Raw genomic sequence first — 56,806 nt, forward strand, 5'->3', positions numbered from 1 at the left:
TGGGTGAGTCCCTGGGCCACGAACGTCGGGACGAACACTCGGGGCTCACCCACGGGGCGGATGTGGGAGCGAAGATTGCTGAACCGCACGCGTGAGCGCCACGGCGACAGCGATTCCATGAGCTCGTCCATGAGCACGTGCACCATGGTGGTGGTCTTGCCCGACAACCGATCGTTCTCGTCGTCAAGGACTTCCAGCGCACGGGAGGCCAGCTCGCGGGTGCGTTTGGCCAGGGGCCCTTCCGCGCGTGAGGCGTCCAGAAGAGCGGCCATCACGTTGTCGTGGATCAACCGGTCCATACGTTCCTGGTCCGCGGTTTCGGAGCGGCTACGCGTGAGAGCCAGCTCCTCGGAGAGCGCCTCCGTGTAGTCCTGATCCAGATTCTCCACAGCCCGTTTGGAGATCACGACCACCAGGATCGAGATGAGCCCGTAGCAGATCCGGAGGAACATCACGGTTCCCAGCGATTCGGAGCGCGAATCCACGGGGATCAACTGGGCCATGATCAGCCCGTAGGCCAGTTCGATGCACAGCTGGTACACCAGTGCGGCCCAGGGGCTCCAGGCCAGCGCGATACTGATCAGGCTCACAATGATGAACCCACTGATCCAGGGGTACTGCAGCAAAACCCCGCCTTTCCAGGCCAGGGGCATGGTCAAGACGCCTAAACCCACCACCGCTGCCAGCGTGAGCAGGATCCACGGTTGGGCCGAATGCATGATGCCGAACACCACGAGCAAGGCGGAGATCACCAGGATCGCCGCCAGGAACACGGTGTACCAGGGGGCGAAAGCGGCTTGTTGCTGCTGCAGAATGGGCAGCGCCTCGACGAACAGGGACACCGCAAGTATCGCGATGCCGATCATCCACAGCCAGTAGGCACGGTACGAATTGAGACCGAGTTCTTGGGGGGACGTGGTGGCTAAGAACTTTTTCCGCCGGAGTCGAGTGGGAACTTTACGGTAGGTTCCACTACGGCTCGATCGGGGGGCGACGTGTTTGTTCATTCCGCACCTTGGGTCAACGGCGCGGGATCGCTACAAGTGCTTTTCTGCGGTGGTGATGTCCGCTTCCGGCTCGACCAGACCGTCTTCGATGGCGCGGATACGCAGATCGATCTTGGTGGGAGCGGGTCGGCCGATACGCGCGTACTTCTCACGGATGCGGTCGATGTTTGTCTTCACAGCGGACTGCTTGATCCCCATGCGGCGGGCCACCTGAACCTGGGCGAAACCGGAGGCGTACAAGCGAAGCGTCTCCTGTTCGCGCGGGGACAGAGCAGCGCGGGAGAACTCCACGTCACCGTCGATCGCGGCGGCCAGTTCCTTGGTGATCACCGGCTTGCCGTCAGCGATGTTGCGTGCTTCTTCGATGGCGTGCTCGAGCGGTTCCGACTTACGGACCAGTCCCAGTGCGCCGGCGCGCAACGACTCCCGGATCAGCGCGGCGTTCTCACCAATGCTGAAGATCAGCACCTTCATTCCCGCACTGCGGAGGCGTTCCACATTGCTCGCGGAACGCGAACGGTCCGCGAGCGAAAGGTCCAACAGGACGACGTCGCACTCGATCCTTTTCGCCCCGTGCGCGGTGAGTGCCGGGTTCTCAGGATCGCGGCCCAACTGATCCAGCAGGGTGGACACGGAGTCCGAAGAGCCCACGAGTTTGACGTCCGCTTGCGATGTCATGGACACCAGGCGTACGCCTTCGCGAACCACCTCATGATCGTCGACGATGGCGACAAGAGTGGATGGCATGGGCTTAGACCTCCAAGTACTCCCCAGGGTGATCCCGACCCCCGGAACCCCCTACAGATGGGAGTCTAGCTGTTAATGACATTCGAATTGGTCCAGGCGTCGACTCTACGGTGATAACGCATGCCCCACATGCCGCCCAGGATAGCCGCGACGAGGTCAAGGATAACGACCGCTGCCAGAGCCACCAGCCCCCAACCCACGATCGGCCCGATCACGGACTGCGCGGCCAGGCTGTGCGGGGCCAACCCCACCGTGTCGGCCCAGAGCAGCGCGGCCACGGACGCAATGGCTCGCGCCAGCAGGGACCACAGCCACACGCTGACACCCTGGGCCACGCCCGAGAAGCGTGCCATGCGGCCGGCCACGTAGCCACCCGCGAGCAGTGCAAGGAACTCGACCACGGCGAACACGGCCAGCGCCAACCAACCGGCGGAGTCCTGTGGATTGAGCAGCCCATGGTCCAGGGCTCGGCCGATCCCGTTGGTCGTTTCAACGCCCCACTGGGGGCCGAACAGGCCGGAGGCCACCAGGAGCACACCGCTCACGGACAGGGCGGCCAGCCAGCCGAAGAGACCGGGGAGCAACTGCATGCCGCCGAAACGCTTCTTCTGCGCGCCTCGCACGTCTTCCGTGGTCAGCCTCTTGGCGGATCCGGCGCCCTGGGCGGGAACCGCCGGTCGCACGGAATCCCACGCGGCGGTCGCGATCACGCGCTCGTCCTGCGGGGTCAGGTGCTCATCGCCGATGGGTTCCATGACCCCTGTCTCAGGATCCGGGCGGTGCAACCGGCCGGAGGCCACGCCGGAACGGGAGGACCCGGCGGCGTCGGCGTGGGGGAGTGGCCTGGTCTTCTCTGCGTCCGTGGCCTCGATCGGAGCGGTGTGCTGATCGGTCCAGGGTGCGTTGCCGTTGTCCAGAGGGTCACGTGAAGCGGAAGATGGCGACATGGGGGCTCGATTCGTCCATGGGAGTGGCGGTATCAACTGAGCGAAGTCTATCGATTCAGTCGTGTCACGGGCGGGGACCTGGCCGAACGTGAACGAGTCACCGGCCGTGAGGGCCACCACGGGAACGGGTAACCTCGAAACCATGGCTAGCGAGACCTCCCGAGATTTTTTGGCAACCCGTCCGTGGACCCGGAGCTACAGCCCCGATGTCCCGCGAGACCTCAACCTCCCCGACACTTCACTGATCCACATGCTCGAGAAGTCCGTGGCGCGCCACGGTGGCAAGACCGCCCTGGAATTCTTCGGTGCGGGCATGTCCTATGCGGAACTGGGCGACCAGGTCCAGCGCGCGGCAGAGGGGCTGCGCCTCATGGGCGTGGAGGCCGGTGACCGCGTGGCGATCGTCTTGCCCAACTGCCCGCAGCACATCGTGGCTTACTACGCGGTGATGCGACTGGGCGCGATCGTAGTGGAACACAATCCGCTCTACACCGCACCCGAACTCCGTCATCAGTTCGAGGACCACGGCGCTCGCGTGGCCGTCGTGTGGGACAAGATCGCCTCGCGCATCACGTCCATGCCCAAGGACCTCAACATCGAGCACATCGTGTCCGTGGACATCACCGCGGCCATGCCCCTGGTCATGCGCTCCGCCCTCAAGCTGCCCATCAAGAAGCTCAAGCAGCAACGGGCAGAACTCACCGAGGCCGCTCCCGGTACCGTGCCGTGGCGCAAGTTGATCAGCGCCGATCCCATCCGCGCGGATCACCGGCGCCCCTCGGCCACGGATGTTGCCGTGCTGCAATACACCTCGGGCACCACGGGCACCCCCAAGGGTGCGATGCTCACGCACCGGAATCTTGAATCCAACGCGGTCATGGGCCAGCACTGGCTCGGCACCACGTCCCACGAAGTGGTCTATGGCGTTCTGCCCTTGTTTCACGCGTTCGGACTGACACTGGGCATGACGTTCGCCATGTCCCTGGGTGCCAAGCTCGTGCTGTTCCCCACCGTGCGCGCAGACCTGATCCTCAAGGCCATGAGGAAGTCCATGCCCACCGTGCTCCCGGCCGTGCCGCCGGTGTACCAGAAAGTTTTGGATGCGGCGCAGGAGCAGGGCAAGGATCTGTCCGGTATCCGTGTGGCGGTTTCAGGGGCCATGACCCTGCCGGTTCCACTGGTCAAGACGTGGGAGGATGCCACGGGCGGAATGCTCATCGAGGGTTATGGCCTGACCGAGTGCTCGCCCCTGGTGTCCTGCAATCCCTTGAGCGATCTCCGCGAGGCGGGCTCCATCGGAATCCCCTTCCCCAGCACCGACATCCGCCTGGTGAACCCGGAAACCTGCAAGGACGTGGCCTTGGGCGAGGAAGGCGAGTTGTGGGTCAAGGGGCCCCAGGTCACCCAGGGGTACTGGAAGCGCCCGGAGGAAACGGCCAAGCTGCTCACCGAGGACGGCTGGCTGCGTACCGGCGACATCGTCTCCGTGGACGATCGGGGGTTCCTGCGCGTGGTGGACCGCATCAAGGAGGTCATCATCACAGGTGGCTTCAACGTGGCACCCACCGAAGTGGAAACCGCCCTCAAGCTTCATGATTCCGTGGAGGACGCCGCGGTGGTCGGTATCCCCAACGACAACGGCAACGAATCTGTGGTGGCCGCCGTGATGCTGGCCCCCGGCGTCACCCTCAACGAGGATGAGCTGCGCGAACACTGCTACGACAAGGTCACCCGGTACAAGGTGCCCCGCCGCATCGTGGCCATGGACGAACTGCCGCGCACCATGCTCGGTAAGACCCTGCGCCGCGCGGTCAAGGAACAGATCATTGACGAGAAGTTGCTGGACCGCTGAGTCCGGCGGGCTCGGCCGGGTCCACGCTGTCAAGCAGCCCCGGCCACCCACGATCGACGACGCCGCCGCGAGATTCTCGCGGCGGCGTCGCCATTCCTTGTTCGGCCCCGACGCGGCCTCTGCGCAGCTGCGGGTCCTGTGGCTCGTTAGGCGGGATCGCTGTCGGCGGGATCCTTGATGCTGTCGTAGGGAATGCGACGGATCGAGCGGATGTCGCCCAGACCGGCCCACTCGTCGTGACCCAGGCGGGCGATGGGATCAAGCCCACGTGCGTCCGGGCCGCGCTCACCGAGCGCGTGCGCGGCCACCGCCACGTGGCGGACCTGGCCGAAGACCACGTAGCCGTTGCCCACCTTCAGGGGTTCGCCGTGCAGTGTGCATTCCATGCTGGCCGGGGATTCCGCGACCCGCGGGGCGGCAACCGTGCGGGCCGGTTCCCGGGTGAGACCCACGGCGTCGAACTCGCTGATCTCGGGCGGATAGTCGGTGCCCGTGGCATTGATCTTCTCGAAGAGCTCCACGGGGGTGTGATTGACCACGAACTCCCGGGTCTCCAGGACGTTGCGCAGCGTGTCCTTCACCCCGGTGGAGACGAACTGGATGATGGTCGGATCGGTAGACACCATGATGAAGTACGAGTGGGGCGAGAGATTGTCCACGCCTGCGGCCGAGCGCGTGGAAATCCACGCGATGGGGCGGGGGATCACCAACGACTTCACAATGCTCGCCCACGAGCCGCTGGCATTCGGGGCGAGCTCTTCCTTGGTCTGAGGTGTCCGATCCGTCATGGTCTCCATTGCATCACGCAGTTGGGCAGTACTGCAGAAAGGCGGCCAACACAGGACGGCGATGCTCTGCAAAACGGCTATGGAGCGCGGTAGGGCAAATTATGTGCGATCAATAACTATTGACATTCACAACGATTGACGATTCCATGGTTTGCACGTGACAACCGTCGCAGTGCTGCGCTCCCCCCGGGGGGCTGAGGAGGAAAACCGTGAACCTTGGAATTGGCACGTGGCCCGCCCGCCGCGTCATGGTCCGTCCGGACGCGACCGTTCTGGTGTTCGAGGGGCAATCCGTGACCTATCGGGAGTTCGAACTCCGCGTGCGCAAGCTGGCCAACGCGCTGCGTGATTCCGGGGTGCGGCACGGTGACCGGGTGGCGTACGTGGGGTTCAATCACCCGTCACTGCTGGAAACCTTTTTCGCGGCCGGATTGCTGGGTGCCGCGGCGGTACTGATCAATCCTCGATTGCGGCGGGCCGAGGTGGACTACATCCTGCGCGACTCCGGTGCCACCACGGTGGCCTTCGGGCAGGACCAGCGCGAGAACGCCGTCTCACTGGAATCGGAGCTCACGGATGTGCGCACGTGGTTGAGCGTGGACGGGGGCGGCTCAGGGCAGGACTTCGATGATTTCCTGCAGTCCGGCGGTGAAGATGTCATCGACGAGCAGCTCGACCTCGACGAACTGGCGCTGATCATGTACACCTCGGGCACCACGGGCAAGCCCAAGGGTGCGATGCTGAGCCATAACAATCTGTTCTACCAATACGTCAACGCCCTGATCGGCCAGGATCTGCGCCAGGACGAGGTGCACCTGGCGGTAGCGCCGCTGTTCCACATTGCCGGGCTCAACATGATGGCCCTTCCCACGTTCATGCTGGGTGGCACGATCATCATTCAGCGCCAGTTCCGCGCACCGGACGTGCTGCGTGAGATCCAGGATTCCCGGGTGACGTCCTCCTTCATGGTCCCGGCGATGCTGGATTCGCTGTCACACGCGGAGGGATTCGACTCCGCGGACTTCTCCTCCGTGCGCGCGTTCATGGTCGGAGGATCACCCCTGCCCGAGCGCATGTTGCGCACCTGGGCCGAGTTGGACGTGGCCGTGATGCAGGGTTTCGGCATGACCGAGACCGCTCCCGGGGTGCGGATGCTCGAACCGCGCGACGGTGTGAGCAAGTTGGGCTCCGCAGGCAGGCAGCACTTCTTCACGGAATCCAAGCTCGTGGATCCGCTCGGCGAGACCGTGGCAGTGGGGCAACCCGGGGAAGTCATTGTCCGAGGCCCCAATGTGATGAGTGGGTACTGGAACAAGCCGGAGGAAACCACTAAGGCCCTGGAGGGTGGCTGGTACCACTCCGGTGACATTGCGGTGGAGGACGAGGACGGTTACTTGTTCATCAAGGACCGCATCAAGGACATGTACATTTCCGGCGGTGAGAATGTGTACCCTGCCGAGGTGGAGAACGCCCTGTTGGATGTCCCGGGAGTGCAGGAGGCTGCGGTCATCGGCGTTCCGGACGAGAAGTGGGGCGAGAGCGGCAGGGCCTTCGTGGTGCTCTTCCCGGATGTGCCGAACCTGACGGGACAGGACATCAGGGATCAACTCAAGGAGCGGCTGGCCAGTTACAAACTGCCGGCCACGGTCGACGTGGTGGACGAGCTGCCCCGCACGACCACCGGCAAGATCCAGAAGCACGTTTTGCGCGAACGCACCTGAGCGGGTTTGCGGCAAAGTGTGGCATGCACCGCAGAAATGCGGTTGATTTTATAGAAACATGTTCCTAATCTGCCCGATTGTAGATACTATTCTAATGAAATAATGTCGGGAAGAAGCGGGACCTCATGGAGCTTCGACAACTGAACTACTTCATAGCCGTGGCCGAAGAACGTCATTTCGGTCGCGCGGCCAAGCGGCTGCACATGGCCCAGCCGCCGCTGTCACAGCAGATCCGGCAACTCGAGGAACAACTGGGCGTCAAGCTGCTGGACCGCACCACACGCCGCGTTGACCTCACCGCGGCAGGCCAGGAATTGCTGGACCGTGGCCGGAAGATCGTCAACGAGGTCGAAACCCTCAAGGCGGACGTGTACCAGGTCGGCAACGGCGCCACCGGTGTGCTGCGCGTGGGTTTCTCTGGTTCGGCCACCTACGGCGTGATGCCCAAGATCGTGCGCCACGTCAAGCAGGCATTGCCCGGGCTGTCCATGACACTCCAGGGCGAAATGCTCACCCCCGCCATGGAAGCCGGGCTGCGTGATCACACCCTGGACGCCGCCATGTTGCGCCCGCCGGTGGCTTCGGCGGAAATCGAGTACCGGGTCGTGGCCCGCGAGAAGCTCGTGGTGGCCCTGCCTTCGCACAGCCCGCTGGCCACCGGACGTCCCGTGGCCATCAACGAACTACAGGAACAGCCCTTCATCACCTACCCGCCGGAATCGGTGATGTACCGGATGGTCTCGGAGCTGTGTCGCCACGGCGGTTTCCAGCCCCGCATCGGTCAGGTGGCCAAGGAAACCTCCACCATGCTGTCCTTCGTGGCAGCCGGCGGGGGAGTGGCCGTGGTACCCCAGGCCGTGTGTTCCTTCCAGCTCGAGGGCGTGGTCTACGCGCCCCTCGAAGATTCCCCCGATAGTGAGCTTGCGGTGGCGTGGCGTCGGGAAGACCGCTCCACCCTGTTGCACAACTTTGTGAACCTCGTGATGGATGTCAGCGAGGCAAACCCTGGCACGAAAGGCCAAGCATGAAAATCACCCGCATCGAGGCGGTCCCTTATTCCATTCCCTACATTCACCCCCTGCACTTTGCATCGGGTTCGGTGGACGAGGCCGATCACGTGTTGGTGCGCGTGCACACGGACGAGGGAATCGTGGGTGTGGCCGACACCCCGCCGCGTCCGTACACCTACGGTGAGACGCAGAAGTCCATCGTTGCGGTGGTCGAGGACATCTTCTCGCCCCAGCTCGCGGGCCTGGACATCTTTGCCCGTGACCGGATGCAGACCATCATGGACCGCACGGTGCACAACCAGACGGCCAAGGGTGCGGTGGACATCGCCGTGTGGGACGTGATTGGCAAGTACCTGAACCAGCCGGTGTCGTCGCTGCTCGGAGGCTTCACCGATCACATGACCGTCTCGCACATGCTCGGTTTCAAGCCGGCGCAGGAGCTGCTGCAGATCGCCCTGGAGTTCCGCGAGACACACGGCATCAACACTTTCAAGCTCAAGACGGGCCGCCACCCCATTTCCCTGGACATCGAGGCCGCGCGCGTGCTGCGCGAGGGCCTCGGCCCTGAGGCGCACCTCTACATGGATGCCAACCGTGGCTGGTCCGCGAACGAATCCGCTGAAGTGCTGCGACAGACCGCGGATCTCGGTATGGAGTTCTTGGAGGAACCCGACGACGCTCGCGAAATTCTCGGACGACGTCGCCTGGTCACCAACTCGCCCATTCCGATCGCCGCGGACGAATCGGCACCGGACCTGGGCACCGCAGCCCGCGAGATCCTGACCGGTGGTGCGAATTTCCTGGCGATCAAGACCGCGCGGTCCGGTTTCACCGAGGCCACCAAGATCCTGGGCATGGCCCAGGGCATGGGCATTGACGTGTACGTGGGCAATCAGATCGACACCCAGGTGGGCACGATTGCCTCGGTGACCTTCGGTGCCGCGTTCGCGCACACTTCCAAGCGTGCGGGTGAGCTGTCCAACTACTTGGACATGGCCGACGACCTGCTGGCGGAGCCGCTGAGTATCGAGGACGGCAAGATCTTCGTCCGCGACGTCCCCGGCGTGGGCACCGCGATTGACGAGGACAAGCTCGCGCACTACCGCAGCAACTGAGTTTCAGCCGGGCCGCGCGCGGCCCGGCGAAATCCCGCCCGCACGCAGGCCGAACCATTCGGCGCATCGGTCCCCGAGCGGCGTCGTGGGCGAACAAGTACAACCCAACACGTGAGGAGAACACCGTGAAGTACCTGGTTCACATGGACGTCAACATTCCCACCGATCTGCCGACCGACGAGGTCGCCGAGATCAAGGCCACCGAGAAGGCCTACTCGCAAGAGCTGCAGCGCTCGGGCAAGTGGCCCGAGATCTGGCGCGTCGTGGGCGAGTACGCCAACTACTCGGTCTTCGATGTGGAGTCCAACGGCGAACTGCACGACATCCTGCAGAACCTGCCGCTGTTCCCGTACATGGACATCACCGTGATTCCGCTGGCCAAGCACCCCTCCGACGTCAAGTAACCGCAGCGCACGGGAATCCCCGTTGCGCCCATCTACGGATGTGCGCGGCGGGGATTACTCGTTGTCGCGGTAGCGCGCGGCAAGCTCGCTGCGGGAGCGAATGCCGAACTTCGTATAAATCCTGGTCAGGTGGTACTGAACTGTTTTCTCGGCAATGAACAGTTGGCTCGCGACCTCTTTGTTCGTGGAACCACCGGCCACGAGCTCGGCCACCGCGGTTTCCTGTGGCGTGAGTTGTACCCGTTCGCGTTGCACCGCCGCGAGCACCGGATCCGCAGGATCCGGACCCGGGCCCTGGTCCACGCCGGTGGCCTTGAGTTCGCGGTCGCAGCGCTGCACGTAGGTGTGCGCGCCCAGCATCTCGTAGAGATCCCGTGCCGCGCGCAACACGGAGGAGGCCAACCGGCGCTTACCGGCCCGGCGCATGGACTGGCCGAAGGCAAAGCTGATGCGCGCGTGCAGGTACGGGCGGTTGAGCGTGCGCAGTTCGTGGAGCGCGTCCTCGAAGTAATCCCGGGCGGTGTCCGCATCCCCCTGGGCTGCCAACAGTCGGCCGCGAGCCCACTTGAGCCGCGCCTGATCCGACGGAATGTGTTCGGCACGGTGGATGGCCTCGAACTCGTCCAGGAACTGTTGGGCCCGCTCCAACTTGTTGGTCATCACCAAGGCGTTGACGCTCCTATAGTTGTCAACTCGCGATTTCACCGGTGCGGGGGTTGACCTTAATGAGGTGGTAGACCTCGCGAATGACGTAGCGCTTCAAGCAACGGATGATGTCTCGCTTGCTCTTGCCTTCAGCGGTCCGACGCGCGACGTAGGCGATGGTCGGCTCATGGAACCTCATCCGGACGATCACGGTGCGGTAGATCGCGGCGTTCAGCTGCCGGTGCCCACCATGGTTGATGCGATGTCGACCGCTGGTCATCCCGGACCCGGTCGGGGCGGGGCTGATACCGGCGAGCTTCGCGAATGCGGCTTCGGAGTGGATCCGCTCGGGATTGTCGCCGGCGACGATCAGGACCTCGGCTGCGGTATCGACGCCGATGCCGAACTGCTCCAGCAGTTGCGGTGCGGTGCGATTGACGAGCGCCTCGATCGACGCCCGGAGTTCCTTGGCTTCGCTGTCCAGGTGCTGCCATCGGCGGGCCAGGGAGCGCAGCGCATGGCGGAGAGAGTCTGAGGGCGTCTCGAGGTTCCGAGGGCGCAGTGCTGCGAGGTGGCGAGCGAGCTTGATCGGCGTCATCCGGTTCGTCTCCCGGCGCAGTGTGTCGTCGGCGTGGACGAGCAACGCCTTCATCGAGATCATCGCGGCGGACCGATCGATCACCGCCGAATCGTGCGCGATTTTAAGCTGCCTGATCATCTCGACGCTGCTGTCCGCGGTCTTCGGGATGACCGTCGCGAAGCCCGCGAGCACGGATCGGGCGGCGTTTTCCGCGTCGAGGGTGTCTGACTTCCCGTTCATGCGCCGCTGGCGGCGGTCAGGGCGTCCTGCTTCGACGACCTTGTGTCCGTGTCGGCGCAGGAAGGAAGTGAGGGTGGCGCCGTAGGAGCCGGTGCCCTCGATGCCGAACGCGACGATCTTCCCGAACGAGTCCGCCCAGGTGAGAAGCTGTTTGAAACCGCCGGTATCGGTGGGAACGGTGAGGGTAGCGAGGATGCCGCCGATGGTGTCGAGCACCGCGGCGACGTGGATGTGCTTGTGGGTATCGACGCCGATGACGACGTGCCCGGAGTGGATGGTTTCGAGTGTGCTCATCGTGCCTGTCTCCCTTGACGGTTAGCGTGGTCTCACGCTGTCGCCGGCGGGTGGACAGGACTGTCACGGGGACGCTCTCTACATGCTGCTCCAGGCTCCTATTAGGTCACGCCCGATCCGGCGGCATCGCTTGCTGCGTGCCCGGCCGGACGGTCGACAGATCAACGCAAAGGCACCCTGCGGGCCAATCGTAAGCAAGGGTCAGACCGCGTCGGCCGGGACTCCCCAATCCTTGCGGAACCGGGTAGAAAGAGACTGACAATCGTAGGCATCGCCAACCGATCCGACCGAAGGATTGATGCCCTCGAGTGCGAGGTGCTCGCTCAGCCGCACGGATGTGTATTGCGACCCGGCATCGCTGTGGTGAATCAGCTCACCAGTGGCCACGGGGTGGTTCTCGCGGTCTCGCTGCCACAGTCCCATCCGCAGCGGTGTCATCACCAGGTCCACGTTCTTACAGGTCGCGGCATGCCAGCCCACGATCTTCTGGGCGAAGACATCGACGATGAACGCGACATAGGCGAACCCTGCCCAGGTTCGGACATAGGTGAAATCGGTGACCCACACCCGGTTCGGGGCGGGGGCAGTGAAATCGCGATTGAGCAGGTCACCAGCCCGGGTCCCATCCGCGGCCGAGATCGTGGTGCGCAGCTTCTTAGCCCGGACCACCCCCTGCAGGCCCAAAGTGCGCATCGCCCGGTCCACTGCGCCCCGAGAGGCGGCGGCGAATCCGGGTTGGCGGCGGAGAAGGCAGAGCATCTTCCGTCGCCCATACAGGCCCTCCGGTGTCATCCGGGGGCGCCCCGTGAGCTGATCAATGGCCCAGACGAGATCGCGGATCTTATCCTCGACCAGAGCATCGGTGACAGTCCTGACAGCTATACGGGCAGGTTTTTTCCAGGACCGGTAGGTACGTGCAGCGATCTGCAGGCCCTGCTGGGCCAGGACTCTCAGGATCGACTCGACTGCAAATCCCTCGGCTCTCATCTGGTCGATGAACGCGAGGATCAGCGGTTGCGGGGGTCGAGCTCCCCCGCGAAGAAAATCGAGGCCCGGCGGAGGATCTCGTTGTCCTCCCGTAGCCGACGGTTCTCAGCTTTCAATCGTTTCACCTCAGCGGATTCCTCGCTGGTCACACCGGGCCGGGACCCGTCATCGATCTCAGCCTGGGCAAGCCACCGCCTCACCGACTCTTTGGACACACCTTCCTGGCGGGCAACAGCGATCACGGCTGCGGTCTGGGTGGGGTACTCCTGCTGGTGCTCACGCACCAAACGCACGCACCTCGCGCGCAACTGGGGATCGATCCTCTTCGGCATACTGCCCATCCTTCCGGACTCAAACAGTAGCGGCATCAAACCCGGGCCGGTTCAGACCGCTCCCTGACACCACCACCGAACTTCAAGAACTCCTGGACCAATTCCGCATCTGGTACAACACCGCCAGACCCCACCGGGCCATCGCACGAACCACCCCAGCCACCGCCTACGCAGCAACCCCGAAAGCCACCCCGAATACCGAAACCACACCCGAATGGCGCACCCGAATGGCGCACCCGCACCGACGTGATCGACGCCTGGGGAAAAGTCAGCCTGCGCTACGCCGGGACACTACGTCACCTGGGCATGGGCCGAGCCCACATCGGTGAACCCGTGCTCATGCTCATCCACGACAACCACGTCATCACCAGCAACGCCATCACCGGAGAAATCATCGCCGAACACACCATCAACCCCACCAGCAACTACCAACGACCCCACCACCGGCAGTGAACCCCCACCCCCAGACACGACAAAAGGGCCCCGGAACCATAAAGTTCCAAGACCCTTCTGTCATCCATCTACCGACTCATCTGTAAACGATGACCCGACTCAGGACAAGGGTGGAGCTTAGGGGAATCGAACCCCTGACCTTTTCATTGCGAACGAAACGCTCTACCAACTGAGCTAAAGCCCCTTGCAACAGAGATCACTGTAGTCCTCCTACCTATTTTTCGCACGTCGAGCATGAGTCAGTGCCCGCGCCGATTAGTGTTGTCCCATGACCGAATCGGACCTCCCCGAGGCAGCGCAGCCGCACACGCATGATCCAGAAGAAGAGGATCAGTTTGCCGTCGGCTACGTTCCCGGGGTCATGCCGGGTAAGTGGTTCCGGCGGTGGGAAGAGCGCCGCCACAAGCCAGTCCTCAGCCAACAGCAATTCCGGGCTGACGATTGGCGAGAAGCACTCACCAACGGAGACATCAAAGCCTGCTTCGTCCGCCTCGACTGGGAGGAGCAGGACCCCAGCTTGGAGGAACTGCGCCAGAACTTTCGGGCGGTCGCCCTGTATGAAGAACTGCAGGTCGCAGTACTGGACCAGGACCACATCCTCACCGTCTCGGAATCACTGACCACCGACGAGCTGAAGGCTGAATCCACGCCTCAAGAGAAGCCCGCCACCGATGACGCCGGCATGGCCGTGGAACTCACTGCCGCCGGCGTGGGCCCGGTCATCCTGCCCATGTCGCTGGCCCGCCTGCACCACCGCAAGGACGTCACCTACCGCGAACTCACGGATGCCCCCACCATCCCCGTGGTGCTCGTGTGGCCGCAGGATCTCAGCGAAGAGGATGAGGCCACGGTCCAGCAGTTCGTGGGCATCGTGCGTGGTCGCAGCGCAAACAGCGGCCGCGACACGCCGCCGAGTAAAGATCAAGAGGGCAAGAAAAAGAAGCAGTCCCAGAAACAGCAGCCCAAGGCCCCGCAGCGCCGCGGCGGCAAGGGACCTAAGGGGGCAAAAGCGGCGTCGGCGAGCAAAAATGCCCGACGACGCCGCCCACGCTAGAAACGCCCGGAACTAACCGTCTCCGCGGCGTTCAGATGAGTCGGTGCTGGAATCCCCGCTGGTCGGGGTGCGGCCGTCTGTCGTAGAGGTGTCCGGGGCTGGCTCCGGCTTGCGCACGGTCGTGCGCAGCTGGCCGGTCTGCGGAACTCGTGGTAATGGGAAGGACGTGGTGCGGGTGTCGTCGTCGGTTGAGGTGGAACCGCCCGCGGTGCCGTCGTTGCGCACGACCATCTGATTGACCAATGGCAAGCGCAGGCCTTCGCGGTCGAGCATCTTTTTGATGCGCACGCGCAAGACACGCGCCACGTCCCACTGCTGCAGTGGCGCTGTCTTCACGGCCAGGCGCACGGTGATGGATTCGCCGGTGATGTTCTCTACGCCCCACACCTCGGGGTCATCGATGATGTTGGGACCCATGTCCGGGTCATCGCGCAACAGCTGCGCCTCGTGCTCGATGAGGTCGGTGAGCAGGTCGATATTGGTGTCGTAGGGGACCGGGATATCCAGGACGCAGCGGGCCCAGCCCTGGGACTGGTTGCCCACGCGCAGGATCTCGCCGTTGCGCACGTGCCACAGGGTGCCCTTCACATCGCGGACCTGGGTCACGCGCAGTCCCACGCTCTCCACCGTGCCGATGGCTTCGCCCAGGTCCACGGAATCGCCGATGCCCAGCTGGTCCTCGGCCACCATGAAGATTCCGGACAGGTAATCCTTCACCAAGGATTGCGCGCCGAAAGACAAGGCAACACCGGCGATACCGGCGGAGGCCAGCACCGGCGCAATATTGAAACCGAGCTCCGCAATAATCATCAGGATGGCCACGGCCCAAATGACGATCGTGGCCACCGAGGACAGTACGGACCCCACGGTGGAGGCTCGTTGCGCCTGGCGGTCCGAGGCCAGCCCGGCGTCGGCAACCCATCGGGGCTTACCGTTGTCGATCTTGCGCACGATGCGCGAGCGCGAACCGCGCGCAATGCCCCTGGTGACGTTGCGAATCACCAACCGCAGCACGGCGGTCAGGAGCAGCGCGCCCAGGAAAATCAGGAGCACGCGGAACGGCGCATCCATCCAAAAATGCCAGTCAAGCAATCTCTCATCCATCGGGGACTACATTAACCGGTTCAGATGAGTGGAATCTAAACTGGCCACGCGCTTCGAGATGAGGGTGCCATGTTCTCTTGGATCACGAAACTCCAATTTTGTGCTCGAGGTACCTTTGCAGGATGTCAATACCCGCCCCGAGCCCGCGGTTTCCGAGGTCTGCTAAGAAGCGCTTGAGGCGGCCACGAGCGGCCACTCGGTCGGTGTCTCTTGCCCCGTCGTCTTCCAGTTCGTGCACTGCGGTTTCCAGCTCTGCACGCTCATACCCACCGAAAGTCGCGATGAGTCCCAGTAAATCTTTGGCTTCGGCGTTAAGGTTAACCGTCCCCGAAAGATTTTGGACTACGGAACCGGCAACCGCCTCTATGAATTGAGGATTGAAATTGTTGACAGTCACTGTAGACCCTAGGGTGGGTCTATGGCCCTGGATTATTCCAGTAGGGGCCGGGAGGGGGATCCATTGTTCTAATACGGTGACAAAATCTTCGCCTTTAAAACCGTTTGTTTCAATGAAAAGATTCTCAAACTCATGTTTTAAGCTCAGCATCCGTTCCTCCCTGCGCTGTTTGAGGTCGAGGCTAAGTCTGCGGGCTCGTATGGCAAACCGCGATACGAGACTCTCTGCCGCACCTGGCGCAGTGCCAGTCGCGACCAACTGGGCGACGGCTGCCTCCGGTGTGGTCACGCAGTCTTCGAGAAATGATGAGAAATCTTCGAAGTAGCGGTTCACGCCACCTTCAGGCTCGCCGTCCGCGCTAAAGAATTCGAAGACCTGGCCTGCGGAGGTGCTGTAGCCCTCCTGGCGGACACCGCTATGGCCTTTCTCCCCAAGCCACTCACGGAAGAGGCTTAGTAGGCCCTCCGCCTCTTGTGCATAGAGCCGACCGATAGGAACGTATATGCGAAAAAGTAGATGCCGCTCATTGTCGTCTAGGAATCCGCTGGAAATTATAGAACGTTCCACGTTCGTTCGATATGGATATACGTTGAGCTGGCGTTCACGGAGCATTTTGTTTACAGGTTCGCGCACATCATCGGAAATTTCCCAGGCACGTTCGTCCCGAATCAATCTATATAGTTCATATTCCTCGTCATCTTCTGAGACCGGGATTGGATCAACCGTGTTTTCATATTTGGAAGCAGGAATGTCCGCAGCTGTACGCTGCTCCTCGGTTAGAAAAATTGCCTCATGAACCAGAATGATATGGGGACGATTGACCAGTGCATCAAATAACGCCCAGGCTGATTCTTCGTATTCGGGTCTGATCATTGCTTTGTAGTCGTTACCCCTCAAGACGACGAGCACGCCCCGACAATCTGGTGAGCTGACTAGTGTAACGATCTTGGACCAGTTCTCCGGACCTGAGCTCAGCATCTTCTTGTGATACCGGGCACCACTCGCTCTAAGGCGGGTCGTCGCAGACTCGCTGTCGGCCGAGCCAATAAAGAGGAAATATTCGGGTTCGTCTTCGGTCATGAACTATTTCTACAGGTTCGGAGAGGCAATTCGAGGGGGACTCGGCGGGTTTGTGATCGGTTCTAGAGATTTATGAAGATCTGGTTTCAGTCAATTTGATTGGGGTTGCGAGTAGAGACCTGAGTGTGAGGGGCGCAAGGCCCCGACTGTCAAGGCGGTACTCACGCTTGACACGACGCATAGCGATTACAGAGCTAGAGCCACTTCTTGGCCTTGAAGATCACGTAGAGCACCACGCCCACACCGAGCATCAAGCCCAGCGCCACGGGGTAGCCGTACTGCCACTCCAATTCGGGCATGTGCGTGAAGTTCATCCCGTAGATCGACCCCACGATGGACGGCGCAAAGAGAATGGCCGCCCAGGACGAGATGCGCTTCATCTGCTCGTTCTGTTCCATCGCCGCTTCGTTTTGCCGCGCCGTGGTCAGCGTGGAATCAAGGGTCATGGCATCGGCCAGGGACGACTTCATGGACTCGAGCTTGTTGTTCACGATGATCACGTGGTCCAGCACGTCGCGCAGACGGTGTTGCAGTTCCACGTCCGTCCCGTATTTCTGGAATCCCGCGAAGTACTGATTCATCACGGCGGTCAGGGGCGACACCCCGCGGTGGAAATCGTTGACTTCGCGGGCCAGCTCGTAAATCCGCTGGGACACGTGGTGCTCGCCGGCGAACAGAGCGTCCTCGATCTCGTCGATATCGTTCTCGAGGCCGTCCAGCACCGGGAAATAGTCGTCCACGATCTGGTCGAACAGGGCATACAGCACGCCGTCCCCGCCCAGCTTGATCAGCTGGTCCTCACCTTCCACGCGCTTGCGCACCCGCGTGACGCCACTGGATTCCGAATGCCGGATCGTGATCACAAAGTTGGGTCCGGTGAAGATGTGGATCTCGCCGATGTCCACGGTCTCGTCGTGATCGTTGTAGACCGCCGGCCGCAGCACCGTGAACAGTGTGTCCCCGTATCGCTCGATCTTGGGCCGCTGATGAGCCTGGATCGTGTCCTCCACAGCCAGCTCGTGCAGCTCGAAGTGCTCGGCCAGCGACTTCACTTCCGCCGCGCTCGGACGGTACAGCCCGATCCACGCGAGGACCGATTCTTTCTGGCCGTCCTCCGTGGTCGCGCATTCCTCGTCCAGCTGTCGCAGTAACCGGTAGGTGTCCTGCAGATTCGTCGGGGTCTCGATCCGCTGTCCGTTGCGATAAATGGCGTTGTCCACGATGCTCACCCGCCCATTATCGCCGCTCACCTCCTCCTCGCGGCCACGGCGGGGCACGTGAGTCGGCGGGTACGACGCCGCTCGCTCCCGGTCAGTAGACTCGTCACCATGAGTTTGGCTTTCGATTCCAGGGTGGGTGCGTACGCGCTCATCGTCCATGACCAGCAGGTTTTGTTGACCCATTGGAATCCGCGGCGCGCCGATTTCGACGGCGCGTGGACCCTTCCCGGGGGTGGCATGGAACCCGGTGAGCAAGCGGAGACCACCATGTTGCGGGAGGTTCTTGAGGAAACCGGGTACACGGTCAACACCGACACTCTGTTGGGCGTGCACAGCCGGTGGATGTCTCCGGGGCAACGACTGGACGGCAATCCCCGTGATTACCACGCATGCCGGGTCCTCTACACGGCACACGTGGTGGACGGTGAACTGACCGTTGAAGAAGACGGATCCTCCGACGACACCCGGTGGTTCCCCCTGGTGGAATTGGACGAGCTCGACCGCCTGGACCTGGTGGATCAGGCCTTGCACCTGGCGGGATTGGGCCGATGGGTCGAACAACCGGAAGAACAACCCAGCACTGTGGTCGAGCAGGACATCGAAGAGTGACCACTGCCCAAGACCGGGGCGCTCATCACGGCGCCCCTCTGAACACCCGCGGAGCCACGAAGACCAGCCCGACTAGAAGTCGAGTGGGCCTCATGGGGATCGCCCTGACCGGACTGCTCGCCCTGAGTGCGTGCGGCAACGGTGGCGAGGACCCAGCACCGGGAGATATGGCACCCGAGCCGGCCGCGGCGGCGTCGTCACCGGGTACGAAAGATGGCAGCGCCGTGAAGATTGCCACGGGCGTGAGCGACCAGACTCGTGTCGTGGCGCACATGTACGCCCAGCAGCTGCGCAACCAGGGGATTGGCGCCGAGGTCGTTGATGTCGGGCGTGACCGGAATGAACTGTTCGACGCGCTGCAGGCCAAGCAAGTGCATGTGTTCCCGGATTTCACCGGTGATCTGTACGTGCACGTGGCGGAGAACGAAACCCCGGCGTCGCCATCGAACACGCCCACGCCTGCGCCCACCGCGTCCGAGGATCCGGGATTCATTGGTTCGCTTGCGCAGCTGCTCGGGTTCACCGGTGAGACCGGGCCCTCCGGGGACGACGTCTACGACGCGCTGCCCGACTCGATGCCCAGGGGGCTGCAGATTCTTAATCAAGGCCCGGCGGAAAACACCGATCGATTCGTGGTGGCTCCCGCGACTGCCGTGGAGTTGGAACTGGGCGATCTGACCTCGGTGGGGGAGCAGTGTTCTGGCATGGCGGTCGGTATGCCGGGCAATTACGCGGATTCTGACCAGGGCGTGAAGGGGTTGGAAAGTTACTACGACTGCCAGCCGGAATCCGCTCCGGAGATTGTCGACTATGACGAGCGGGTGGATGCGCTGCTCAACAACGAGGTGCAGGCCGCGGTGCTGCCCGAGTCCTCACCCGTGATCGAGGATGACGATCTGCGAGTGCTCGACGACCCCAATAATCTGTACCGCCCGGAGAAGCTCGTGGCAGTGGCATCGGAAGGGCTCACCGGGGGCGCCGTCTCCGCGATCAACGGCATCACGACCAGTGTTCGCACCGGAGACCTGGCCATGATGACGCGCTTGGTCAGCGGCGACAATCCGGAGATGACACCCGAGGAAGCGGCAGCATTTATCAGGGAACAGCCCCGCTAAATTTGAGTGGCAGCGCCATGACGGACGAGTAGTGTTGCCCTCATGGCAATGGTGAAGCAATCCGACAAACTGAAGAACGTGCTCTACGACATCCGCGGTCCCGTGCTGGACCAAGCGGAAAAAATGGAGGCGGCGGGACATCGCATTCTGCGACTGAACATCGGCAACCCCGCGCCCTTCGGTTTCGAGGCGCCGGATTCGATCCTGGTCGACATGATCAAGAACCTGCCCAACGCCCAGGGTTACTCGGACTCGCGCGGTATCTACTCCGCCCGCACCGCCGTGGTGCAGTACTACCAGACGCGCGGCATCATGAACCTGGACACCGATGACGTCTATCTGGGCAACGGTGTATCCGAAATGATCACCATGTCCTTGCAGGCGCTGTGCGACACCGGTGACGAGATTCTGGTGCCCTCCCCGGACTACCCGCTGTGGACCGCATCGGTCGCGCTGTCCGGCGGCACCCCCGTGCACTACCTGTGCGACGAGGAAAACGGCTGGAACCCGGATCTCGAAGACCTGGAATCCAAGATCACCTCTCGCACCAAGGGCATTGTGGTGATCAACCCCAACAACCCCACCGGCGCTGTGTACTCGCGCGAGACCCTCAAGAAGATTGTGGAGATCGCCAAGAAGCACGAGCTCATCCTCTTCGCGGACGAGATCTACGAAAAGATCACCTACGACGACGCCGAGATGATCAACCTGGCTTCACTCACCGGCGAGGACGTCCTGTGCCTGACGTATTCGGGCCTGTCCAAGGCGTACCGGGTGGCCGGCTACCGTTCCGGTTGGTTGGCGATCACCGGCCCCAACTGGAAAGCGGAGTCCTACATCGAGGGCATCAAGCTGCTGGCCAACATGCGCATGTGCGCCAACGTGCCCGCGCAGCACGCGATCCAGACGGCACTGGGCGGGCACCAATCCATCAACGACCTGATCCTGCCCGGCGGCCGACTCAAGGCTCAGCGCGACCTGGCGTACCGCAAGCTCAACGACATCGACGGCGTCACCTGCCAGCAGGCCGACGGCGCTCTCTATCTGTTCCCGAAGCTGGATGTGGAGAAATTCGGCATCGTGGATGACGAGCGATTCGCCCTGGACCTGCTCAAGGAACAGAAGATCCTGCTCAGCCACGGCACAGCGTTCAACTGGGGCGAACCGGACCACTTCCGTCTGGTCACGTTGCCCGCGGTCGAGATGCTGGACACCGCCCTCGATCGATTGGGCGAGTTCCTCTCCGGCTACCACCAGTAACGATCGCCGAGTCAGGCACTACCGCTCAATCGGGTTCGCTCGAGCCCGGCTCAGTGTCGGGTCCGACTCACTGAGAGGCTCCAGTTACTCCGACGCCGCTTGCTCCCGCGTTTCTTCACGCCGGGAGCGGGCGGCGTCGAGCCGTTCCCGGGCACCGTCGAGCCAGTTCTCGCAGCGGGTGGCCAGGGCTTCGCCGCGCTCCCACAATTGGAGGGACTCTTCCAGCGTGGTGCCGCCGGTTTCGAGCTTGGAGACGATTTCCACGAGTTGTTCGCGGGCCTGCTCGTACCCGAGCTGATCGATGTCGGACAGGTCCGGTGCGGCGTTGTCCGGGGACTGGTTTTCCTTGGTCATGACGGTCCTCTCAGTAGTTCTGCTGACGTCTTAGTACTCAGTGTTCGCCGGGCTGGCGTTGGCTGACGGAGTCCACGGTGACTCCCAGTTCGCCCGAGGTCAGGCGCACGGCAAGTTTCTGCTTGGCCTTTACGGAATCCGCTTCCGTGACCACGTGCCCGTCCTTGGTTTGCACCACGGCGTATCCGCGATCCAGGGTCTGCTGCGGCGACAGGGCGCGGACCCGCGCTCGCATTTGAGTGACGGCGTCCTGGGCACGCAGGGTCGCGGTGTTGACCGCGGACCACGCCCGGGAACGCCAGCGATCCAGGTCCTCTTCGCGCACCAGGATCATGCCGTCCGGTTGAGACAGCACCGGTCGGGTGCGCATGGAGGCCAAGCCCTGTTGCTCACGCTCGATGAGGGTGGTGACCGCCCGATCCAGTGCGGCACGGGCCTGGCCGATGCGCAGGCGTTCCTCCTGAACATCCGGCACCACGCGTTTGCCGGCGTCCGTGGGGGTGGAGGCTCGAACGTCGGCCACGTAGTCCAGCAATGGCTGGTCATTTTCGTGACCGATCGCGCTGACCACGGGGGTGTTCGCCGAGAAGACATTGCGGATCAAGGATTCCTCGCTGAAGGCCAGGAGATCCTCGAATGCGCCGCCGCCGCGGGCGATCACGATCACGTCCACGTGCTCCAACTGATCCAATTCCGCCAGCGCCGCGCTCACGGCGTTGGCAGCGCCATTGCCCTGCACCGGAACTTCTCGGATCTCGAACTGCACACCCGGCCAGCGCAGGGAGGCGTTGCGGACCACGTCTTTCTCCGCATCCGAGTTACGCCCCGTGATCAGCCCAACGCACAAGGGCAATACGGGAAGCGGTTTCTTGTGGCGGGGATCGAAAAGCCCCTCATCAGCCAAGGCGCGACGCAAGCGTTCGAGGCGTTCCAGCAGATCGCCCAGGCCCACGGGTCGGATGCCACGGCCGATCATGGAGAGGCGACCCGTCTTGGCGTAGAAGTCCGCCTTGAGGTTCACCACCACGCGCATGCCCTGTTCCAGGGGCCGCTGCAGCGCAGCCATTTCCTGGCCGAACAGGGTGACGGACACGGACATCTCTTCGTTCATGTCCCGCAGAGTCACGTAGGAAACGCGCGCACGATGATTGACCTCGATGACCTGGCCCTCGACCCACGCGTCCGGGGCCTTCTTGATCCAGGCATTGAGGTTGGAGGACAAGCGGCTCAGCGGCCACGGGTTCTCCGGGGAGGTGTCCCGCGCGAACTGAGCGAGTTCCCGGTGCGGGTCCGGAACGTCTACAGCATCCGAGGGCTGCGGCGATGATGATGTGCTCATGGGTCATGCTTACCACCCTGCGCGGACAAGCACAGGCAACTTTTCCCTAAAGTGGAGCCGTGACCCCTCAACCCCCTGGCTCCACCACCCGTGCGCTGCGAACCGCGGGCGCCGTGCTGTGCGGACTCCTCACCGGGCTGTTCTTCGCGGCCTGGCTCGGGCTCACGTGGCTGCAGGACCATCTGTTGTCCCCGTCCGGCTTCCAGGACACCGCCCACTCGGTGGTCACGGACATCCAATTCCAAACCGAACTGGTGGGCACGCTGCTGGACCGCGCCTCGTTCGGACTGCTCGACGACTACCAGACAGGACTCGGGCCGATAGATCGGACCCTGGAGAACGTGCGGGAGAGCGCCGTCGGCGCCGCCGAATCCTTCGCGACCGCCCCCGAGCAGCGCGAGATGTGGACGCAGGTGCTGGTGGAAACTCATGCCGCCAACGTGCCGCTCTCGCCGGAGATGGGGGAGGCTCCCGAGAATCTGGTCGTAAACGTTCATCCCGTGGGCGCCACGATCGATCAACGCCTGAGGGACACCATCGGGCTCGATCCGGCGCTGAGTGCGCAAGAGCTCACGGTGACCGTTCCGGGTGCCCGGACGGGGCCCGCGATTGACGCGATCGTGTGGTTCGCGCAATGGCGCTTCGTGCTCCCGTGGCTGGCCGGTGCGCTGGGCATTGCCACGGTGTTGTTGGCTCCCCGCCGCTGGCTTGCGATTGCAGGGTTGGGACTCGCCGGTCTGGTTATGACTGGTGCCCTGCTGATCGCGGCGTTGTTGGTGGCCCAGTCGCTCATCTCGGCGTCCTCGATTGAGCCGGTGGCGAATCTGGTGGTCCTGGAAATCGTGGGTCTGCTGCGGGAATCGTTCGTGGCCCGGTGCGTTACGGGCATGATCTGGGCGGCCGTGCTCGCGCTCGCGGGTGTGACGGGCGCCGTGGTGACTCGTCACGCGGTCGCCTACCATTAAGGGCATGTCCACCACCGTTGATCTTTCCATGCCCACCGTTCCTCGCGTACGGCGCACGCCCCAAGAGATCGCCGACGCCGCTCCGGTCGCCGGTTCTCGCAAGGTCCTGTTGGCCGCGCCGCGCGGATACTGCGCCGGCGTGGACCGTGCCGTGATCGCGGTGGAGAAGGCGCTCGAGCACTACGGCGCCCCGGTGTACGTGCGCAAGGAGATTGTGCACAACAAGTACGTGGTCGGCACGCTGGAAGAACGCGGTGCCATTTTTGTGGATGAGACCGACGAGGTTCCCGAGGGATCCCTGCTGGTGTTCTCCGCCCACGGTGTGTCCCCGGCGGTCGTGCAGTCCGCAGCGGACCGCAAATTGCAAACCATTGACGCAACCTGCCCGCTGGTCACCAAGGTGCACCGCGAGGCCGTGCGCTTCGCTCGCGGCGACTACGAGATCCTGCTGATCGGTCACGTGGGCCACGAAGAGGTCGAAGGCACGTTCGGCGAGGCCCCCGAGCACATCCAGATCGTGAACTCCCCGGAGGACGTGGACACCCTGGAGGTCAACAACCCGGACAAGGTCGTGTGGCTCTCGCAAACCACGTTGAGCGTGGACGAGACCATGCAGACCGTCAACAAGCTCCGCGAGAAGTTCCCCAACCTGCAGGACCCGCCCAGCGACGACATTTGCTACGCGACCTCCAACCGTCAGGCGGCGATCAAGGAAATTGCGCCACAGACGGACCTGGTGATCGTGGTGGGTTCGGCCAACTCGTCCAACTCCGTGCGGCTCAAGGAAGTAGCTGAGGAATACGGTGCCAAGCGTGCCGAGCGCGTGGACTTCGCCAACCAGGTCGATGAGTCCTGGTTCGAGGGTGTTGCCACCGTCGGTGTGACGTCCGGTGCTTCGGTGCCCGAGGTGCTCGTCAAGCAGGTGCTCGACCTGCTGGCTGAGTACGGTTATGGCGAGGTCGAAGAAGTCGTCACGGCTGAAGAGGACATTCTGTTCTCCCTGCCCAAGGAGCTGCGTGCCAAGCTCGCCGAGGGCGGCGACAAATCTCGTCAGCTCGGCGGCCGCGGATCGCGTCCCAACCGCTGATCCGAACGCCTGGCGGTCGCGACACTGCGACCGGCCGGGAGCTGTCTCGACCCGCTCACCCGATCACTCGGTCAGCCGGGCGGCGCAGCATTAGCTGGCCCGTGCGTTGTCTTCGCGCGGGCCAGTCTCATTACCCCGGTCAGCGGAACCGTCCAGCACGAACTCGGTCGCAGTGACGGCTCGGGGCATGGTTTCCACGGGCTTAGTTTCGAGCCCGGTGGAGTCGTTGTCGGTGGGATCCAGCGCCGCGATCTTGCGGGCCGAAGGCAACACACGGGTTTCGAGTGAGCCCACGAGTTTGTTGTAGCCGTCCACCGAACGCCTGAGTGAGCCACCCATATCAGCTAGGTGCTTACCCACAGATCCCATACGGTCGTAGAGCTCTCGCGAGAGCCGGTAGAGCTCGCGCGCGTTGTCCGTGAGAGTGGCCTGACGCCAGCTGAATGCCACCGCCTTGAGCGAGGCCATCAGCGACACCGGGGACACCAACGCCACATTGTTTCGAGATGAATGTTCCAGTAGTGCCGCATCCGACTCCAGGGCTGCGGCGAGTGCGGATTCCACCGGGACGAAACACATCACCAGCTCGGGGGAGCCATCGTTACCTGTCCAGTACTGTTTGGCCGCCAGCGCGTTCACGTGCGCTCGCAGTGCCTTGGCGTGTGCCTTCAAGGATTGCGCTCGGCGCTGGTCGTTCTCCGGTGAGCCGTCCGCGGGCACGGCTTGCGCATCCAAGTAGGAGTTCATGGGTGCCTTAGCATCGACCACGATGACCTGTCCGCCGGGCAGTTTCACGATCATGTCCGGGCGCTGCACACCGCGGTCGGTCGTGCGTGAATCCTGCTCCGTGAAATCCACGTGCCGTAGCATTCCGGCGGCTTCCACCACGCGACGCAACTGCATTTCACCCCACGCGCCGCGCACAGTGGTGGAGCGCAACGACGAGGACAGCGACCCGGTGGCCTCCAGCAACTGCGCGTCCGTGCTGCGAGCGGCATCCAGGGCCTGACTCACAGCACCAAATTGCTCAGCGCGGTCCCGTTCCAGTTGAGTGACGTGACGTCCCACGGTGCGCAGCTGATCATTGAGTGGCGCCAACGCCTGCAGCACGTTCTGATCTTGGAAGGAGCGAGCTTCCAGAGTGGCCACGTGCCTCTCGAGTTGCTCCTTGGCTTCTCGCGCGGCGGCGCTCTCTTGCAAGGCCTTCAGGCGTTCGGCCTGCAGCTCGTCGACCTCGGCCTCGATCCGACGTGTCCGGCGACTAGCCAGCGACATTCCCACGGCGGCACCCAGCCCGAGCCCCACCACCAGGGCGAATAACGCCCACAACCACCACACCAGAGACATCACGGAAGCGTCCATGGGGGAACTGTCTCAGACCCCTCCGACATTCATAAGGACCTGCATCGGGCGAACCGCCAGGCCACCCGCAAGGGGAACCGCAGGTGCGCCACCCCCGCTAGATCCATCCGTTGCGCAGTGCTGTTGCAGCGGCTTCGGAACGGTTGTGCACACCCGTCTTCCCAATAGCGGAGGACAAATGATTGCGCACCGTTCCTGCGGACAGATGCAGAGATGCCGCGATCTGCTTCGCCGAGCCACCCTGTGCGGATTCTCGCAACACGTCCTGTTCCCGCTGGGTCAGCGGGTTGGCGCCGGCGACCAACGATTCCTCGGCGAGTTGCGGGTCGATGACACGCAGCCCCGCGTGCACGCGTCGAATGGCCTCGGCCAGCTGTTCTGCGGGCGTATCTTTCACCACGAATCCGCTGGCGCCCGCATCGAGGGCCCGGCGCAAATATCCGGGGCGGTCGAAGGTGGTCACGATCAGGCACTTGGTTCCGCTGCCCCCGCGCGCGATCTCCTGCGTGGCATCCAACCCGTTGAGCACCGGCATCTCGATGTCCAGCAGAGCCACGTCGATGTCCTGCGCGGCCACGGCGTCCACGGCTTCTCGACCATTGCCCACTTGCGCCACGACCGAGATGTCCGGTTCCAGCTCGAGCAGGGCAGCCAGCCCGGCCCTCACCAACGCCTGATCATCCGCAATCACTACGGAGATGGTCTTCATGCCGGTTCCACCACGATTCTCGTTCCTTGGTCCTTGCCCTCCACGGGCGATGTCGCGGTCAATTTAAGCCCGGCTTTCTCGGCTCGTTCCCGCATGCCTCGCAGGCCATTGCCGGACATCGACGACGCCGCCGCGTCCGCGCCGTCGCGCTCGCAACTCAACCCAGCGCCGTCGTCGGTGATGGTCAGGGTGGTCGAGGTGAGCGTGACCCAGCACGAAGTAGCGGACGAGTGGCGCACCGCATTCGTCACGGCCTCACGAAGGATCCACGCAAACGTGGAACGCCAGGGAGCCTCAATCGACGGAACTGTACTGGGCAGATGCGGGGTGATGCCCGCGGAGCGCAGTGCGGCCCGAGTCTGAACCAATTGGACGCTCAGCTCGGGTTCGCGCAGTTTGCCCACCGTGGAGCGCACATCGGTGAGGGAATCGCGCGTGAGGACCAGAACGTCGTCGAGCTCTTGGGCCGCTCGTTCCGGGTCCGTGGCCATGAGGCGCTTGGCCAGCTGGACCTTCATGGACACCACGGTGAGGGAATGGCCCAGGATGTCGTGGACGTCGCGGCCCACGGACTCGCGCTGCTGAGCCAGTTTGAGTTCGCGCTGTAGCTGCTCCTGAGCCACGGAGCGTTCGACTACCCAGCGGGAGACCAGAAGCAGCATCCACGAGGGCCCGATGCCGATGATCGGCCAGATCCAATCCTCTCGCGCGGTCAACATCAACCACGGTGTGAGCGCGAGAATCGCAATAACCGCGGCAGCGAGGAGCGATTCCTTCATGGACATACGGAACACACAGACCGCTACGAAGAACGGACTGACATAAGTCGCGGCGAGCCCGCCCGCAGGAATCACCAAGGCCACGGGCAACAGGAGAATCAAGCACCACACCAGGGCGTTGAATCGCTCACTGTGCTCGGGGAACAGGTATTCCTTGATCCACGAGATGACGTACAAAACGGCGAAGAGCCCCAGCCCGATGAGTGCCATGACCTTGAGGCCATCGTCCGCAGGGCTTGACCACACGCGGGTCACGGGGAAGATGAGGAACACCAGCCACACGGAGGCGAACAGGACATCGGGCCAGCCGGAGGGCCATTCGGCGGGATTTTCGGCCGACGTTTCTTTCTCGGTCTGAGTATTCATCGTCACTGTGCTCATTTGCGGGCCGTTGCTTTCCGCGCGGCGAACAGGGCGATGGCGGCGAAAATCACGGTCCACACACCCACGTTGGCCAGCAGCATCCAGACGCTGTCCTGTTCGGCGGCGCCGTCCACGGAAACCACCCAGCCTTCGGTAATGGGGTAGCGGGCAAGTCCAACAATTCCATACAAGGGCGTGAAGCGGGCGAAGTCCAGTAACGAACCGGACAACGGCATGAACACGTTGCCCAGGAAGGCGAGCACCACCAGCAGGCCGGTGGCGGCGCTGACCGCGCCGTCCGAGCGGAACAACAGTCCTGCGGCCAGACCGTAGAGCGCAAAGACCACGGAACAGGCAATGACGATGCCGGCGGTTGCGAACCAGCGCCACACATCGTCCATGACCGAATTGGTGAGGACACCGGCCAAATAAACGATGATCACCGGCACCACCGCCACAGTCATCGCGACGATCACTTTGGTGGCGGCGTATCCGCCCGTTCCCATGGGCGTCATGGCCAACTGTCGGCCCCAGCCCTGCATCCTCTCCACGGCGGCGCTGCCCGCAATGGAGGTGGTTGCGGTGACCGCGCCGTACGCGGCCATGGAGACCATCAGGTAGGCGGAGACATTGCCATGGCCCGAGGATTCGTCGGACCAGCCCTGGGTGACACCGAACATGATGAACAATGCCGCGGGCAGTATCGCGATGAAGAACATGTTCTCGAAGGCGCGGACCTGGCGCCAGAAGTCATGGAGTGTGTACGTGAGATTCATAATGAATTCCTTGTCGATCCTGGTTATCAGTTCTGCTGGTTTCAGTGCTCGGAAGAACGGTTCACGAGCGCTGTAAAGGCCTCTTCCAGGCCACCGCGGGAGATTTCCAGTTCGTTGGCGGGCGTTTCGGTCAGTAGCACGCGTGCCAGTTGATCCGAGTCGTGTGTTTGTGCGGTGACGCGGGCGCCCTTCCAATCAAGGTGCGTGACGCCGGGAAGGTCCGGCAACGGCGTCGCGCCGGGCCAGTCGAACGACACCGTTTGATGCGTGGAAGCGGATCGGAAGCTGTCCACCGTGCCGTCGTGATGCACCGCTCCGCGGTCAAGAAGCACCACGCGCTGGGCGAAGTCTTCGGCCTCTTGCAGATAGTGGGTAGCGAACACCACGGTGCGGCCCTCGCGGGCCTCGGCGCGCATGGTGTCCCAGAATTCCTGTCGGGCCTGTACATCCATGCCGGCGGTGGGCTCGTCGAGAATCAGCAGATCCGGCTCAGGGAGCAGAGCCAGGGCAAAGCGAACGCGCTGCTGCTGACCTCCCGAGCATTTGGCGATCTTGCGTTTCGCGAACGACGCCGCTCCGGCGCGTTCCAGCGCCTCGTCCACGGGCATGTGCTCGCGGTAGAGCGACGCGATCATCACCACCGTTTCGCGCACGGACAAGTCCGCGAGAAGGCCACCCGTTTGTTGGACGGCACCCACCAAGCCGCGGGAGACGGCCTCGCGCGGGCTGTGTCCGAAGACCGCGACCGTGCCTTCTCCCGGGTTGTTCATACCCAGGGCCAGGTCCAGAAGTGTGGTCTTGCCGGCGCCATTGGGTCCCAACAGGGCCACGATCTCACCGCGCTCGATGCGCAGGTTCACGTCGTTGACGGCGTGCACCGTCTCCTTGCGAGTCCGGAACACCTGATGAACGTGAGAGCACTCGATGGCCGGGGCGAGCGGAGCGGTCGTGGAAGTGGCTCGTCGAGCTGAGGAAGGGGCAACTGGAGGATTCATACCTTTAGATTCGCGGGAAAACACGCCCCGCAGAACTGCCGAACGTCACGACTCACGCGTGACAAACGTCATGGGTGCGCCCTCGAATGTGCCCGCGATGCTGGGCCATTGGCCGGTAGGCAACCGACGGGTAACACATGAGAACTTTCTCATGAACGTCTCACGTCCGATTCACACCCGATTCTTAGTCTTGGGCTATCAGGACAGCCGTCGGCGGATCCACCAGCCGGCTCGAACGTGAGGTAAACAGATGGACACTGCAGATCACTCCCAGGAGTTGCGGATCGCTCTCTACTCACACGATTCGTTGGGTCTGGGCCACACCCGCCGTAACCTCGCCATCGCGCAGGCACTGTCCGACGCGCTGCCCGAGCTGACCGGTCGCAAGCTGTCCGGGCTGCTCATCACCGGCGAGCGCACAGCCACCTCCTACCGCTGCCCCAAGGGATTCGACTGGTTGGTCGTCCCCGGCATCCGTAAGAAGAGCGGTAGGTACGAGGCCCGTCACCTGGGCGTCAAGAGCGAGCGACTGTTCGACATCCGTTCCTCCGTGATCGGTGGCGCGCTGGATGCCTTCCGCCCGCACATCGTGATCGTGGACCGTCACCCGTTCGGCATCGACGGCGAGCTGATCAAGCCGCTGCGGGAGCTCAAGGCCGTGAAGCCGGAGACCACGTTCGTCCTGGGGCTGCGCGAGGTCCTGGACGCTCCCGAGGTTGCCGCCGAGGAATGGAAGCGCGTGGGCGTGGAGTCCGTCACCGACCTGTTCGATCGTGTGTGGGTCTACGGGGACCGCGACATCCACGACCCGCTGGCCACCGGCGAGCTGCCCGCGGAATTCGCACCGATGGTCGACTACACGGGCCTGCTCTCGAGCGGTCGCAAGTTCAGTGGCCGCCACAACGCGACCATCAAGCCGTTCGTGCTCACCATGCTCGGCGGCGGTTCCGACGGCGTGAACGTGGCCAAGGCCGCAGCTGCGGCTCCCGTCCCGGCCGGCGTGCAACACCTGGTGGTGACCGGCCCGCAGATGCCCTCCGCCGAGCGCCACGAGGTGGAGGCCGTCGCAGGACCGTCCACCAAGGTCACCAACAAGGTCTCGGACGGCATGTCGTACGTGGCCTCCGCGGACGCCGTGGTGTCGATGGCCGGGTACAACACCGTGGCCGAGACGCTGTCCACGGACACCCCCGCGCTGTTGGTCCCGCGTACCACCCCGCGCACGGAGCAGATCATCCGCGCTCGTGGGCTGGGGGAGACCGGGGCCATTGATTGGGTAGATCCTTCGGAAGCCACCAGCGAAACCATCGGTCAGTGGTTGGCGGAGGCCGTGGCCAATCCGGCCATCCGGGAGAAGCAGCGCGCAGCCCGCGAGGAGCTCGGGCTCAACGGGCTGGACCGTGTGGTGGACCTGGCCGCGGATCTCGCGTGGTTGACCGATAAGTCTGTCGCACCGCTGCCGGTTCCGGACGCCAACATCGTGGCTGGCTATTCTTCAAATGCAGGGATTGCCGCAGATGCCGATCCCGCGGGGGTTACCCGCAACGCGGTGACCGTTCCGGCCCACTCGTTCGAAGCAGCAGGAGTCAACCATGCAGCAGTCTGAGTCCGCCACCGCCCGCCCGGCGCGCAAGACCGCCTATGTGCTCAAGGTGTACCCGCGGTTTTCTGAAACCTTCATTGTCACCGAGATTCTCGCCCGCGAAGCCGCGGGCGAGTCCCTCGAAATCTTCGCCCTGCGCCCCACCTCGGACACCCGGTTCCACCCCGAGATCGCGCGCGTGCAGGCGGCCGTGACGTTCCTCCCCAAGCCGTACAAACTTTCTGACGCCTGGGCGCTCTTCGCCGACGCGACCGCCACGATCCCCGGTTTCGCCCGCCGTTATGCTGAGCTGCTCCCCGAGCTGGCCACCTACGACGCCGCCGACGTCCACCAGGCCATTCACCTCGCGTGCGAGGTCGCTCGCCGCGGCATCACGCACTTGCACGCCCACTTCGCCACGCTCGCGGGTCAGACCGCCGAGGTCGCCGCACTGTTGGCGGATATCGAATACTCCGTGACCACTCACGCCAAGGACATCTTCCACGAGTCCGTGGTGCCCGCCCGACTGGGCCGCACCTTGGCGCGCTCGCACCACGTCATCACGATTTCCGAGTACAACCTGAATCACTTGGCTACCCAATACCCGGACCACGCGGACAAACTGCACCTGGTCTACAACGGGCTGGAACTGGAGCGTTTCCCGTACGCGCCGCCCGCTGCCGTGAATGGCTCCCGGCCGCTGCGGATTGCCGCGGTGGGCCGCATGGTGGAGAAGAAGGGGTTCTTCGACCTGGTCGCCGCCGCAGGCAGGCTCGTGGCACAAGGGATCCCGATAGAGGTGCGCATCGCCGGTGAGGGTGCTCTGTTCACCCGAGTTCAGACCGCGATCGACATTGCCGGGCTCGGTGACGTGATCACCCTGCTGGGCGCTCGCACCCAACAGGAGGTCCGTGACCTGCTCGCCTGGGCCGATGTCTTTGATGCGCCCTCCATCATCGGTGCGGACGGCAATGCCGACGGCCTGCCCACCGTCTTGCTCGAGGCCATGGCCAGCGGCGTTCCCTGTGTCGCCTCGACCGTCACCGGTATTCCGGAGGCCATCGAACACGGTGTCACCGGATTCCTGCACACCCCCGGCGACGTGGACGAGCTGGTTTCCGCGCTGGCAACCATCGCTGACCCGTCCTTCGACCGCCAGGCCATGGCCGCCGCCGGTCGCCGCCACATCGACAACCGCTTCGACTCGCATTCCCAGGCCCGCACACTCGTGGCCCTGGAGGACGGTCGGTTCGAAGACGTCGTCGAACCCGCCGTGCCGTCCGTTCCCCGGACGAGCGAACGCGCCGACGCCGCGACCACCCCGCCCGTCATGGACCTGCAGGGCAAGCGCATCGCGTACGTGTGCGTGGACCCGGGCATCCCGGTGTTCGGGACCAAGGGCGCCTCCGTGCACGTGCAGGAAGTGGTGCGGGAATTCATCCGCCGCGGCGCGGACGTCACGATTTTCGCAACCCGCACCGGGGACGACATGCCCGCGGACCTGGACGGCGTGGAGGTCGTCCACCGGCCCATCAAAACCAAGGAGACCGCCGAGCGCGAGGCCGCCCAGCACGCCGTCGGCTCCGAATTCGCGTTCCAGATCGCCGCCGGTGGCTTCGACCTGGTGTACGAGCGGTACTCCTTGTTCTCGACGGCGCTCGCGCAGGTCGCGCCCGCCGGTATCCCCGGCATCCTGGAAGTCAACGCGCCGCTCATCGACGAACAGCGCACGCACCGTCACCTGGTGGACGAGAAGCTGGCGCACCGCGCGCTCGTGGAACAGACCTCGGCCGCCGCGCACACGATTGCCGTCTCCGCCATGGTCGCGGACTGGGTGGCCGGAACCACCGGGGGAGCGGACGTCACCGTGGTGCCCAACGGGGTCAACACGGATCGCATCGCTCCCGGCGAGGATCCCCTGGAACACGACCGCCCGACCGTGGCGTTCGTGGGCACGCTCAAGCCGTGGCACGGCGTGGAAACCCTGGTGGAGGCCGTGGCACTGGCCCGGCAGGACTGGGACCTGCGCATCATCGGCCACGGACCGCAGGGGGAAACCCTGCGCGCTCGCGTGAAGGACGCTGGGCTGCAGCACCGCGTCTCGTTCACCGGTGCTGTGACTCCCGAGGCCGTTCCCGGACTGTTGACCGCCTGCTCGATCGCCACCGCGCCCTACCCGGCCGTGGCCGCCGAGGACTCCTACTTCTCCCCGCTCAAGGTGTACGAATACCTCGCCGCGGGGCTTCCCGTGGTGGCCTCGGCCATCGGACAGATCCCGCAGATCCTGGACGGCACGGACGCCGGGGTGCTCGTGGCGCCGTCGGACGCGCAAGCGCTCGCGGACGCGATCGACGAGCTCGTGGTCGACACCGGACGCCGCGACGGAATGGCACGCAACGCGCGAGCCCTGGCCGTGTCGCGGCACAGCTGGTCCAAGGCCGTGGACACGATCCTGAGCGGCGTCGTGACCCAGCCCGCCGAGACCGCCGCTTCCGAGATCGAGAGCGCTCCCGAGACCGCCGCGGTCGCGGCCGGAGACGGCGGCGCACCGTGAGCTCAAAATCCAAGAAGGCGGGCAAGGTCGATCCCGGAGCCCTGCGCCGGACCCTCAAGATCGTTCGACCGCACCTGGGCGGCCAGAAGTGGCTGATGTCCGGTGGTATCACCGCGCTGCTGTTCGAGGTGGCCTTCCGCGTGCTCGAACCGTGGCCCACCAAGTTCGTGGTGGACGCCGTGACCGCCCAGCTGGGCGCGACCATCCCGGGTGCCCCCGCCGCCACCGCGAGCCTGCTGGTCGCGTGTGCCGCGGCGGTGGTGCTGATCGTGGGACTGCGGGCGCTGTCGAATTACCTGGCCACGGTGTGCTTCGCCCTGGCCGGATCGCGGGTGGCCACCAAGCTGCGCGCCTCGGTGTTCTCCCACGTGCAGTCGCTCTCGGACGGCTATCACGCCACGAGTAAGCGCGGTGACCTGGTGCAACGCCTGGTGGGTGACGTGGGCAAGCTGCAGGACGTGGCCGTCACAGCCGGCCTGCCGTTGATCGCCAACGTGATCACGCTGCTCGTCATGGCCGTGGTGATGTTCGTACTGGATGCCCGTCTGGCCTGCGTGGTGGTGCTCGCTGCGATCGCCTACTGGGTGACGTCTCAGGGCTCAACCACGCGCATTACCGAGGCGTCTCGCCGGACCCGTAAGGGCGAGGGCCAGTTGGCCAACATCGCCCAGGAGTCCTTGGGCGCGATCGGCGTGGTGCACGCCTACAGCCTGCACGGTGAGATCAGCAAGAACTTCTCCGGCTCCAACATGAAGACCCTCAAAGACGGCGTGCAGGCCAAGAAGCTCGCCGCCGGACTTGAGCGCCGCACGGACGTGATCGTGGGTGTGGCCACCGCGCTCGTGCTTGGCGGCGGCGGGTGGCGCGTGGTGCAGGGCGGGATGAGTCCCGGTGACCTGGTGATCTTCCTGACCTACCTCAAGACCGCAATGAAGCCCCTGCGCGACCTGGCCAAGTACACCGGCCGCATCGCCCGGGCCACGGCCTCCGGTGAACGCATTGCCGATGTCCTGGACGTGCCCGTGGACATCGGTGACGATCCGAACGCCAAGCCGCTGGCCTACGCTCGCGGCGAGCTGGCACTGCGCGACGTCTGGTTCGGCTACAACCCCGGCGATCCCATTCTGCGCGGTGTGGACGTGGAGATTCCGGCGGGTCAGCGCGTGGCCGTGGTCGGTCCTTCGGGTGCCGGTAAGTCCACGATCAGCAAGTTGTTGCCTCGACTGATCGATCCCGATCAGGGCAAGGTCTGCCTGGATGGCACCAATATCCGCGACATCACACTGGAGAGCCTGCGCTCGCACATTGCCCTGGTGCCCCAGGAGACCGTGCTGTTCTCCGGCACCATCAACGACAACATTCGCTACGGCCGCTTGGACGCCACCGACGAAGAAGTGCAGGAGGCCGCTCGTCGCGCCTACGCACATGACTTCATCTGCGCGATGCCCGAGGCCTACGACACCTACGTGGGCGAGCGCGGCGGAACGCTGTCGGGTGGTCAGCGGCAGCGCATTGCCGTCGCTCGTGCCCTGCTGCGTGATTCGCCGGTGGTGGTTCTGGACGAGGCCACGACGGGACTGGACCCCGCGGCGACGTCGGCGGTGCTCAAGGCAATCGATCACCTGACCGTGGATCGCACGACCGTGGCCATCACCCACGATGCGCACCTGGCGCTGGACGCGGACCGTGTCTTGTGGATCGAGAACGGAAATATCGAACTGGACGGTACTCCCGCCGAACTCATGACGGAACACTCCGGCCGGTTCGCCGCATGGGTCAAGACCCAGCGCAACGCAACGGAGGTCTCATGAGCCAGGCACTGAAAACACCGGTCCTCAATGCTCTGTATGCCCGGCCCGGCTCGGAATCGGATGCCCGTTCCCTTGCCACGCTGGTCGCCAACACGGGCATGGCCCAGCCGGTCATCGAGCACCTTCGCTTCAAGCCGGAGACCTCCGCGGTGGCGCGGATTGTCGACGCCGCTCGCGACCGTTCCGGGGCCGCAAGCCAGCCTTGGTGGTTCGCCGCGTACGCCCCGAGCGAGACGAACAAGGCCGGCAAACTGCTCAAGCGCGCTGACCAGACCGGGTACCCGTTGTTCACCGCGCTGCTGCCGGACGATCCGCGTACCAGCGTGTTCTGCGGGCCGATCGGCTTGGACCGCATGTTGTTCAAGGCGCTTGCGGAGATCAAGGCCGTGGACTCGCGTGGGCGGGTTGACGGGACCGTGCTCAGCTACAACCCGTGGCGTCGTGTGGTGTTCAAGCGCACCGGCGATTCCGGCGAGTCTTCCGTGGTGCGCGTGTGGGCGGAACCTCCCGCCACGGCGCCGTTGCTGCCGGCGTTGCATCAGCTCGGTGCGCCCGTACTGCCGGTGACGGGGATGACCCAGCACAGCATCGAGCAGCCGTGGATCACCGGGGGAGATTTCACGGAACGGCTGGCTGCAGATGTTGCGGCGACGGGCGGGGCGGTGTCCGGCGTGATGACGTCCGATTCAGGCGCAGCGGGCGACAAGGTCCCCGGTGGTTCGGCGACCGGCGCTGCAGCAACGGTAGCGCTCTCGCCAAGCGATCTCTTGCCGGCGGTGGCTGAGGCGGTGACCCGGCTGCACAACATCGACCCGGCTGCGTTGGTGTCCATGACACAGGAGGTGCTGCACTCGGGCATGCCCGGGGCACTCGGCCAAAAACTGGCCGTGCCGGGCGTGAATCCTGTGGCTGCCCTGCAGGGTGCGGCCAACGGGCTGACATGTTTCCTGGCAGATTTGCGGGGTCGATTCGAGACCGTGGCCGACGACGTGTTGCGGGCCATCGCGGAGAACCCTGGCGCCGCGGTGCTCTCCCACGGGGATCTTTCCGCAGATCAGGTGGTGCTCGGGGAAGACGGCGCGCCGCTCCTCATCGATTTCGACCGCATGAAGATGGCGCCCATTGGTTACGACCTGGGTGATTTCGCGGCCGTGGAGTTGTTGAGTGGTCGCGATTCATCTACTGCGGTGGCCCTGGCTGAGGCGTATCGTCGTGTACCCGGCACGGGGGTGGTCACGGACGAGTCCGTGCGCGCGTGGACGGCGTTCCATGTGCTTTTGCGAGTGACCGAAGCGTTTCGCAATCTGGATCCGGATTGCGTCAATCACGCACGGCAGCGCGTTGATCTCGCGCACGCCGTGCTGCGGGGCAAGGTGGAATGACATGACGGGGATAGCGCCCCAGCGGGCGCCGGGGGCGGAGCAGTCACAAGCTCCAATGCAATTCGATATCAATGGTGAACGATTAATTGTGCGTCGTTCATGGCCGGGGAAAGAGGGAGAACGGATTTATGAGTGTCGCGATTCGCTCCAGCGGATTCGCGCGGTCAAGGAGGACCCGGAGTTCGGTGTGAAACTGGCGCCGTACGCCAAGGACCGCAAGCTGCCGTCGCTGCAACCGGGCGGCGAACTGATCGTCCATCGGGCGGGCAAACGCGCGGTCGAGCGAACTTCGCAGGGTTTCGTGAAGCACTTGCGGGCTGGCAAATCCGCCGACGTCGCGGCGGCCACCACCACGATGGGCGCGCTCGCCGGGGGAGCGGGGTTCTCGGTGCCTGACGTGTTGGAGACCACCGAGCATTCGGTCACTCTGAGCACTGTGCCCGGCCAACCCATGATGGAACTGGAACAGGACTGCTGGGAACTCGCGTGGGACGAGTGGTCGGCGGCGTGGGCGCGAATGGTCCAGAGCGACGTCCGCGGGTCCGAAGAGTGGCAGGTGCACGACGCCGCGGCGGAGGCCGACGTGGTTGCTACGTGGTTCGGGAACGTGCGCGAACACGACCCGGGCGAGCTGGCCGATCGATATGCGGATCGTTTGACCGAGGTCGAGGGGCGAATCCGGGAGGCGCTGCTGACCTTGGACGAACCCTCCCGGGGGAGTGCGCGAAGCGAGCTCGTTCCGGCGCATCGCGATCTGCACGACGGGCAAATGCTGTTCGACTGCGGTAACCGACGCATGGGACTGCTCGATTTCGACACCGCTGTACTGGCCGATCGTGAGCTGGACTTGGCGAATCTGGACGTGCATGTCGACCTGCGGGTGATGCAAGGGCTGCTCAGCGAGGACATGGCCTACGTGGCGCGGGTTGCGATTGCGGAGGCGGCGCGCGCGGTGGGGGCCGATGCGCACCGCATGGAGGTGTACCGCGAAGCCACTCGGGCGCGGTTGGTGTGCGTGTACACGTTCAGGCCGCAGTGGATCCCGGTCGCGGAGCGGTTGTTGGATCAGTTGGGCTGAATACTCTCCGTTGGGCCTCTATAGGTGGCGTTGACGTAACGGTCGATTGATCCGAAAGCCTGACTTACTCCGTGCCTTTGTAGAAGGCGGCGGTTTTGATGGCCTGCTGCTGGGCCTGATCTTCGTCCGCGCCGGACTGGACGTAGGCGGTTTTCCAGGCGTCCGCGGCGTCGTCCGTGTAGGTGTGGCCCTCGGTCGAGCCCGCGAAATCGCACAGATCCTGGAGGATGTCGCTGGACGCGGCATTGAGATGCAGCGCGAGTGACATGAGGCTGCTCTCCCAACCGATGCCGGTGGCGGCGGGTCCGTAGGTGCGCCAGTGGTCGTTTTCTTCCATGGTGTGGCGAATGGTCAGGTGGGTGCCGCCCTCCAGTGGTTGCAGGGTGACCTGAACGGCGCTTTCGTCGCCTTCGTACTCCCAGGTGATGTTCACCGATCGTGGGCGGTCGCAGCGTTGGATGGTGCCTTCGGTGCCGCTCTCGGTCAGTTGGTAGCGGCCGCCTTCGATGAGTTCGCCCTCGGTGGGCTCGAACCATTTTTCGAGGCGCTGCGGCTGGGTAATGGCGTCCCAAATTTCCACTGGGGAAGCTTCATAGACGTGCTCCAGTTGCACGGTGTGATGGGACCCCTGGGTCGTTACGGTACGGGTCACTCCGGTGATGAGTTCTGCCAAGTTCACGAGGTGCCTCCAGACAATTGGTGGGCGGCGCAGCCAAGGCTTGGAGCGGCGTCGTTATGACCCAGTATTCACGTGTGCCCGGTGGTCTGCGAGTGTCTGTGGGCGGCGGTAGACTGTCCTACCGTGGCTCTTACTATTGGAATTGTCGGTCTTCCCAACGTCGGTAAATCAACGCTGTTCAACGCGCTCACGCGGAACACGGTGCTCGCCGCGAACTATCCGTTCGCGACCATTGAGCCGAACATTGGTGTGGTGAACCTGCCGGACCCGCGCTTGAACGCGCTCGCCGAGATCTTCGGCTCGGAGCGCATTCTGCCCGCGACCGTGTCCTTCGTGGACATCGCGGGCATCGTGAAGGGCGCGTCCGAGGGTGAGGGCCTGGGCAACCAGTTCTTGGCCAACATCCGTGAGGCGCACGCGATCGCCCAGGTGGTGCGCGCGTTCGACGACCCGGACGTGATCCACGTGGACGGCAAGATCGATCCCGCCTCCGACATGGAGACCATCAACACCGAGCTGGTGCTGGCGGACCTGCAGACCATGGAGAACGCGATCCCGCGCCTCGAAAAGCAGGTCAAGATCAAGAAGGGCTCGCCCGAGCAGCTGGCCGCCTACCAGGCCGCGCAGAAGGTGCTCGAGGAAGGCCGCACGATTTTCGAGGCCGCCGGTCCCGAGAAGCTCGAGCTCGATCAGTTGCGTGAGCTGAACCTGCTGACCGCCAAGCCGTTCATCTACGTGTTCAATGCTGATGAGGGAGTGCTGGACTCGCCGGAAAAGCAGCAGGAGCTGTCTGATCTGGTCGCACCGGCGCAGGCTGTGTTCCTGGACGCGAAGCTCGAGTCCGACCTGGTGGAGCTCTCCGATGAGGAAGCGCGCGAGATGCTGGAAATGTCCGGCCAGGAAGAATCCGGCCTGGACAAGTTGGCCCGCACCGGTTTCCAGACTCTGGGTTTGCAGACTTACCTCACCGCCGGCCCCAAGGAATCCCGCGCCTGGACCATCAACAAGGGCGACACCGCACCCAAGGCTGCCGGGGTGATCCACACGGACTTCGAGCGCGGCTTCATCAAGGCCGAAGTCGTGTCCTTCGACGACCTGGTTGCCGCAGGCTCCATGGCTGATGCCAAGGCTGCGGGCAAGGTGCGTATTGAGGGTAAGGATTATGTGATGGCTGATGGGGATGTTGTGGAATTTCGTTTCGCCGTATAACCTCTGGCGTCGATTGAGTGGTCTGACCTGCCGATGCGATGACCAAAATAGGTCAGCAGTCACTGTATAGTTCAGTGCATGCTGACCATTACTTCACGCCTCGACGTCATGCACCGGCTCGGCCGAGCCATGGCGGACCCGACGCGATCCCGGATCCTGATGACCCTGCTCGACGGCCCGAGCTATCCGGCGGTGCTGTCGCGCGAGCTGGAGCTGACCCGGTCGAACGTGTCGAACCACCTGACCTGTCTGCGCGACTGTGGCATCGTGGCCGCCGAGCCCGAGGGACGGCAGACGCGCTACGAGATCGCCGACCCGCACCTTGCTGCGGCGCTCACGGCGCTCGTGGATGTGACGCTGGCCGTCGACGAGCACGCGCCATGCGTTGATGACCAGTGCCCGGTGCCGGGCTGCTGCGGGACGGGGGCAGGCGCATGAGCGCGGCGTGCGGCTGCGACGAGCCCGAGACCACGGTCGGCGAAGCAGTTGAGGAGGTGCAGGAGCGACCCTGGTGGCGGGACCGCGGGATCATGGTCCCGGTCCTCTCCGGCGTCGCTTTCCTGACCGGTCTCGTCCTGGAGTGGTCCGGGCTCGAGATTCTGGCGCTGGTGCTGTTCTGGCTCGGTCTGCTGCTGGGAGCGTCGACGTTCACCCCGGGCGCGATCCGCAAACTGTTCAAGCGCAAGCTCGGCATCAGCCTGCTGATGACGATCAGCGCCATTGGCGCGGTGATCCTCGGCTACGTCGAGGAGGCCGCGGCCCTGGCGTTCCTGTACTCGATCGCTGAGGCGCTGGAGGACAAGGCGATGGACCGCGCCCGCGGCGGGCTCCGGGCGCTGCTCAAGCTCGTCCCTGAGACAGCGACCATCCGCCGCGACGGCGCGTCGGTCGAGGTCGCCGCGAAAGACCTCCAGGTGGGCCAGCTGATGCTGGTGCGGCCGGGCGAACGGATCGCGACCGACGGCGTCGTGGTCACGGGTCGTTCGAGTTTGGATACGTCTGCGATCACTGGAGAGTCGATCCCGGTCGAGGTCGAGCTGGGAGATGCAGTCTCGGCCGGTGCAATCAACTCCGCCGGCGCGCTGGAAGTCGAGACGACCGCGGCGGGCACCGACAACTCGCTGACCACGATCGTGGAGCTCGTTGAGCAGGCGCAGGCCGAGAAGGGAGACCGCGCCCGCCTCGCCGACCGCATCGCCCGACCCCTCGTCCCTGGTGTGCTCGTCCTCGCCGTCCTGGTGGCGCTGATCGGTTCGCTGTTCGGCGACCCCGAGCTGTGGGTCACTCGCGCCCTGGTCGTCCTCGTGGCGGCGTCGCCGTGCGCGCTGGCGATCTCCGTGCCGCTGACCGTGGTCGCCGCGATCGGCTCGGCGAGCAAGTTCGGCGTGATCATCAAGTCCGGTGCCGCGTTCGAGCGCTTCGGCGTGATCCGCCACGTCGCCGTCGACAAGACCGGCACCCTCACCCGAAACGAGCCCGTCGTCAACGCCGTTCTCACCGCCGACGGGACCACCGAGGCGCAGGCGCTGGCGTGGGCGGCCGCGCTGGAGCAACACAGCACCCACCCGCTCGCGGCCGCGATCACCGCCGCCGCGCCGGGGGCCTCAGTAGCCGAGGACGTGACCGAGCAGGCCGGGCACGGCATCGAGGGCAAGCTCGACGGCGCGCGGATCACGGTCGGCAGCCCCCGCTGGCTGGACGCCGGGACGCTCGGCGACCGGGTCGCAGGGCTGGAGGAGCAGGGCATGACGGTCGTCATCGTGCACCGCGACGGCGAGCCGGTCGCTGCGATCGGCGTCCGCGACGAGTTGCGCCTGGAGGTCCCGGAGGTCGTCCGCACGCTCGCCGCGCAGTGCATCGGGGTCACGATGCTCACCGGCGACAACGCCCGCACCGCCCGCGCTCTCGCGGCGCAGGCCGGGATCGAGGACGTGCGCGCCGAGCTGCGCCCCGAGGACAAGGCCGCTGCGATCGCTGAGCTCGGCCAGCATGGTTCGGTGGCGATGATCGGCGACGGCATCAACGACGCCCCCGCCCTCGCCGCCGCGGACATCGGGATCGCGATGGGCGCGACCGGGTCGGATGCCGCGATCGAGTCGGCCGATGTCGCGTTCACCGGGCACGACCTGCGGCTGCTGCCGCGCGCGTTCGACCATGCCCGGCGCGGACGGCACATCATCAACCAGAACATCATCCTGTCGCTGCTGATCATCATCGCCCTGCTCCCGCTCGCCCTCTTCGGCGTCCTGGGACTCGCTGCCGTGGTGCTCGTGCACGAGATCGCGGAGGTCATCGTGATCCTCAATGGCTTGCGCGCGGCCCGGACCCGGAAGGAGCAGATCGTATGAAGGTCGAACTGCTGCACATCGTCGACTGCCCGAACACGGCCATCGCCGAAGCAAACGCGCGCGCCGCGCTGGATGCCGCCGAGCTCGCGGAAGTGCCCATCGAGCTGGTAACGATCCACACCGAGACCGAAGCGGCGAACACCCGATTCGGAGGCTCGCCCACGATCCTCGTCGACGGCGTCGACCTGTTTCCGACGCAACCGGTTCGCTCGCTCGCGTGCCGGGTCTACGCGACTGAGCGCGGGTACGCCGGTGCACCGACTCCGTCTCAGATCGAGGAGGCGTTGCACGAGACCTATCGTTGACGTCGAACGCAAGCTGTCGGTCCCGGACGCGGGGCCGAGCGCTTCACTGCACACCTCAAGAGGGTGGTATGTACCGGAAATCGGTGGAGTGGAGATTCGCGCTGTAGGGATTGGTCGCCGCGCGGAGCATCGTAGTGAGCGCGGGTTAGTCGGCTGACGCGCCTCGGGCAAGCAATAGCCGGAAGTGCTTCAGGAACTGCTTCTTGTAGTGGCAGGATCGAGCCATGGATGTCCTCGCGCTGGTGATCTCGGCCCTGTCGCTGCTGATCGCCGGCGTCGGCACTTACCAAGCGAACAAGCGCGCGAACGAGGCACTCGCCGAGTCGCGCAAGGCGGCCGAGGACGCACGCTGGTTCGCGGTGCAGGAAGCCGTGCAGCGCCTAATCGGGTTCGATCCGACGGCCGAGCCGGTGGGGGAGCGGCTCGCCAACCTGCGCATCACGTCGATCGCGCTCGTCGACCAGCTCGACGGCTGGGATGGTATCGACTCGTGGCTGGAGGCCGAGCGCACGCTGGGCGCGACCATCGGCCGCCAGGTGATTGAGGCCGCCAAGCCCGGCGACACCGTTGAGCGGCGGGTGGCGAACCTCGACCCGCTGATGAGTTGGGCGCACGCGCTGAGCAGCAACCTGCGCCATTTACGATCAGTCGGCCACGACGCGGCTGCACTTGCCAAGCTCCAGGTCAACGCGGAAGAGTTGGTTAGGGAAATTCATGCGCGTCACGGCTGGGATTTGCCGCCGCGGACCAACCTCCGGATCCAGCCGTTGGACTAGATGTGGTGTAACGACTCGGCCTTACGGGTTGCTCAGCACTGTGAACGACGTCGCCGTGTACTTGGGCTTAACTTCGCCGGCAGGGCCGGTTTCTTCCGTGACTGACACATCGACTGAAACTGACATGCCGGTGCGCAGCGTTGCAGTGTTCGCCGCAGGGATCTTCTTCGCGTCGATCTTGACGATCTCGCCGTCCTCGATCTCCAGCTGCCAAGCGCTGATCTCGCTGACAGTCCGCAAGATGCCGCGGATGGTGGTCGGCTCGAGCTCGAGTTCCCGAGAAGCGATGAGCTCTCCAATGTGAGCGAGTTCAGCCGTGGAGAGGCGCGTGCGCAGGCGCGCCTGGCGAGGCTGGGACCAAGTGAGATCAGGCTCGAACCCTGATTTCACCAGACCTGTCGAGAAGTCGCGCAACGTCGTGGCGACGCGCGGTCCGTACTCGCGGATGCGCGCCAAGAAGTCACTGGTGTCGGCATCTGGGCCGAGACGACGTCCGTCCTCGAGCAGTCCCAGTGCTCGCTTCATGGCGGTGTCGATCAACTGGGGCTCTGCATTGTCGTCTCCGAACAGCCCGACTTGGCCATCGGGTGAGATCTCGTCCGCTGGCGAAGTCGTCGGCACGATCTGCAGGATGAGGCTTCCCGGCAGTGGTGAACCATTGAGGTTCAGTCGGGTCTTCGAGACGACGTCGGCGGGCGGTTGCCCACGCAACGACTTGTGCCCCTTCACCGCGAGGCCTGTCGCAAGCACCAGGCGCTGAAAATTGCGAAGCGTGTCAGCAATCCCGTCGATCGCTCCCGAGTGGATCGTGATTCCTGGCCCAGTCAGGCGCAGAGACCCTGAAGAAGCGTCGCGCCGCAGCAAGCCGTGCTCAGCGCGCAGAGTCTCGATGCTCATGCGCGCAAGATCATCTGCGTCCTGCCACTCAGCTTCGCCTTGGACGTTGGCCTTGAACTGCTCCCAGTCAAACGCCATGGAAACCGTCCAGAGTCACTTCGAAGTAGCCGCGCTGCGGTAGGGCATCCGGCCGTTGCGGAGGATCTTCCTTCGCGCCGTTGCGCTTGCGCATCCAGAAGTCATCCCAGTAGCCACGATTCAACGCATATGACTGGTGCTCGACTGAGTGGGCGCGGTCCGCCTCGGGGAACACGTGCCATAGGCAGTATCGAGTATCAACGCGCAGGCCCGTCGCTGGTCGGACCTGGTTCATCCCGAACATCTGCAGGATGTACCGATCCTTGGGGTCGGTCACCTGGTCAACGAGCACGTCTTCGCCCCAGTAGACGAGGTCGATGTCGTCAGGATCGATCTTGTCGGTAAGGAAGCTGCCACCCACCCATACGCACACCACGGGGATGACAGAGCGGATGCCGTCGGTAGCGGACTCGAAGTGCTGCCAGATCTCGGCGCGGGTCGCCGACTTCGCGAACCGGGGATCGTCAACGTAGTGGGATTTGATCTCTTCCAACGACGCGCCGAATCGGCCCAGCGGAAGCAGGCCCGTCTGCTCGTCAAGTGCAGGCAGCACCAAGTCACCTCCCTGTGGGTCGCAGTCACCTGTCATTATGTCCTATCAGGGGCTGCCGACAGAGGCGGACGCGAGATCGGGTCGCGTGCCCCCGCTGCCCCACCTTCTGCGTCTCCGGAAGGGGCGAGGTGGGGGCCGAGGCGATGCCAGCCAGACACGCAACCAAAGGTTGGTATGTGCCGGAATGCGGTGGAGTTCCGCTTCAACGTTTAGAAATCGCCTCTGACCAGGTGCTTTATCTTCTCGACCCTCCGGTTGGGCTCGATGGGTGAGTTCCGGTCTACCATGAGTTGCCCAGCGCTCATTGCGCTGACCTGCGCTTTTGATCGGCCCCTGCGGAGCTTCCGCAGGGGCTGGTTCTCATTTCTGCGGGTGTGCGAGCGTCGCCGGCAAGCGGCCTCGGATGGCCTGTTCTGAGGCGGTTTCGAGTCGTGCAGCGGGCGTACTCTCGGTGGGAGCGCTGACTCAAATCTCGCTCTGACTCGAAACTCGGAGCTCGACGGGGATCGATCTTCTTCGGCTGAATAGCGGTCTTGTCATGCTTCGTGGACGTACACCGGGACACCGAAGCCGTTGCCTTCGGTGAGTACCTCGTCGATGCGGTCGCGCTCGTCGTTGCTCGAGTAGGTGACGTCGATCAGAGCCTGGTCCGCGTTCTCGCATCCGGGCGAATCGACGGTCACGGTGACCCCTGGGCCCGCTTGGTGCAGTTCCTCCGCGAGCTCGGGGTTGCCGTCCAGGGCTCGATGTGCCTCCGCCGCGGTCGGGAGCTGCTCGCACGGAGGGTGCGTGACGCCGCCTGCCACGGGCAGGACTCCTCCCAGGACGAGGGCCCCAGCGGTCAGCACACCGGCGACCGAGGCGACAACGGCAACGATGAGGCCGGTGCGGGCCTTGCGGCGCATGAACTTCTCAGACATTCCTTCTTCTCCTCCTCAGTGGGTGGCAGCGACCGCTGCCGGGGCGTTCATTCGGTGCCGGTGGTCGCAGGCCGCGATCATCTCGTCGTCATGGGTGGAGACGATGACCGTCGCCCCACGGCGTGCGAAGTCGGCGAACAGATCCACGACCAGCTGGCGGTTGTCAGTGTCGAGCGATGCAGTCGGTTCGTCGACGAACAGGACGCTCGCGTCGCGATAGACGGCGCGAGCCAGGGCCAGACGCTGCTTCTCGCCGCCGGAGAGATGGCTCGCCAGCTCACCCTCCCGGTCCGAAAGGCCGACGTGCTCCAGAGCTGCTCGGAGCGTTCGGTCAGCGCCGTTGCGGGTCTTGCGCATCGCGACGTTGAATGCAACGGGCTCGTCGTCGATGATCCCGTAGTCCTGCAGGACGAATGCCGCATGGTCGCGCCAGAAGGCTCTGCGTGTGCAGGAGGAGGAGACGGCGACGCCGTCTGCGGTCACGTGCCCCGCTGTGGGAGGCAACAGAAGTCCGAGCGTGTGCAGAAGGGTCGTCTTGCCCGAACCCGAGGGGCCGATCAAGGCGGTCATCTCGCCCGGCACGCATCGGACGGATTCCCCGTGGATGATCTGGCGGCGGCCGATGGTGACGCCCACGTCGTGCGCTTCGATGATCATGGTTGTCCTTTCGTCAGAGCTTGCGGTGGGTGACGCGGGAGAAAACAGCCGCTGCGGCCGCGCCGTGGCTGCAGTACAGAGTTGCGAGTCCCAGGACGCCCGTCACGGCTGTCGCCACGAAGGCTGCGGGGTTGCTGAGGTGGAATGCCAGGACGATGCCGAGCAGCAGGCCGCCGACGGTCAAGTCGTTCAGCGCTCGCAACCGCGCGGAGCGCTCCCAGGTCGCACCGCTCAGGCGCATCGGGAAGTCGCGTCGGGCGTTGAGGAGGGCTGCGATCGTGGCGTTCACGCCTGTGGCGACGAGGAAGGCGACGGCCAGCGCAGCGACGGAGACGATGAGGACACGCGCGAGATACGCCGCGTACTGGGCCTGGAGGATGCCCTGTTCCGCGGCATACAGCGGATAGATGGTCCCTGGGATGCCCTGCCCTTCCAGCCCGCTGCCGTCGAGCCCGGCGTCTTCGAGTCGCTGCTGCGTGGGTCCGACCCCGGTGAATACGACGTTGCCCGAGGAGGCGAGGCTGATGATGTTGCTGTCGTTGAACACTGTGTCGATGCTGGGAGCGACGAGCAGAAGCACGTCCTCGCGGAAGGACAACTGACCTGAGGCCCCGGACGTGACCGGGTACGTGACCCCTGGCGTGGGAACTCGGAGCGCGAGGGCAGCGATCACATCGGCGGAGTCGGTGTCGGTTCCCTCGCGCCACAGATCGAACTGAGCACCGAACTCCCGCTCGAGCATGCGCACGGTTGCCGGAGAGTCGGCGTCCTCGAGGACAGCGGGATCAGCTGCACTGCCCACGAGTTCAAGCCAGTTCGGGGTCACGATGGAGATCGCGGAGTAAGGGCCGAGGTCGGCGTCCCAGTCTTCGGCAGTGATCGTGAAGGACATGGCTGCAGCTCCATCGTCCTCGGCCGAGGTGACCATGCGAGCGAAGTCCGGGGCGATCGGGTCGAAGTACTCTTCGCCCAGTGCGAAGGTCAACGCGGCCTGGTCCGAGAGCTCGTTCCACGTCGCCAGCTGCCGTGCGGTGAGCCCAGCGTCCTGGGAAGCCGTCCAGGCAGGGCCTGCGCAGACGATCAGTGCGAGCAATGTAGACGCTTGCACCACCCGGGCCGGTCCCTTCAGTGCTCCGACCGCCGGCCTTCGAGTCGCGAACAGGTCCGCGCTCGGCCAGGCGAGGCACGACACGACGAGGATGACCGCGGCGCAGATCAGCCCAGCGGCGCCCTCGAACACCAGCAGACCCCCGGCGAAGACGGGAACGTAGGCCCAGCCGCGCAGCGTCCCAACCAGAGCGCAGGACACGACCGCGACCAGCACTGCGCAGGCCGTGAGTAGCAGGAGGAAACCTCCCACGTCCTGCGCCTGGATGCGCCAAGGGCTGCCGCCTGCGAGGACTCTCAGCGCCCTGGACCGGGCCTGTGACGCGAGCCAGAACACGGACAACGCAGCCATGAGCAGAGTTGCGGCCAGCACAGGTGCGAAGAATCCGCTCTCCGAGGCAAGCTGGCGCACCGTATCGAGCACAGATGCGTCTGTGCGCACCACACCGACATTGCGCTGCTGGAGCTGGTCGACAGCTTCATCAAGGCGGGAAGAGTCCTGCACGTAGTACGTCCCGTCAGGGGACGAGTGGATCAGGCGGTCTGGCCCGAGCACGATGGAAGCGGGCTGCCCACCGAACCATTGGACGCTGTGACCCTGCTGCCCGTTCAAGGCGACGAAGACGTCCTTGCCCGTGTCGCCGAGATCAGGAGCTGCTTTGAACAGCCCCAGTCCGTAGTCATCTCCCAACGTGACGAGGACGTCAACGGTGTCCAAAGGGTCCACTGACGCGTGCGAGAAATCCAGGGTGAGTTCCGACTCGACCCCCGCGGACTGCGGCCAAGCCCGGTCATGGAAGTCCGTGAGCACCACCGCCATGAACCCCAAGAGGGCGAACAGTGCGACGAGCGACGACGCGACGATCTTCTTCTGCATCGCTCCAGTGAACGAGGTGAGTCACGTGCACGTCATCGGCCCCCGGCCTGGACTTCGACCTGGTCACGGACCAGGGGCCGTAGGACCGTGGTCCGATGCCCGACGCAGAGGAGTTCAATAGACTCAGGGCATGCCAACGCCACCCTCTCGAAAGGTCTCGAGGCGACTCATCGTGGGCATGGCAACCGCTGCGGTGCTGGTCGCGCTCGCAGTGGTGGTATTCGGGCTGGATCCGCTCATGACGATCGTTGCGTTCCTCGTCGTAGCGCTCGGAGGGACTCTCTGGCTCTTGGCCGAGATGCGGGCCGAGAGAAAGCGCCTGGCCCTCGAGGTGGACGACCTCGAGACCTCCGCCCTCCTGCTGGCTGAACGCCTCCGCGTCGCACGAGAAGTGCACGACCTCGTCTCCCACGGACTAGGCATGATCACCGTTCGCTCCTCGAGTACTCTCCATCTCGCGCAGCAGGACGGCGAGAGTACGCTCACTGAATGCGAGCAGGTCCTCGTGAAGGCGCTCAGCGACATCGAGGCGACCAGCCGCGAAGCGACCAGTGGACTGCGCCGAACCATCCAGGCGCTCCGGGCCCCCGAGGAGAGCGCCACCCTGCAGCCTACGGAGAACCTCACTGCGTTGCCGGAGATCATCGCGCAGGCACAATCCGCCGGCCTCACTGTCGGCATCAGACATGGAGACCTCGGCGACATCCCGATCAGTCTTCACGGCGCGATAGTGGCTCTCATCCGGGAAGGACTGGCCAATTCCGCACGCCACGCCGGCCCGACGAACGTCGCTATTGAACTCGACCACGATGAGACCGTGACCGTGAGCGTCCAAGACGCAGGGCCCACTCCGGCGTGGCGTGCGCAACCCGGTTCCGGCCACGGGCTCCTCGGGCTCCGTGAACGGGTCGAATCGCTGGGCGGTACGTTGCATGCCGGTCCGCACTGCACCGGGACGGGCTATGAACTGAGGGCCGTCTTCGAGGTGGACCGATGACGGGCGTGGACGAGCAGTCGAAAGTCATCACGGTTGTCCTCGTCGACGACCACAGCCTGCTGCGCGAGAGCCTCGCCGCTGTGATCGCTTCCGATCCTCGGCTCCGCGTCGTCGGGCAGGCATCCGACGGCGTGGAGGCGCTCGAGGTCGTCGGAACGACTCGGCCGGACGTGGTCCTCATGGATGTGCGGATGCCTCGCTTGGACGGACTGGACGCGACCCGGCGCATCTGTTCAGTTCCAGAACTCGGTCACACACGTGTCATCGTCCTGAGCATGTTCGCGCTCGACGAGTACGTCCACCAGGCACTGCGCAACGGGGCCAGTGGATTCCTCCTCAAAGACGCTCGGCCGACTGAGCTTATCGATGCGATCAAGCGCACCCACGATGCAGAGTCCCTGTTCGCACCGAGCATCCTCACTCGTCTCATCGAGAGCTACCTCGACACCGAACCGAGACAGACCAACCCTGGACAGCTGGGAACCTTCGGTCTCACCGAGCGCGAGACCGAAGTGCTCGGCCTCGTCGCACAAGGGCTGTCCAACGACGAGATCGCCGGCCGTCTCCACCTCGCGGTGAAGACCGTCAAGCACCACATGTCGCGCCTGCTGAGCAAGACCTCAGCCCGCGACCGCGCTCAACTCGTCATCGCCGCCTATGACGCCGGGCTCGTCGTCCCCAGAACCGACCCGGTCCGGCATCGATGACACTGTCCCCGTGGCCGCGCTCCGAAGGTCGTGTCGGTGCACTCGGCCGTTGCCCAGATGCCGGATGACCTCTCTGCAGTCCCAGGCAGACCTGTCGAACCCACAGGTTGGTATGTGCCGGAATGCGGTCGAATTTCGTTTTGCGCTTTAACCTCTGGCGCTGGGGTTGTTGAGGAGCGTCACTCGTTCTCGATCAGTGTGATCGTGTAGTTCTCTGGCGATGGTAGTTCGACATGGTCATCGCCGAAGGGCATGTAGTTGACGGAGTGCAGGCGTTCATCGACGACCCAGAGCTCGAGTAGTCCGAGCGTTGTTTCTCCATCGGATACTTCGGCGAAGCTGAAGGGGCCACCGTCATGCATGATGCCTTGAGCATTGGCAGCGGGTGTGACGGAGATGAGGAAGCAAGCGCAGTCGTCGTGCTCGTAGCCACCCCAGGTGGCTTCTGTGAGCTGGGACCGTGCGATTGAAGATGCGGTGCCTGTGCCGCTGCAGAGAATGGCCAGCAGTCTGTTTTCCAGGGGAGTGAAGCTCCCGCCGGCGACTCGAGTGTACTTCGGGGTCATGGTGCTCCGGTCTTCGAAGGTTGCGCGGCCAGTCCGTTTAGTTGCCGGCAATGCGGTTGAGGGTCGCCACGAGGTTCAGGAACGTGCGTCTGCCGTCTGGCGTCAGCTGAACCAGCGTTGTCCCGTACCGGTTCTTACGCTCCTTGGAGATCTCCACCAGGCCGCGATCCTCCAGGTCTCGGAGGATCTTGGAAAGGTCGGGCATCGACAAGCCCGTTGTATCTTGCAGAGCAGGGAAGTCCGCTTGTTCGACCTGACTCAGGTACGACAGCGTGACGAATCGCTTGGGTGCGACCAGGTGTGCATCGATTTCTGCATACGACATGTCAGCGGCGGATCAGAAGCACGACATAGAACACCAGCCATGCCGCAGGGGCCAAGCCCGCGAAGATGAACGCTTCAGGGAACGGAATCGTCTCGCCATGCACGAGGCCCCGCCAGACGGGGATCAGGAGCCAGACGGCGAATGCTGCGGAGATGATGGTCCCCTTTAGCCTGGGCTCGTTCGGCTGGCTCAGTCGCTTGGAGATCCAGACGTTTGACGTGACGATTGCGCCTAAGGTGAGTGGGATGGCCCACCAGGGAAATCCGCTCAGCGCGAGAAGCCCGGACGCGAATGACAGCGCGATCGTGGCAATCGCGCTCAGATGGTCACCGGCGCTGAAAACTCGCCGAGGTCTCGGCGGCATTGAGTCAAGCAGGCGCTGTGCTTCGATGGCAGTGACGTTCTGGTGCTCGCTCGGTTCGGCGTCCTTCATGGTGCCAAGATAGCAACTAGTTGCAGAAAACGAAAGTAGTCCTTTGGGCTGTCGGTCCCAGAGGTTGGTATGTGTGGCGACGTGGTGGAGTTTAGATTTTCGCTCTAACTTCTGACAAGACTGCTCCACGAACAGGAGCTGTGCCTAATGTGTGACCTGTTTCGTCCAGTAGCCCCGACTTGTTAGCGCTCGATTGGTGTTGCGGATAATGCGCGAAGCTGCTCAGGGCAGAAGACGTACCTTACTGGTGCTAATCCTGCTGCCGCGCGGTCATCTGGAGCGGCAAAGCCTCCCATGGTGTGAGTGGCGTGTCTGAAATCAGTCCTCTTCTAGTGAGACGATTGAGCCATGATTGGTCTTGGTTTGGACGACCCGGAGGTCGCCGAGATGCTCAACCGCGCCCTGCAAGTGATAGACGGTCCGGTCGAAGATTACTGGAATGAGTTCCTCGAAGCTCGAAATGACTCTGAGGCCTCCGAGCTCGCTTGGCTGCATGAAGCGATGCCGCACGGTCCCGTCGACATTACCGGTGTGGTTGCAGTGGGTTTGGAGACCGCATATTCCTGTCTGAACCAGATCAGCTACATAATCCAAAACCAAGTGCCAACGTCACCGGTTGTACTTCAGACCTTGTTGCGTGCAGCGTTGGTAGGTTCGGCTCGAACCCTCTTCGTACTGTTGCCCACCGATCCGGATGAGCGTGCCGAACGTGCGCATAAGGTCGTCGCACGCGATACCGAGAGCGGCAGGCAGGGCTTGGAACAGTTCGCCAATTTTGAAGGCATGCAGGCGTTTGCTGCGCCGCAGGATCTGGTGGAGACGCTTGGGAAGCATCGCAGGGAATTGTGGCCGAAAGGTAACCCTCCGGGGGATGGCCGAATCGTCGAGGGCATGAGTGCAGTCATGTTCGAAGCGCTGGAGCTCGCCGGAATGGGGGAAGAGCTAGGACACGACATCCTTAAAGACCACGTCACGTGGCTGTGGAACACCTACAGCGGTATAGCGCACGGGTATTTCTGGCCTCGCCTGCTGTTAACGATTTCTGGAGACAGACGAGTACCCGGTGATTTCCCGCTCGACCTGCATCAGGTGGCGACTGCGACGCATATGGCATTGCTCTCAGCGCTGAGTCGGATGGAGCCGGGAAGCGCGCTGACGACTGATCCCATACGCGGGGGGTAATCCTATGGAGTGTGCCGAACCACAAGCCACAGTGCGTACCCAGATTGCCGTGGTGAGTGGATTGGATGATTGGGAATTGGCACACGGCCGGGACCTTGCCCAGCAGAAACACGCTGGTCCAACAGCCTCCCATGTATAGCTGGACGTATTGCGATATTGGCCGCTCTGGCGGTCTCTGGTCAGCGGCGGAATAGGTCCTTGGGGGCACGATCGGGCACGGCAGGCTTAAGGTTATTCGGCTACGGAATGTGGTGAGTTTTCGTTTCGCCGTCTAGCATCTGGCTGGCGTTTCACGGAACTGCCCAGGTGCTGAGAACCACGGTGGCGGCAACCACCTGAGATACTTGAGCAATGGCTCCGATGCATGCCGGTGGTGTCGATCAGCCACATCGCGCGGCGCACCTGCTCAGGCGAGTGGAAGGCTTGTGGTTGCCGATCCGCTCACCGCCCCGATGCTTCGACTCCCGCCATGCTGCAGATCTATGCGTTGGTTGCTTTGGCAGGATGGGCAGTGCACGGTGACCTTGACGGTGTTTTCCGAGTTCGTCGCGATATCTTAGAGGATTGAGTGCATAGTCTACGAGGGCCATAGTGTGCCTGCTGTAGACAGGGAGAGATCGGGCACCGCTGTCCACCCTAGGACTTCTGCTCGCGTAGTGAGGCAACCATATGAGTGACTTGAACCGCAGTCCAACGTCGTATACGTGGCAGGTCCCGATCTCGGACGGAAACGTCCTGAATCTAGACGCCCGTCCGGGCGAAGCCATCACAGTCGTGGGGGCGAATGGTGCAGGCAAATCCGCGCTGGCGACCTGGATCGCAGAACGGACTGAGAAGAACCGGCTTCGCCGAGTACTCGCCCAGAGACGGGTTTGGATCCAGAGCTCGGGTCCGAGCATAAGCCCGGCGCAGCGAGAGTCGTCATTTTCGAGCATGGAGCATTGGGATCGGTCGGCTGACTCGCGGTTCTTGGACCATGCTGACGCTCAACGCGGCGATATCGCGATGTTCGACCTCCTCGGCAAGATCGGTTCTGAGAACCGTAGGGCAAGCGACTTGCTTTATGGCGAGAGTTTGCCGACGCGTTCCGATGTCGATGCGCTCGGCACGCGAGTCTCCGATGTCCTCAACTCGGTCTTGGAACGTTCCGGCATCCTCGTCTCCATCCAGCTCACAGAGAAGCAAACGTTCTCCGCGAAACATCGAGCCCTCGGTGTCGAGTACCCGATCGTTCAGATGTCCGACGGTGAACGCAGCGCCCTCCTGCTCGCGGCCGAAGTGCTCGTGGCGGCTCCCGGTTCGGTCATCATGCTCGATGAGCCCGAGCGGCACTTGCATAGGTCCATCTCTGCACGGCTCATCGAGGCGCTGATCGACGCTCGCTCCGATTGCGCGTTCATAATCTTCACGCACGATCTTGACCTCGCTGGAGAGATGGGAGCGCGCCCAGGGAAGGTCTACGTCTCCCTCGGCGTCACGTGGAGCGGTAACAGTCCCGTGAGTTGGGACCTGCAGGAGATGACGTCGCGGGACGAGATACCCGAGTCGGCTCGGCGCGCGATCCTCGGCGGGCGTAAGCGGATCCTTTTTGTCGAAGGGATGGAGGGCAGTTTGGACGCATCGTTATATGGGACGCTCTTCCCTGAGTGGACCATTGCCCCCAGCGGTGGTTGCGAGGCTGTCATTCGCAATGCCGCGGGCTTGAATAGTAGTGACGCGCATCATTGGGTGCACGCGGCTGGAATCGTAGATGGTGACGGCCGATCGCAAGAGGAGCGCGACGCTCTCGCCGCGAAGGGTGTCTACGTTTTGTCAGTGAGCGAGATCGAGAGTCTCTATTATCTGCAAGATGTCCTGGCCGAAGTCGCGCATAACCAAGCGAAGGTCTCGGGTGAAGATCCCGGTGAGCTCCTCCGCAGAGCTACTGATGCTGGGATTCAGGCGCTTGGGGCGAACGGGATTCTGGAGAGTCTCGCTGCGAAATTGGCAAGAGATCAAGTCATGAGGACCGTGCTGGCCGGAGTCCCGAAGGACCTCAGCGGACCGCAGGTGGAAGTCACAGTCGGATCGCCATACGGTGGCTGAACTGAGAGATCTTCACCGGAAGGCCGATTTTGACGGCCTGGTCGCGGCTGCCCCCGTCCGCGACTCTGCTTTTAGATCCCGAGTTTCCAATGCGCTTGGCTTTTCCAATGTCGACCGATACCAAAAGGCTGCAATTGTCGCTATCGCAAATAGTTCCACGCTGCGCACTGATCTGGCGAAACGCGTGGCGGATCTTCGCTGATCGCCGAGCGGCCCCAATGTGCATACGTTCTAACCAATGATCGGGTAAGGGTTCTTCCTTCTCGTCATCATCCTCGTAGGTGTCTATGCTGCGCCGGGTGTGGTGAAATCGCGTGCTGCCGCGGCGAACCAGAGGGGCAAAGGCTGGCGTGTGGCTTGAGATTCGGACGGCGCTCGTCAAAGGTTATTCGGCTACGGAACGTGGTGGAATTTCGGTTTGCGCTCTAACCTCTGGAGCGTGCTTGCGCGATCTTAGCGGCCGCGCGTCCCTGTGGCGCAACATTTTGAACCGCCGGCGAAGGAAGAAAGTTCGGAAGGCATTGCCGGTAGGCTCTGCTCATGGTGTCCTACTCTGCTACTACGCTCGCGCTCGACGACATTGTGCTGGATCCAAACAACTTTCGGTTCAAGAAGCCTAGTTCGACCGCCGAGGTGGCTGAGAAGCGCTTTGCTGAAGACAAGGTGCAGGCGCTGGCACTTGCCCGGATCCAGGACGACGGCGTGGGGGAGCTCAAGCTGTCGATTTCGGAGAACGGATTCGTTCCGGTCGAAAGGATAGTCGTCCGAGCTATCGATGTGCCCGACGCTGAGACTCAAACGTATGTCGCAGTCGAAGGCAACCGGCGAACTGCAGCGCTAAAGCTCTTGCAGCGCGATAACGCGGGCGGCGTTGACCTGCCCGCGACCGTGGTCGAAGTCTTTGATAAGGTTCCCGTGCTCATCGCGGAAGATGCCTCGCCTGACGATCTTTTGGCGATCATGGGCATTAGGCATGTAGGGGGGCCGAAGGAGTGGGGCGGTTACCAGGCTGCTCGTCTGGTCTATCAGCTTCTGCATGACAACGATCTGTCGGCCAGGGAAGTCGCGTCGCGCCTTGGACTCTCGGTCCAAGAAGTTAACCGGCGTCACCGAGCATTTTCCGCGCTCGCGCAGATGACAGAGGACGAAGCCTTCGGGGATGCGGTCACTCCCGAGATGTACCCGGTGTTCCATGAAGTCGTGGGGCAACCCTCGATGCGTGACTGGCTGGGTTGGGATACCAAGACGTACACATTCGCGGACTCTAGTAGTCGAGAGCTCCTATACGGTTGGCTCGCTGGAACTGACGGTGCCGATCCCAAGATCACAAGCTTCGGGGACATTCGTCTGTTGCGTCAGGTCATGGAGAACGAGGACGCGTTCCTCGCGCTAACAGACGACGATCAGACCCTCGAGCAGGCTGTGGCAATCGCGAACGCGGACGCTCGGGCCACGAAGTGGTTGCCAAACGTCAAGGTGGCCCTGAAGTCACTCAGCGAAATGAGCGCAGAGACCATCGAAAACCTTGGGGCTGAGGAACTCCGGGTTCTAGAAAAGCTTCGGGCTCGGGCACGTGGCATCATTCGAAGCAATGAGGTGGCCGCAGAGAGCGACGACGCCGATGAGGATGATTGAGCCAGGCTCACTAGCGGACGGACTTATAAAGGCCACCGATCGACGGTCTCCTCCTGCGTTGCTGCATGACCGCATCGCAGAGGTCGCGCTAGCGGCTGCTTGGGTCGACAACATCAACGATGCGCAGGAGATTGTTGAACCACATCTGGATGCTGTCCGCGCCCGTCTCCTCCAAATTCGGGATGCGGCAGAGGTTGGGGGCCATACGTGGCATATCGAGCTATACGGGTCCGAGTACGAGTGGGTTCGGGGTGCATCGTTTCACGACAAGTCACTCGATCCCAGCGAACAGGACGTGCGTGCGCGGCGTGCAGATATCGACGCCGTACTTACCGAACTTCGAAAGCTGAGGCCAGTTGAGTTCGAGCGGGCT

General features: G+C 63.7%; 54 protein-coding genes, 1 tRNA gene and 1 pseudogene (2 of these 56 cut by a window edge). 29 read left to right on the forward strand and 27 right to left on the reverse strand.

The window, feature by feature from the left end; genetic code table 11:
- The 3 genes from CKW39_RS00785 to CKW39_RS00795 form a co-directional block, all read right to left on the reverse strand.
- Positions 1–1,007: the 5' portion of a sensor histidine kinase gene (locus CKW39_RS00785; RefSeq protein ID WP_095796296.1), read on the reverse strand. It extends 301 nt beyond the left edge of the window; 1,007 of the gene's 1,308 nt are visible here — the first part of the coding sequence; its start codon is at positions 1,005–1,007; the stop codon falls past the left edge of the window.
- Between the two features lie 30 nt (positions 1,008–1,037).
- Positions 1,038–1,754 (reverse strand): response regulator transcription factor, encoded by a 717-nt coding sequence (locus CKW39_RS00790; RefSeq protein ID WP_095796297.1) that lies wholly within the window; start codon positions 1,752–1,754, stop codon positions 1,038–1,040.
- A gap of 65 nt (positions 1,755–1,819) precedes the next feature.
- Complete coding sequence (locus CKW39_RS00795; protein WP_095796298.1) at positions 1,820–2,701, reverse strand: hypothetical protein; 882 nt, start codon at positions 2,699–2,701, stop codon at positions 1,820–1,822.
- A gap of 142 nt (positions 2,702–2,843) precedes the next feature.
- Here CKW39_RS00795 and CKW39_RS00800 point away from each other — a divergent pair, with 142 nt between their 5' ends.
- Positions 2,844–4,553, forward strand: a complete 1,710-nt coding sequence (locus CKW39_RS00800; RefSeq protein WP_095796630.1) for a long-chain-fatty-acid--CoA ligase — start codon at positions 2,844–2,846, stop codon at positions 4,551–4,553.
- A 146-nt stretch (positions 4,554–4,699) separates the two neighbouring features.
- On the opposite strand, the gene CKW39_RS00805 is transcribed toward CKW39_RS00800, so the two are convergent.
- Positions 4,700–5,341 carry a flavin reductase family protein gene (locus CKW39_RS00805; RefSeq protein ID WP_254049210.1) on the reverse strand — a complete coding sequence of 214 codons (642 nt, stop codon included), beginning with the start codon at positions 5,339–5,341 and terminating at the stop codon, positions 4,700–4,702.
- Between the two features lie 209 nt (positions 5,342–5,550).
- Here CKW39_RS00805 and CKW39_RS00810 point away from each other — a divergent pair, with 209 nt between their 5' ends.
- The 4 genes from CKW39_RS00810 (at position 5,551) to catC (ending at position 9,591) form a co-directional block, all read left to right on the forward strand.
- Positions 5,551–7,062 carry a long-chain fatty acid--CoA ligase gene (locus CKW39_RS00810; RefSeq protein WP_095796300.1) on the forward strand — a complete coding sequence of 504 codons (1,512 nt, stop codon included), beginning with the start codon at positions 5,551–5,553 and terminating at the stop codon, positions 7,060–7,062.
- Between the two features lie 125 nt (positions 7,063–7,187).
- Positions 7,188–8,090, forward strand: a complete 903-nt coding sequence (locus tag CKW39_RS00815; protein ID WP_095796301.1) for a LysR substrate-binding domain-containing protein — start codon at positions 7,188–7,190, stop codon at positions 8,088–8,090.
- Entirely contained in the window at positions 8,087–9,187 is a 1,101-nt protein-coding gene (locus CKW39_RS00820) for a mandelate racemase/muconate lactonizing enzyme family protein (RefSeq protein WP_095796302.1), read from the forward strand. The genes CKW39_RS00815 and CKW39_RS00820 overlap by 4 nt, the downstream gene beginning before the upstream one ends.
- A 125-nt stretch (positions 9,188–9,312) precedes the next feature.
- Entirely contained in the window at positions 9,313–9,591 is a 279-nt protein-coding gene (gene catC / locus CKW39_RS00825) for a muconolactone Delta-isomerase (RefSeq protein WP_095796303.1), read from the forward strand.
- Positions 9,592–9,645: 54 nt separating this feature from the next.
- Here catC and CKW39_RS00830 read toward each other — a convergent pair whose 3' ends face one another.
- From CKW39_RS00830 to CKW39_RS15655, 3 genes and pseudogenes are all read right to left on the reverse strand, one after another.
- Positions 9,646–10,251 (reverse strand): helix-turn-helix transcriptional regulator, encoded by a 606-nt coding sequence (locus CKW39_RS00830; RefSeq protein ID WP_095796304.1) that lies wholly within the window; start codon positions 10,249–10,251, stop codon positions 9,646–9,648.
- 28 nt (positions 10,252–10,279) lie between these two features.
- On the reverse strand, positions 10,280–11,350 hold the full coding sequence (locus CKW39_RS00835; RefSeq protein WP_095796305.1) for an IS110 family transposase: 1,071 nt from the start codon (positions 11,348–11,350) through the stop codon (positions 10,280–10,282).
- A gap of 243 nt (positions 11,351–11,593) precedes the next feature.
- A pseudogene (locus CKW39_RS15655) lies at positions 11,594–12,669 on the reverse strand (IS3 family transposase); the annotation flags it as partial.
- On the opposite strand from CKW39_RS15655, the gene CKW39_RS15890 reads away from it, so the two are divergent.
- Both CKW39_RS15890 and CKW39_RS15225 read left to right on the forward strand, forming a co-directional pair.
- On the forward strand, positions 12,582–12,998 hold the full coding sequence (locus tag CKW39_RS15890; RefSeq protein WP_143469925.1) for an integrase core domain-containing protein: 417 nt from the start codon (positions 12,582–12,584) through the stop codon (positions 12,996–12,998). The pseudogene CKW39_RS15655 and the gene CKW39_RS15890 overlap by 88 nt on opposite strands.
- Positions 12,916–13,122 (forward strand): hypothetical protein, encoded by a 207-nt coding sequence (locus tag CKW39_RS15225; RefSeq protein ID WP_143469919.1) that lies wholly within the window; start codon positions 12,916–12,918, stop codon positions 13,120–13,122. Before CKW39_RS15890 ends, CKW39_RS15225 begins: the two co-directional genes overlap by 83 nt.
- A gap of 111 nt (positions 13,123–13,233) precedes the next feature.
- On the opposite strand, the gene CKW39_RS00850 is transcribed toward CKW39_RS15225, so the two are convergent.
- Positions 13,234–13,306 (reverse strand) — tRNA-Ala (locus tag CKW39_RS00850).
- Between the two features lie 84 nt (positions 13,307–13,390).
- Between CKW39_RS00850 and CKW39_RS00855 the strand changes: the two genes are divergently transcribed.
- Positions 13,391–14,176 (forward strand): LysR substrate-binding domain-containing protein, encoded by a 786-nt coding sequence (locus CKW39_RS00855; protein ID WP_095796308.1) that lies wholly within the window; start codon positions 13,391–13,393, stop codon positions 14,174–14,176.
- Between the two features lie 12 nt (positions 14,177–14,188).
- On the opposite strand, the gene CKW39_RS00860 is transcribed toward CKW39_RS00855, so the two are convergent.
- From CKW39_RS00860 to corA, 3 genes are all read right to left on the reverse strand, one after another.
- On the reverse strand, positions 14,189–15,247 hold the full coding sequence (locus CKW39_RS00860) for a mechanosensitive ion channel family protein (RefSeq protein WP_095796309.1): 1,059 nt from the start codon (positions 15,245–15,247) through the stop codon (positions 14,189–14,191).
- 115 nt (positions 15,248–15,362) lie between these two features.
- Complete coding sequence (locus CKW39_RS00865; protein ID WP_095796310.1) at positions 15,363–16,757, reverse strand: hypothetical protein; 1,395 nt, start codon at positions 16,755–16,757, stop codon at positions 15,363–15,365.
- A 194-nt stretch (positions 16,758–16,951) separates the two neighbouring features.
- On the reverse strand, positions 16,952–17,986 hold the full coding sequence (corA, locus tag CKW39_RS00870; protein ID WP_095796311.1) for a magnesium/cobalt transporter CorA: 1,035 nt from the start codon (positions 17,984–17,986) through the stop codon (positions 16,952–16,954).
- 99 nt (positions 17,987–18,085) lie between these two features.
- Here corA and CKW39_RS00875 point away from each other — a divergent pair, with 99 nt between their 5' ends.
- The 3 genes from CKW39_RS00875 (at position 18,086) to CKW39_RS00885 (ending at position 20,961) form a co-directional block, all read left to right on the forward strand.
- Positions 18,086–18,586 (forward strand): NUDIX hydrolase, encoded by a 501-nt coding sequence (locus tag CKW39_RS00875; protein WP_095796312.1) that lies wholly within the window; start codon positions 18,086–18,088, stop codon positions 18,584–18,586.
- Between the two features lie 92 nt (positions 18,587–18,678).
- On the forward strand, positions 18,679–19,701 hold the full coding sequence (locus tag CKW39_RS00880; protein ID WP_254049211.1) for a glycine betaine ABC transporter substrate-binding protein: 1,023 nt from the start codon (positions 18,679–18,681) through the stop codon (positions 19,699–19,701).
- A gap of 42 nt (positions 19,702–19,743) precedes the next feature.
- Positions 19,744–20,961: a pyridoxal phosphate-dependent aminotransferase gene (locus CKW39_RS00885; protein ID WP_095796313.1), complete on the forward strand. Its 1,218-nt coding sequence runs from the start codon at positions 19,744–19,746 to the stop codon at positions 20,959–20,961.
- Between the two features lie 84 nt (positions 20,962–21,045).
- Here the strand turns inward: CKW39_RS00885 and CKW39_RS00890 are convergent, their stop codons facing one another.
- Complete coding sequence (locus tag CKW39_RS00890) at positions 21,046–21,315, reverse strand: exodeoxyribonuclease VII small subunit (RefSeq protein ID WP_095796314.1); 270 nt, start codon at positions 21,313–21,315, stop codon at positions 21,046–21,048.
- A gap of 37 nt (positions 21,316–21,352) precedes the next feature.
- Entirely contained in the window at positions 21,353–22,654 is a 1,302-nt protein-coding gene (xseA, locus tag CKW39_RS00895; protein ID WP_095796315.1) for an exodeoxyribonuclease VII large subunit, read from the reverse strand.
- 59 nt (positions 22,655–22,713) lie between these two features.
- On the opposite strand from xseA, the gene CKW39_RS00900 reads away from it, so the two are divergent.
- Entirely contained in the window at positions 22,714–23,619 is a 906-nt protein-coding gene (locus tag CKW39_RS00900; RefSeq protein ID WP_095796316.1) for a hypothetical protein, read from the forward strand.
- 4 nt (positions 23,620–23,623) lie between these two features.
- Positions 23,624–24,706 carry a 4-hydroxy-3-methylbut-2-enyl diphosphate reductase gene (locus tag CKW39_RS00905; RefSeq protein WP_095796317.1) on the forward strand — a complete coding sequence of 361 codons (1,083 nt, stop codon included), beginning with the start codon at positions 23,624–23,626 and terminating at the stop codon, positions 24,704–24,706.
- Positions 24,707–24,796: 90 nt separating this feature from the next.
- On the opposite strand, the gene rmuC is transcribed toward CKW39_RS00905, so the two are convergent.
- From rmuC to CKW39_RS00930, 5 genes are all read right to left on the reverse strand, one after another.
- Positions 24,797–26,068: a DNA recombination protein RmuC gene (gene rmuC, locus CKW39_RS00910; RefSeq protein WP_254049212.1), complete on the reverse strand. Its 1,272-nt coding sequence runs from the start codon at positions 26,066–26,068 to the stop codon at positions 24,797–24,799.
- A gap of 97 nt (positions 26,069–26,165) precedes the next feature.
- Complete coding sequence (locus CKW39_RS00915; protein WP_095796318.1) at positions 26,166–26,777, reverse strand: response regulator transcription factor; 612 nt, start codon at positions 26,775–26,777, stop codon at positions 26,166–26,168.
- Positions 26,774–27,922, reverse strand: coding sequence for a sensor histidine kinase (locus tag CKW39_RS00920; protein WP_095796319.1), 1,149 nt, complete (start codon positions 27,920–27,922; stop codon positions 26,774–26,776). Before CKW39_RS00920 ends, CKW39_RS00915 begins: the two co-directional genes overlap by 4 nt.
- Positions 27,923–27,933: 11 nt before the next feature.
- Positions 27,934–28,695, reverse strand: a complete 762-nt coding sequence (locus tag CKW39_RS00925) for an ABC transporter permease (RefSeq protein ID WP_095796320.1) — start codon at positions 28,693–28,695, stop codon at positions 27,934–27,936.
- A 41-nt stretch (positions 28,696–28,736) separates the two neighbouring features.
- On the reverse strand, positions 28,737–29,573 hold the full coding sequence (locus CKW39_RS00930) for an ABC transporter ATP-binding protein (RefSeq protein ID WP_095796321.1): 837 nt from the start codon (positions 29,571–29,573) through the stop codon (positions 28,737–28,739).
- 367 nt (positions 29,574–29,940) lie between these two features.
- Here CKW39_RS00930 and CKW39_RS00935 point away from each other — a divergent pair, with 367 nt between their 5' ends.
- The 5 genes from CKW39_RS00935 to CKW39_RS00955 all read left to right on the forward strand — a co-directional run bounded on the left by CKW39_RS00935 (position 29,941) and on the right by CKW39_RS00955 (position 38,097).
- Complete coding sequence (locus CKW39_RS00935) at positions 29,941–31,296, forward strand: glycosyltransferase family protein (protein ID WP_095796322.1); 1,356 nt, start codon at positions 29,941–29,943, stop codon at positions 31,294–31,296.
- Positions 31,283–33,826, forward strand: a complete 2,544-nt coding sequence (locus CKW39_RS00940; RefSeq protein WP_095796323.1) for a glycosyltransferase family 4 protein — start codon at positions 31,283–31,285, stop codon at positions 33,824–33,826. Before CKW39_RS00935 ends, CKW39_RS00940 begins: the two co-directional genes overlap by 14 nt.
- A complete protein-coding gene (locus CKW39_RS00945) occupies positions 33,823–35,637 on the forward strand; it encodes an ABC transporter ATP-binding protein (RefSeq protein ID WP_095796324.1) in 1,815 nt (604 codons plus the stop codon). The genes CKW39_RS00940 and CKW39_RS00945 overlap by 4 nt, the downstream gene beginning before the upstream one ends.
- A complete protein-coding gene (locus CKW39_RS00950) occupies positions 35,634–37,019 on the forward strand; it encodes a phosphotransferase (protein ID WP_158222890.1) in 1,386 nt (461 codons plus the stop codon). The genes CKW39_RS00945 and CKW39_RS00950 overlap by 4 nt, the downstream gene beginning before the upstream one ends.
- Positions 37,020–37,206: 187 nt before the next feature.
- Positions 37,207–38,097 carry a phosphotransferase gene (locus CKW39_RS00955; protein ID WP_158222891.1) on the forward strand — a complete coding sequence of 297 codons (891 nt, stop codon included), beginning with the start codon at positions 37,207–37,209 and terminating at the stop codon, positions 38,095–38,097.
- Positions 38,098–38,161: 64 nt separating this feature from the next.
- Here CKW39_RS00955 and CKW39_RS00960 read toward each other — a convergent pair whose 3' ends face one another.
- Entirely contained in the window at positions 38,162–38,776 is a 615-nt protein-coding gene (locus tag CKW39_RS00960) for an SRPBCC domain-containing protein (protein ID WP_158222892.1), read from the reverse strand.
- 123 nt (positions 38,777–38,899) lie between these two features.
- On the opposite strand from CKW39_RS00960, the gene ychF reads away from it, so the two are divergent.
- From ychF to CKW39_RS00985, 5 genes are all read left to right on the forward strand, one after another.
- The gene (gene ychF / locus CKW39_RS00965) at positions 38,900–39,985 is read left to right on the forward strand and encodes a redox-regulated ATPase YchF (RefSeq protein WP_095796328.1); all 1,086 of its coding nucleotides are present in this window, start codon (positions 38,900–38,902) and stop codon (positions 39,983–39,985) included.
- Between the two features lie 78 nt (positions 39,986–40,063).
- A complete protein-coding gene (locus CKW39_RS00970; protein ID WP_094394497.1) occupies positions 40,064–40,423 on the forward strand; it encodes a helix-turn-helix transcriptional regulator in 360 nt (119 codons plus the stop codon).
- Entirely contained in the window at positions 40,420–42,333 is a 1,914-nt protein-coding gene (locus CKW39_RS00975; RefSeq protein ID WP_052327915.1) for a cation-translocating P-type ATPase, read from the forward strand. The genes CKW39_RS00970 and CKW39_RS00975 overlap by 4 nt, the downstream gene beginning before the upstream one ends.
- Positions 42,330–42,638, forward strand: coding sequence for a hypothetical protein (locus CKW39_RS00980; protein ID WP_012397801.1), 309 nt, complete (start codon positions 42,330–42,332; stop codon positions 42,636–42,638). Before CKW39_RS00975 ends, CKW39_RS00980 begins: the two co-directional genes overlap by 4 nt.
- 224 nt (positions 42,639–42,862) lie before the next feature.
- Complete coding sequence (locus CKW39_RS00985; RefSeq protein WP_095796329.1) at positions 42,863–43,414, forward strand: hypothetical protein; 552 nt, start codon at positions 42,863–42,865, stop codon at positions 43,412–43,414.
- Between the two features lie 21 nt (positions 43,415–43,435).
- Here CKW39_RS00985 and CKW39_RS00990 read toward each other — a convergent pair whose 3' ends face one another.
- The 5 genes from CKW39_RS00990 to CKW39_RS01010 all read right to left on the reverse strand — a co-directional run bounded on the left by CKW39_RS00990 (position 43,436) and on the right by CKW39_RS01010 (position 48,503).
- Complete coding sequence (locus tag CKW39_RS00990; RefSeq protein WP_094450847.1) at positions 43,436–44,389, reverse strand: hypothetical protein; 954 nt, start codon at positions 44,387–44,389, stop codon at positions 43,436–43,438.
- Positions 44,379–44,942 carry a hypothetical protein gene (locus CKW39_RS00995; protein WP_095796330.1) on the reverse strand — a complete coding sequence of 188 codons (564 nt, stop codon included), beginning with the start codon at positions 44,940–44,942 and terminating at the stop codon, positions 44,379–44,381. Before CKW39_RS00995 ends, CKW39_RS00990 begins: the two co-directional genes overlap by 11 nt.
- Before the next feature lie 536 nt (positions 44,943–45,478).
- Positions 45,479–45,862: a hypothetical protein gene (locus CKW39_RS01000; RefSeq protein WP_095796331.1), complete on the reverse strand. Its 384-nt coding sequence runs from the start codon at positions 45,860–45,862 to the stop codon at positions 45,479–45,481.
- 15 nt (positions 45,863–45,877) lie between these two features.
- Positions 45,878–46,519: an ABC transporter ATP-binding protein gene (locus CKW39_RS01005; RefSeq protein WP_095796332.1), complete on the reverse strand. Its 642-nt coding sequence runs from the start codon at positions 46,517–46,519 to the stop codon at positions 45,878–45,880.
- A 13-nt stretch (positions 46,520–46,532) separates the two neighbouring features.
- A complete protein-coding gene (locus tag CKW39_RS01010; protein WP_095796333.1) occupies positions 46,533–48,503 on the reverse strand; it encodes a hypothetical protein in 1,971 nt (656 codons plus the stop codon).
- Positions 48,504–48,633: 130 nt separating this feature from the next.
- On the opposite strand from CKW39_RS01010, the gene CKW39_RS01015 reads away from it, so the two are divergent.
- Both CKW39_RS01015 and CKW39_RS01020 read left to right on the forward strand, forming a co-directional pair.
- Positions 48,634–49,500: a sensor histidine kinase gene (locus tag CKW39_RS01015; protein ID WP_095796334.1), complete on the forward strand. Its 867-nt coding sequence runs from the start codon at positions 48,634–48,636 to the stop codon at positions 49,498–49,500.
- The gene (locus CKW39_RS01020; protein WP_095796335.1) at positions 49,497–50,207 is read left to right on the forward strand and encodes a response regulator transcription factor; all 711 of its coding nucleotides are present in this window, start codon (positions 49,497–49,499) and stop codon (positions 50,205–50,207) included. Before CKW39_RS01015 ends, CKW39_RS01020 begins: the two co-directional genes overlap by 4 nt.
- 179 nt (positions 50,208–50,386) lie before the next feature.
- Here CKW39_RS01020 and CKW39_RS01025 read toward each other — a convergent pair whose 3' ends face one another.
- Genes CKW39_RS01025 through CKW39_RS01035 form a run of 3 tightly spaced genes read right to left on the reverse strand, consistent with a single transcriptional unit; the run spans position 50,387 to position 51,531 of the window.
- Positions 50,387–50,773: a hypothetical protein gene (locus CKW39_RS01025; RefSeq protein ID WP_095796336.1), complete on the reverse strand. Its 387-nt coding sequence runs from the start codon at positions 50,771–50,773 to the stop codon at positions 50,387–50,389.
- A gap of 37 nt (positions 50,774–50,810) precedes the next feature.
- Complete coding sequence (locus CKW39_RS01030) at positions 50,811–51,098, reverse strand: transcriptional regulator (protein WP_095796337.1); 288 nt, start codon at positions 51,096–51,098, stop codon at positions 50,811–50,813.
- 1 nt (position 51,099) lies between these two features.
- On the reverse strand, positions 51,100–51,531 hold the full coding sequence (locus tag CKW39_RS01035; protein ID WP_095796338.1) for a hypothetical protein: 432 nt from the start codon (positions 51,529–51,531) through the stop codon (positions 51,100–51,102).
- A 348-nt stretch (positions 51,532–51,879) separates the two neighbouring features.
- Here CKW39_RS01035 and CKW39_RS01040 point away from each other — a divergent pair, with 348 nt between their 5' ends.
- The 4 genes from CKW39_RS01040 to CKW39_RS01055 form a co-directional block, all read left to right on the forward strand.
- Entirely contained in the window at positions 51,880–52,713 is an 834-nt protein-coding gene (locus CKW39_RS01040) for a hypothetical protein (protein ID WP_095796339.1), read from the forward strand.
- Positions 52,714–53,382: 669 nt separating this feature from the next.
- Positions 53,383–54,798 (forward strand): AAA family ATPase, encoded by a 1,416-nt coding sequence (locus tag CKW39_RS01045; protein ID WP_095796340.1) that lies wholly within the window; start codon positions 53,383–53,385, stop codon positions 54,796–54,798.
- Positions 54,799–55,338: 540 nt separating this feature from the next.
- Positions 55,339–56,433 carry a ParB N-terminal domain-containing protein gene (locus CKW39_RS01050; RefSeq protein ID WP_095796341.1) on the forward strand — a complete coding sequence of 365 codons (1,095 nt, stop codon included), beginning with the start codon at positions 55,339–55,341 and terminating at the stop codon, positions 56,431–56,433.
- 58 nt (positions 56,434–56,491) lie between these two features.
- Positions 56,492–56,806 carry the 5' end (the start) of a restriction endonuclease gene (locus CKW39_RS01055; protein ID WP_158222893.1) on the forward strand. The gene runs 489 nt beyond the window's last position, so the window shows 315 of its 804 coding nt (coding positions 1–315); it begins with the start codon at positions 56,492–56,494; its stop codon lies beyond the right edge, outside the window.

The sequence above is a fragment of the Kocuria sp. WRN011 genome, assembly GCF_002295155.1.
GTDB lineage: Bacteria > Actinomycetota > Actinomycetes > Actinomycetales > Micrococcaceae > Kocuria > Kocuria carniphila.

Excerpts from the sequence above, each read along its gene's own strand:
- CKW39_RS01010 (WP_095796333.1), bottom strand. The coding sequence starts at position 48,503 with ATGCAGAAGAAGATCGTCGCGTCGTCGCTCGTCGCACTGTTCGCCCTC.
- CKW39_RS00920 (WP_095796319.1), bottom strand. The coding sequence starts at position 27,922 with ATGAATACTCAGACCGAGAAAGAAACGTCGGCCGAAAATCCCGCCGAA.
- CKW39_RS00855 (WP_095796308.1), top strand. The coding sequence starts at position 13,391 with ATGACCGAATCGGACCTCCCCGAGGCAGCGCAGCCGCACACGCATGAT.
- CKW39_RS00940 (WP_095796323.1), top strand. The coding sequence starts at position 31,283 with ATGCAGCAGTCTGAGTCCGCCACCGCCCGCCCGGCGCGCAAGACCGCC.
- CKW39_RS00820 (WP_095796302.1), top strand. The coding sequence starts at position 8,087 with ATGAAAATCACCCGCATCGAGGCGGTCCCTTATTCCATTCCCTACATT.
- CKW39_RS00790 (WP_095796297.1), bottom strand. The coding sequence starts at position 1,754 with ATGCCATCCACTCTTGTCGCCATCGTCGACGATCATGAGGTGGTTCGC.
- CKW39_RS00915 (WP_095796318.1), bottom strand. The coding sequence starts at position 26,777 with ATGAAGACCATCTCCGTAGTGATTGCGGATGATCAGGCGTTGGTGAGG.
- CKW39_RS00865 (WP_095796310.1), bottom strand. The coding sequence starts at position 16,757 with ATGACCGAAGACGAACCCGAATATTTCCTCTTTATTGGCTCGGCCGAC.
- CKW39_RS01005 (WP_095796332.1), bottom strand. The coding sequence starts at position 46,519 with ATGATCATCGAAGCGCACGACGTGGGCGTCACCATCGGCCGCCGCCAG.
- CKW39_RS01015 (WP_095796334.1), top strand. The coding sequence starts at position 48,634 with ATGCCAACGCCACCCTCTCGAAAGGTCTCGAGGCGACTCATCGTGGGC.
- CKW39_RS00835 (WP_095796305.1), bottom strand. The coding sequence starts at position 11,350 with ATGAGCACACTCGAAACCATCCACTCCGGGCACGTCGTCATCGGCGTC.
- rmuC (WP_254049212.1), bottom strand. The coding sequence starts at position 26,068 with ATGGACGCTTCCGTGATGTCTCTGGTGTGGTGGTTGTGGGCGTTATTC.
- CKW39_RS01020 (WP_095796335.1), top strand. The coding sequence starts at position 49,497 with ATGACGGGCGTGGACGAGCAGTCGAAAGTCATCACGGTTGTCCTCGTC.
- CKW39_RS00800 (WP_095796630.1), top strand. The coding sequence starts at position 2,844 with ATGGCTAGCGAGACCTCCCGAGATTTTTTGGCAACCCGTCCGTGGACC.
- CKW39_RS01030 (WP_095796337.1), bottom strand. The coding sequence starts at position 51,098 with ATGTCGTATGCAGAAATCGATGCACACCTGGTCGCACCCAAGCGATTC.
- CKW39_RS00885 (WP_095796313.1), top strand. The coding sequence starts at position 19,744 with ATGGCAATGGTGAAGCAATCCGACAAACTGAAGAACGTGCTCTACGAC.
- xseA (WP_095796315.1), bottom strand. The coding sequence starts at position 22,654 with ATGAGCACATCATCATCGCCGCAGCCCTCGGATGCTGTAGACGTTCCG.
- CKW39_RS01040 (WP_095796339.1), top strand. The coding sequence starts at position 51,880 with ATGATTGGTCTTGGTTTGGACGACCCGGAGGTCGCCGAGATGCTCAAC.
- CKW39_RS00815 (WP_095796301.1), top strand. The coding sequence starts at position 7,188 with ATGGAGCTTCGACAACTGAACTACTTCATAGCCGTGGCCGAAGAACGT.
- CKW39_RS01025 (WP_095796336.1), bottom strand. The coding sequence starts at position 50,773 with ATGACCCCGAAGTACACTCGAGTCGCCGGCGGGAGCTTCACTCCCCTG.
- CKW39_RS00935 (WP_095796322.1), top strand. The coding sequence starts at position 29,941 with ATGGACACTGCAGATCACTCCCAGGAGTTGCGGATCGCTCTCTACTCA.
- CKW39_RS00990 (WP_094450847.1), bottom strand. The coding sequence starts at position 44,389 with ATGGCGTTTGACTGGGAGCAGTTCAAGGCCAACGTCCAAGGCGAAGCT.
- CKW39_RS00975 (WP_052327915.1), top strand. The coding sequence starts at position 40,420 with ATGAGCGCGGCGTGCGGCTGCGACGAGCCCGAGACCACGGTCGGCGAA.
- CKW39_RS00830 (WP_095796304.1), bottom strand. The coding sequence starts at position 10,251 with ATGACCAACAAGTTGGAGCGGGCCCAACAGTTCCTGGACGAGTTCGAG.
- CKW39_RS01050 (WP_095796341.1), top strand. The coding sequence starts at position 55,339 with ATGGTGTCCTACTCTGCTACTACGCTCGCGCTCGACGACATTGTGCTG.
- CKW39_RS00875 (WP_095796312.1), top strand. The coding sequence starts at position 18,086 with ATGAGTTTGGCTTTCGATTCCAGGGTGGGTGCGTACGCGCTCATCGTC.
- CKW39_RS00925 (WP_095796320.1), bottom strand. The coding sequence starts at position 28,695 with ATGAATCTCACGTACACACTCCATGACTTCTGGCGCCAGGTCCGCGCC.
- CKW39_RS00795 (WP_095796298.1), bottom strand. The coding sequence starts at position 2,701 with ATGTCGCCATCTTCCGCTTCACGTGACCCTCTGGACAACGGCAACGCA.
- CKW39_RS01035 (WP_095796338.1), bottom strand. The coding sequence starts at position 51,531 with ATGAAGGACGCCGAACCGAGCGAGCACCAGAACGTCACTGCCATCGAA.
- CKW39_RS00985 (WP_095796329.1), top strand. The coding sequence starts at position 42,863 with ATGGATGTCCTCGCGCTGGTGATCTCGGCCCTGTCGCTGCTGATCGCC.
- CKW39_RS00905 (WP_095796317.1), top strand. The coding sequence starts at position 23,624 with ATGTCCACCACCGTTGATCTTTCCATGCCCACCGTTCCTCGCGTACGG.
- CKW39_RS01000 (WP_095796331.1), bottom strand. The coding sequence starts at position 45,862 with ATGTCTGAGAAGTTCATGCGCCGCAAGGCCCGCACCGGCCTCATCGTT.
- CKW39_RS00970 (WP_094394497.1), top strand. The coding sequence starts at position 40,064 with ATGCTGACCATTACTTCACGCCTCGACGTCATGCACCGGCTCGGCCGA.
- CKW39_RS00860 (WP_095796309.1), bottom strand. The coding sequence starts at position 15,247 with ATGGATGCGCCGTTCCGCGTGCTCCTGATTTTCCTGGGCGCGCTGCTC.
- CKW39_RS00890 (WP_095796314.1), bottom strand. The coding sequence starts at position 21,315 with ATGACCAAGGAAAACCAGTCCCCGGACAACGCCGCACCGGACCTGTCC.
- CKW39_RS00950 (WP_158222890.1), top strand. The coding sequence starts at position 35,634 with ATGAGCCAGGCACTGAAAACACCGGTCCTCAATGCTCTGTATGCCCGG.
- CKW39_RS01045 (WP_095796340.1), top strand. The coding sequence starts at position 53,383 with ATGAGTGACTTGAACCGCAGTCCAACGTCGTATACGTGGCAGGTCCCG.
- CKW39_RS00880 (WP_254049211.1), top strand. The coding sequence starts at position 18,679 with ATGGGGATCGCCCTGACCGGACTGCTCGCCCTGAGTGCGTGCGGCAAC.
- CKW39_RS00980 (WP_012397801.1), top strand. The coding sequence starts at position 42,330 with ATGAAGGTCGAACTGCTGCACATCGTCGACTGCCCGAACACGGCCATC.
- CKW39_RS00805 (WP_254049210.1), bottom strand. The coding sequence starts at position 5,341 with ATGACGGATCGGACACCTCAGACCAAGGAAGAGCTCGCCCCGAATGCC.